Source organism: Thermobacillus xylanilyticus (genome assembly GCF_907165215.1).
GTDB lineage: Bacteria > Bacillota > Bacilli > Paenibacillales > Paenibacillaceae > Thermobacillus > Thermobacillus xylanilyticus.
Window position 1 is genome coordinate 24,625 of the sequence record NZ_CAJRAY010000024.1, and the last position, 57,671, is coordinate 82,295.

The window sequence follows — 57,671 nt, forward strand, 5'->3', positions numbered from 1 at the left end:
CAGTGGGCCCAATAACGGCACGAGGTGCCGTTATTGGCGTCGCTGAGCGCCCGGTCTCGCGCGTCATCGGCATTTAACGGCATTTGGTGCCGTTAATCGCCCGTCAGAGCGCGGCAAAGAGCCAAATTACGGCACAAGGTGCCGTTAGAGGCGGCCTTATAATAGTTTCACTTTTGATCGGACAAGCTGGTAGCTGTGAAACCGACGGGTGCCATTCACCGGTTCCAGATAACCGTCGCCAGCCAACTCCCTCAACAGCTTGCGGGCGGTTTTGTCGCCGACTCCCAATAATCCCTGGATCTCTGACGGTTTGACCGGCCCCGGCGAATATGCGGCATACCGCAGGATTTCTCTTTTCATAACCGGCAATTCGACATAGGGGTCTCTGCCTCCAAACAATCGCCCCAGCAGTTGAAGAACGACCTGCTGACATTTCCGGGGATGGTTCTCGATATCATCCGCCGAGAAACGGAGCACCCGCCAGTCGTCGATGACCAGGTGGTTCTGGCGCGTCAGGTCGTCCGAGAATTTGTGCCGGTCCGCGTATCTGGCATGCGGCCCGAATCCGTCCGCTTCCAGGCATATCCGGTGGGGCATGCGAAGATACGCGAAGTCCAGAAACCGGACGCCGTCCTTGAAATCTGCAACTTCGTATTCCGCATGCAGGTGCTCGAACGAACCGACCGCAGGCCACCAGACGTTCTGGAGCAGCTTTCTTTCCAAATAGCCGTGCTCCTGCAGCCGCCTGCGCCGTTCTCCCGCACTGGCCGCAATCTGCCGCTTCATCCATGCGTCATAATGAGTCTCGAATGTCCGATCCATCAACCCGTCTCCTTTCGAAAAAAAATAACACCGCCCCTTCCGCTTCATGCGGTTAATGGGACGGTGTGCTTCACGCGCCACAATATTCATGCTGTCTGACAATGGGACGGTGCGCTACACGCGTTGTTGCCACCTCCATGCTACCCGGCTGCCTGGAAAAAATCAAGCGTTTGCCAATTTGTGCGATTTTTGTCCGGAACGCAGCCCCGATTTTGATACAATGAATATTTAGATGTAAGGATTTCGAGGGAGGAACGCGCGGCCATGACACTGTCCATCGGAGCGAAGGCGCCCGATTTCACACTGCCTTCGGCGGACGGGGATATCCGATTGAGCGATTTTCGCGGGAAACTTGTGGTGTTGTACTTCTATCCGAAGGATATGACGCAGACCTGCACGCAGCAGGCGTGCGGATTCCGGGATGCCTACAGCGAACTGACGGCACATGGCGCGGTCGTCATCGGCGTCAGCACGGATGAAGTCGAACGCCACATCCGGTTCCGGGACAAATACGGACTTCCTTTTCTGCTCTTGTCCGATCCGGATCACGAAGTGTGCGAGAAGTACGGCGTATGGCAGCAGAAGAAAATGTACGGACGCGAGTATATGGGCATTGTTCGTTCGACGTTCCTGATCGACGAAGAAGGCAGACTGATCCGCGAGTGGCGGAATGTGCGTTTGAAGGGCCATATCGATGCGGTTCTGCAGGCGATCCGCGAGTACAGGGAGTCGACATCAACGGAGCAAAAATCGGCCGCCGCGCCGACGGTCTGACAGCAGTTGCAGGCGGTGCGCCTGGGCGCCCAAGCACGTTGACGCCCCGAAAATCCGTTCAGTATAATTAGCGGTATGAATTGAGGGAGGCGTACCATGGACAAGCCGAATGAACTCATCGTGGTGCTCGATTTCGGGGGCCAATACAACCAACTGATTGCCCGGCGCATCCGCGATCTGGGCGTGTACAGCGAGCTGCTGCCGTACAATACGCCGGCTTCGAAGCTGCGTGAACTGAATCCGAAAGGGATCGTCTTCTCCGGCGGCCCGAACAGCGTGTACGAAGAGAACGCGCCGCTCGTCGATCCGGAAGTGTACGAGCTCGGGGTGCCGATCCTCGGCATCTGCTACGGCATGCAGATGATGTCGCATCAATTGAACGGCCGGGTGGAACGGGCGGGCAAGCGCGAATACGGCAAGGCCGAGATTGAATTCGAAGCGGATTGCCGGTTGATCAGCGGTCTCGACCGCCGGCAGACGGTATGGATGAGCCACAGCGACAAAGTCGTCGAACTGCCGCCGGGCTTCCGCGTCGACGCCCGCACGCCGAGCGCGCCGGTCGCCGCGATGAGCCATCCGGAGAAGCGTTACTACGCCGTCCAGTTCCATCCGGAAGTACGCCACTCCGTTTACGGCAACGAGATGATCCGCAATTTCCTGTTCGAGATCTGCGGATGCGAAGGCAACTGGTCGATGACGACGTTCATCGAGGACGCGGTCCGGGAGATCCGGGAGCAGGTCGGGGACAAAAAAGTGCTCTGCGCCCTCTCCGGCGGCGTCGATTCGTCCGTTGTCGCGGTGCTGGTCCACAAGGCGATCGGCGATCAGCTCACGTGCATGTTCATTGACCACGGCCTGCTGCGCAAGGGCGAAGCGGAGAGCGTCATGGAGACGTTCGCCGGCAAGTTCGACATGAAGGTCGTGAAGATCGACGCGAGCCGCCGGTTCCTGGACAAGCTGAAGGGCGTCGAAGACCCCGAGCAGAAGCGCAAAATCATCGGCAACGAGTTCATCTACGTGTTCCAGGAGGAATCCGCGAAGTTTGACGACTTCGAGTTCCTCGCCCAGGGCACGCTCTATACCGACATCATCGAAAGCGGCACCGCCACGGCGCAGACGATCAAGTCGCACCACAACGTCGGCGGTCTGCCGGAGAACATGCAATTCAAGCTCGTCGAGCCGCTCAAGACGCTGTTCAAGGATGAAGTGCGCAAAGTCGGCGAAGCGCTCGGTCTTCCCGAGGAGATCGTGTGGCGCCAGCCGTTCCCGGGTCCGGGACTTGCGATCCGCGTCCTCGGCGAAGTGACGGAGGAGAAGCTGCGCATCGTGCGCGAGTCCGATGCGATCTTGCGCGAGGAGATCGCGAATGCCGGGCTGCACCGTGAGATCTGGCAATACTTCACCGCGCTGCCGAACATGAAGAGCGTCGGCGTCATGGGCGATGCCCGCACCTATTCCTACACGGTCGGCATCCGCGCCGTCACGTCGATCGACGGCATGACGGCCGACTGGGCGCGGATCCCGTGGGATGTGCTCGAACGCATCTCGGTTCGGATCGTGAACGAAGTGGACAACGTCAACCGCGTCGTCTACGACATTACATCGAAACCGCCGGCGACAATCGAATGGGAGTAAAGCAGATGAGCCGACAGCTCCGCATATGCGGGGCTGTCTTGTTGTTTTGCCCGCGCAATCAGGGGAAAATCGACAATTTTTTCGAATTTCATGTCCAATTTGTGGCCGCAGTTACAGAAATGCGGGATGGGTCTATGGTATGATCTTACTGGTTCAATATTTTTGAAGTAGTCATAATGGAGTGGATTTTCATGCGGTGGGTACCAACCTCAGAACTAGAAGAAGGAGACAGGCTGGGGCGTCCGCTGTACACGACGGACGGCCGCTTGATTTTGTCGAGCGGACAGGTGCTGACCCGGAGAATGATAAGCGGCCTGATCCGGATGAATGTCGAAGGGGCGTACATCGACAACCGGCGGCCGAACGAAGTTTCGACAAGTCCCGTCAATCAGCTGGAAGTGCTGCGAGCCGCGGCGTTCGATGCCGTCCGGGGATTTTTCAATTCCGTGGCGGAGTCGGAAAGGCTGGAACCGCGGCCGATCATGCGTCTGGCGAACGATATCGTCCGGCATGTCCTCACGGAGGCGGACGGCGGGTTCCAGATGAAGGAGCACCGCGCCGAAGCCGCCTATCTGTACGCGCACAGCGTCAACGTCTGCCTGCTTGCCGTCATGACGGGGATGAAGCTGGGCTACAGCGATCTTCAACTGAAGACGCTTGCGATCGGCGCGCTCCTGCACGATATCGGACGCGTGTCGAGACATGCGGTCAATCCGGAATATGATCACCCGCGCGTCGGCTTCGACCTGATGCGCCGGTATCCCGAACTGCCGCTTCTGTCGGCCCACGTGGTGCTGCAGCATCACGAGAAGGTGAACGGCACCGGATATCCGCTGGGGGTTCAGGGGGAACAGTTCCGGCAAGCGGCGCAGATTGTGGCCGTTGCGAACGATTATGACCATTTTGTCAACGAAATCGGCGAGAACCGGCTTCCCCATGAAGGAATTGAATACATCATGTCGAAGGTAGACACGCATTATCATATTTCCGTCGTCCGCGCATTCGTCCAGAGCGTCACGCCATACCCCGTCGGCACCATGGTGCGGCTGTCGAACGGGATGGTCGGCACCGTGGTCGAAATGCACAAAGGTCAACTTTCACGCCCGGTGATTCAGACGCACGATCACGGCTTGAGAATCGACCTGATGCATTTCCCGACGGAGTTTATCGAAGAAGTGATCCTGGAACCAGGTGCGGCAGCCGTCTGAGGCTGCGGGAACGGTGCCGGGGAGGAGTGTACAAGGTGTCAATCGATGCGGCGCGTCTCAGATCCGCGATTCCTTTTTTTCGTGAAATGGATCCCGAAGTCACGGAAAGTCTCGCCCCGTATCTGACGGAGCGGACGTTCAAGAAAGGAACGGTCATTTTCGTTGAGGGCGACGAAGGGGACGATGTCTACTTCATTCGTTCCGGCGCCGTTCAGATCTATACGTTCGACGGCACGAAGAAAGTGATGTTGGCGTATCTGCGGGACGGCGATTATTTCGGCGAGATGGCGATGATGAAGCCGGGGGCGCAGCGCTCCGCGTCCGCGGAAGCGGCGCAGCTTACGAAGGTGTACGCCCTCAAACGGAATGTGTTCGAGCGGCTCATCCTGGATCATCCGCGGCTGGCGCTCTATTTGCTGGATGATACGATGGAGCGGCTGCGCAAGGCGAATCAGCAGATCTACGATCTGACGTTCCTGAACGTGCGGACACGGATCATGAAGCGATTGCTGCGCCTGGCGCAGGAGAACGGAACGGAGACCCCGGAAGGGCTGTTGATCGGCATCAAGGTGACACACCAGCAGATAGCGGAAATGGTCGGCGCCGTACGCGAGACGGTGACGAAGGTGTTCAACGAATTGCAGGAAGAAGGGCTGATCGTCATCCGGCAAAAAATGATCCTTCTTCCGAATCCCGAGCTGCTCGTCAAACGGCTGCAGGAGGAAAACTGAATCCAGCGCGGTTACGGGCGCCGGCCGGCTTGCCGCAGACGCGTTTCACGGGCTTTCGACCGAATGGCGGAGGCTTTTTTCATTAAAAATGGCTGGGAGATACAGGGTTCTGTTTCAAGGAAAGCGATTCCAATCCGAACAAAAAGGTCGATTGCGGGCAAAACATTCGTGAAACCCATTGACAGCAGGCGACAAAGATCAGTAGAATGAGGGAGAATTGTGAAAATCGGAAAAGCTTTTCGTATAATCCCGGGAATCTGGCTTGGGAGTCTCTACAAGGTCACCGTAAATGATCTTGCTACGAAAAGCAGGGGAGTCGTCTGCATACCGGTCCGGCAGGCATAATTCTCCTGTTTTCGCAGAACCTATGGAGAGATGACCATCCTCCGTAGGTTTTTTCTGTTTTCACAAATTTTGATGTGGGGGCGTTATGGAGCTATGGAACGTTTCTTCCGGCTCAAGGAACTCGGAACGAACATCCGCACGGAGCTGATGGCGGGACTTACGACCTTCATGACGATGGCGTACATCCTGGCCGTCAACCCGGCCATCCTTCAAGGGGCGGGGCTGAACTTCTACTCGGTCTTCCTCGCGACGGCATTGGCTGCGGGCATTTTCACGATCGCCATGGGGCTGTTCGTCAACTTCCCGGTGGCGCTCGCGCCGGGCATGGGGCTGAACGCGTACTTCGCGGCGACGATCGCGACTTCCCAGGCCACGGGTGAGCCGATCTCGCCGGCGGTGGGCCTGACGGCGGTATTCATCTCCGGGATCATCTTCATCATTCTGACGCTGACGCAAATCCGGCAAATGCTGGTGACGGCGGTTCCGGACAGCCTGAAGCATGCCATCACGGTCGGCATCGGCCTGTTCATCACGATCATCGGCCTCAAGAACAGCGGCATCATGTCGATTACGCCGGACGGGATCATCGGCCTCGGTTCGCTGAAAGACGCGAATGTCTGGCTGACGATCATCGGCATCGTGCTGATCGCGGTCATGATGGTGCTGCGGGTTCCGGGCGCCATCCTGCTCGGCATCGTGCTGACGACGATCGTCGCGGCGATTACGGGCAATATCGGATCGATCGGCGATGACGCGCAGTGGGTGCCGGACTTCGGCGCGCTGAACTTCTGGCATTTCGACTTCCAGGGCGCATTTGAAGTCGGTCTGGTCACGGTCATCCTGACGTTCACGTTCGTCGAACTGTTCGACACGTTCGGCACGCTCGTCGGCACGGCGAACCGGGCCGGCGTCGACACGAACACCAGTGAAGGCAAGAAGAAGATCGGCAAGGCGATGCTCGTTGACGCGATCTCCGTCAGCGGCGGCGCCATGCTCGGCACGAGCACGGTCACGGCGTTCGTCGAAAGCTCGTCCGGCATCGCGCAGGGCGGCCGCTCCGGCCTGACGGCCGTCACGACCGGCGTGCTCTTCCTGCTGGCGCTGTTCATCGCGCCGATCGTCGCGCTCGTCCCGGGTGCGGCCACGAGCGCGGCGCTCGTCATCGTCGGCGTGCTGATGATGCAATCGGTGAAGAACATCAACTTCACCGACATGGTGTACGCGATTCCGGCGTTCCTGATGATCGTCATCATGCCGTTCACGTACAACATCGCCAACGGCATTTCCTTCGGCATCGTGTCCTACGTCGTCCTGGCGCTTGTCGCCAACCTGGCCGGCAAGACCGCGGAGGACGGCAGCAAGTACAAGATCCACTGGCTCATGTGGGTACTGGCAATTCTCATCCTGGCACGCTACATCTTCCTGAACGGGGAATAATCAGAAGTTTGCGGAAGCAGCGCTGGACCGGCGCTGCTTTTTTTGTTTGGCGTGGGGCGGTAGCGTGTCGGTAATCAAGCGACGTGTTCGGTTTCTCATCACAGCATTGATTGTGGTTGATGGTGCGACTCTGCCCAACTTGGGTTGTGACCGGCAGTACCGACCTTGAAAACGATGTCGAAGTCCGGATTCAATCCACGCATCCGCGTGGGGTGCGACTCCTCAAGGATTCGATCAGCGCCTTTCGGACGATCATACTTTCAATCCACGCACCCGCGTGGGGTGCGACTTCAGGCCGCGTTGTGCACCCTGCGCAAGCAGGTTCTTTCAATCCACGCACCCGCGTGGGGTGCGACGTCTCCAATCTGGAAAAAGCCATCGACATGTTTTGGCTTTCAATCCACGCACCCGCGTGGGGTGCGACCGCGCAGGGGGTTGCAAGGCGCAACACGCGAACTCTTTCAATCCACGCACCCGCGTGGGGTGCGACTCGATCGACGTGACCAGTGACACATCCGCGACCGCTTTCAATCCACGCACCCGCGTGGGGTGCGACGATCTCGCGCTCGGATTCCTTCGACTGCTGCCGCTTTCAATCCACGCACCCGCGTGGGGTGCGACTACTTCGAAGTGATAGCGGTCTTCGGTACGAAATGCTTTCAATCCACGCACCCGCGTGGGGTGCGACGCTAGTCCGAAAGGGCTAGGATGTCCCATTGAGAGGGACTTTCAATCCACGCACCCGCGTGGGGTGCGACTCGCGTTCGGTCGAGGATTCCTGTTGATCGTCCCACTTTCAATCCACGCACCCGCGTGGGGTGCGACGCGACCGCGCCACGGTTCCACCGGGTCCGGGTTGATCTTCTTTCAATCCACGCACCCGCGTGGGGTGCGACTCATCCACGGATCGGCGCAAGAAACCATAACCCGCTTTCAATCCACGCACCCGCGTGGGGTGCGACCGTCGCCGGGGATGCGTCCGAGCCGGGTGGACGTCTTTCAATCCACGCACCCGCGTGGGGTGCGACTTCACCGGCGACTGGCAAGGAGCCTGGGAAGGTGTCTTTCAATCCACGCACCCGCGTGGGGTGCGACTCTCCCCCTTGCAAGTACGTTTTAAGCACGTCCGCCTTTCAATCCACGCACCCGCGTGGGGTGCGACCCCGAACGCCTTCGCCTGCGTATCCACCCACCGCTCTTTCAATCCACGCACCCGCGTGGGGTGCGACCATACTGGATGAATGATCCCCTCTGAGACTGAACGCTTTCAATCCACGCACCCGCGTGGGGTGCGACTATGCTTACCCCCTCATTCCTAAATGTCCGCCGTCTTTCAATCCACGCACCCGCGTGGGGTGCGACTGCATCGTGTATGCGCCCTTTAATTATAGCATTTTCCAGGTGTTTTCCGCGAACATGCAGAAATGATGCATTGTCTACCATCAAATTTCATTGATTTTTCTTGATCTTGCCGTATCAATCTAAGAGCGCGAACCTCCTGGCAATTTTATGTGAGCTTGAGGTTCGCGTAAATAAATTTTTCTCCAGTAAACAATCCTCGAAAGAAGGAGTTTCGATACTGAATATCCAATATTAGGACACAGGAACTATCTTCCAAAGAACTATTCATTCATCTTCGTTTTCCCTTTAAGTCGGAGGTGCTGTCATTGCGGTCCATTGCCCATATTCGACAAAGTGACGGCAAAATTCAGACGGTTGAAGAACATTCCCATAGTGTCAGGCAGATTGCAGAGTGGATTGGGGATAAAATTGGAGTCAAACATATTGCGGGACTGGCCGGATTGTTGCATGATGCAGGCAAGTTCAGTGTTAAGTTCGTAAATTACATTCTCACCGCTTCCCGGAATCCAGACAATCCTCCCAAGCGCGGGAGCGTGGATCATTCCACTGCAGGCGGTCAACTGCTGGACCGATTTGTAAAGGCCGGACCTCGTGATAAGAACCTCTATTTGTTGGCGGAAATTGTCTGTAACGCAATTATCTCTCACCATGCATATCTGCACGATTATATAAGCCCCGAAGCTGAATCGCCTTACCTGACGCGCATACAGGAAAAGCATATTGATGATTTGGATGCCATTACGGATGGTTTCCATAAGCTGGTCATGGACAGAGAACATTTCCGTCAGTATGTGGAATCGGCTGCCCAGGAACTCGCTGTATTCTTGACCAAACCGTCTTCCGAAGACGGCCGAAGCCGACTCATGTTTCTGACGAAATATGTGTTCAGCGCGTTAATTGATGCAGACCGGACTGACACACGATTATTCGAGGAGAACAAGACTTGGTCGCCGGCAACGGACACAAAAGATTTATTTGCAAATTACTACGAAAAACTTCTAATCAAATTATCTGAACTTAATAAGGACTCAGAAGATATATCGCCGGTCAATCACTATCGTCGGTTAATGTCCGATTCTTGTGATAACTTCGCAGAGCAGCCTTCGGATATCTATAAGTTATCGATTCCGACCGGAGGCGGCAAGACGTTGGCAAGCTTGCGTTACGGGCTGAAACACGCACTGAACCGCCACAAAGAGCGAGTAATCTACATCGTTCCATACACGACCATTATCGAGCAAAATGCAGAAGAAGTCCGGCAAATCCTGCAGGACGATGAGCGGGTGCTGGAGCATCATTCCAATGTCGTTGATGATCCTGATCATACCTACGACGATGAATGGGCAGATGGATTGGTAAACGTAAATCAGAAATTGAAACTCGCAAAGGACAACTGGGATGCACCGATTATTTTTACGACGATGGTGCAGTTTCTGAACGTCTTCTATGCGCATGGCAGTCGTAACATCCGAAGGCTCCATAATTTGTCCCGATCCGTCATTGTGTTCGATGAAGTTCAGAAGGTGCCGGTTCACTGCGTCTCGTTATTTAATCGTGCCTTGAATTTTCTTAAAGATTTCGGTGATTCGAGCATTGTTTTGTGCACGGCTACACAACCGGCACTTGATTATGTGGAACATAAGTTGAATATCCCGGCAAAAGCCGATATGATTCCCCGCACGAAAGACATTACCTGTGCTTTCAAGCGTGTGAACGTTATTGATCGAGCTTCCCAGGAGACATTCGATACAGAAAAGCTCGCATCCTTCGTCCGCGAACAAGTAGAGAAGCAGTCCAATGTCCTCGTTATCCTGAACACCAGAACAGTTGTCAAGAAGCTCTATGAACAATTGAAGGAGCTTTTGGCAGACGATGAGTGTTCCATTTACCATCTCAGTACCTCAATGTGCGCGGCGCATCGTGCTGATAAATTACAGGAAATCCGGAGACGGTTGGAACGGAACGAAAAGCTGGTCTGTGTCAGCACCCAACTGATTGAGGCGGGAGTCGATATCAGTTTCAATTGCGTCATCCGATCGCTGGCCGGACTCGACTCCATTGCCCAGGCTGCGGGACGTTGTAATCGGCACGGAAAGGATCCCCTTCGTCCTGTCTATATCATTGATCATGCTGAGGAGAATTTGGACAGGTTGCCCGAAATCAAGATCGGCAAATCCTTGACTCGCGCTATGTTGGTTGACATGAAGCGAGATCCTTCAGCATATTGCGGGGATATTTTCTCCGATGCGGCGATCAGCAGGTACTTTGCGGATTTCTATCAGCATTTTCGGCTTCAGTTGAACTATTTCATTCCGCCGTTGCACAGGGATATGATCAGTCTGCTGATTTCCGATGACGGCCCGGATTCCCTTGTACAAGCATATGTCAGAAACAAGGGCGGAAGGCCGACGCTTTTCAGCTTGAACAGTATGCGAACGGCGGCCCAGCATTTTCAAGTGATTGACAGCCCGACGACCGCTGTATTGGTGCCTTATGGTGAGGAAGGAAGTGAGATCATCGCACGTTTCAATGGAGAAACATCCCTTGCCGATCTCTCCAATCTGATGCGCCGCGCTCAACGGTACACGGTCAATCTGTACAAGCATGAACTTGACCGACTGACAAAGCATGATGGGGTGATATCGTTAATGGATGGAAAAGTGTATGCGCTTATGGAGACCGCCTATAACCACGAGTACGGGGTGAGTCCGGACAATGACGGTGAATGGGGGTTGTACCTGTTGTAGAAAAGCAGAGAACCTATCTCACTCGATAGGTTCTCATTTCATACACCATATTTTTCAATCCGCGTTGCTGAGCAACGACAGTTCATTATAACATACCAGGGGATCTAAAATTTTATTTCATATTATGTATTAAAATATTTGACCAATTGGGATTGGAATATTATACTAGTAATATATCCAATATTCGACAATAAAGGGGGTGATTCCATGCGTAACAGTATCGAGTTCGTCGTGTATGGTCCTTACGCGCTTTTTACCGATCCCCTGACAAAAATAGGGGGAGAAAAACTGTCGTATCAAGTTCCGACCTACCAAGCACTGAAAGGAATCGCTGAATCAATATACTGGAAGCCTTCAATTACGATGTTTGTGGATGAAGTCCGCATCATGAATCCGATTCGTATGGAGTCCAAAGGTGTCCGACCGATTGAGTACGGAGGCGGAAACACGCTCGCCAACTACACGTATCTTCGGGATGTACGCTACCAAGTCCGAGTTTACTTTGAATTCAACAAACACCGCCCGGATTTGAAAGATGACTGGAACGAATTTAAGCACCACAACATCATGAAGCGCTCTCTCAAAGCTGGCGGCAGAAGGGACATTTTCCTCGGAACCCGGGAATGTCAAGGCTATGTGGAACCTTGTGTATTTGGCGAAGGCGAGGGATTCTACGACAATTACGGCGATATTCATCTGGGCACGATGGTGCACGGCATCAATTACCCTGATGAAACGGGCCGCAATCAGCTGGAGGTCAGGTTGTGGCAGCCTGTAATGCGCAACGGTGTTATCAAGTTCATCCGTCCCGAAGAGTGCACTCAAGTTCGCGTGCTGTCTTCGATGGAACCCAAGCATTTCGACAAGAACGCCATGACATCTGTTGACGAGCTGTATGCGCAAAACGATGAGGGGGGGTATTCATGAGCTGGCTTTTGAACTTGTATGAGACGTACCAGTCCAATCTGGACCGTGTCGGAAAGATTGAGTTAAAAGCGAATGAGCAGTCATTCATGCTCCTTCCGATTTCGCATACGACACAGACTGCGCATATTGAAGTCCGGGTTACGGAAGACGGTGAATTCCACTCGGCTGAGGTCGTGGACAAGGGGAGTGCAAGTACTGTCATTCCCACAACAGAAGAATCCGCCAGTCGGACCAGTGGAGTGGTCGCCTATCCCCTTCACGACAAACTGGGCTATGTCGCAGGAGACTATGCAGATTACGGCGGTTCCAGAAGAAATGAGGAGCAATATGCCGCCTATATCCAGCAGCTGCAGGACTGGGCGTCATCGTCTCATGCATCATCCAAGGTCAAAAGCATTTATACTTACTTGAGCAAACGTACCTTAATCCGTGATCTGGTCCGAGAACGCGTCCTGTTCCTTGATGAGAATCAACGTCTCATTGAGAAATGGGATGATCGCGCGGAACGTCTGTACGGCGAAAAGCCACCGCTATTCTCCGTACTTGTCGGTGAAGTAGAGAGCGCTTTTGTCCGGTTTACGGTAAGATCGGCTGACAGGCAGTTGCTCCCGGTGTGGGAAGACCCTGAAATGTATGACTCGTTCATTCGTTACTACAACGACAAGCTGGGCGACGTGGACCTGTGCTATGTAACGGGACAACGTCTGCCGATCACTGAGCGCCATGCGAACAAAATCCGTAATGCTGCGGATAAAGCGAAATTAATCTCGGCCAACGATACGAGCGGATTCACGTTCAGGGGCAGATTCAGGGAAAGCCGCAACGCGGCCAGCATCAGCTATGAAGTTTCCCAGAAAGCGCACAATGCGTTGAAATGGTTAATCAACCGACAAGGCAAGATCATCGGCCAGCGTGTGTTTCTCGTCTGGGGGAACGATGCAATTCAGATGCCGCCACCGGAAGATGATTTCTACAGTATAGATCCCAGACCGGCGGAGCAGAAGATCATCTCGGAAGTGCATACGGATTTTGCACGCGAAGTCGCCAAAGCGCTCGACGGTTATCGCAATCGCATCACAGGTTCGAAAGAGACCAACGTCAACATTATGATCCTCGATTCTGCCACAACGGGGCGGATGGCAGTTCTGTATTACCGAAACATGGACAAGGAGTTGTATTTGGACAGGCTGGCGGAATGGCATTCAACCTGTATGTGGCTTCATCAATACCGAAAAGACGAAGCGGGAAATTGGGTGAAATTCTTCGGCGCGCCCGCCACGAGAGATATCGCCTATGCGGCATACGGCAGCAGGGTGAAAGATGAGCTGGTTAAAGGCCTCATCGAGCGCATGATTCCATGCATCGTGGACGGGCGGAGAATTCCCCGGGATATTCTCGACAGCGTATTCCGCCGCGCCTCCAGTCCGGTGTCCATGGAACCCTGGGAGTGGGAGAAGACGCTCAGCATCGCTTGTGCGCTCATCAATCGGGAATATAAAGGAGGGTTCAACGTGGGGCTCAACGAGAGTCTGAATGACAGGGATTATCTGTTCGGCAGGCTGTTGGCTGTTGCGGATGTGTTCGAAAGGGCCGCTCTGGAAGACAACCGTGCGACTAACGCCATCCGCTATATGAATGCATTTGCACGCCATCCTGCCAGGACATGGTCCACCATTTATTCGGCACTTCAGCCTCATATGACAAAACTTGGTGTGAAAGCAACCTATTGGACGAAGATCATCGATGAAGTGGCATCCCGGATTCCGGTGGAGGAGTTCAACAACAAGCCATTGTCCCATTTGTATCTGCTCGGATTCTACAGTCAGCGCCATGCCTTGTATCAGAAGAAAAAAGAAAATGAGTCGGATTATTCGGAAAATAATCAAGGAGTGATGAACGATGACAACGCTTGATCACAAAATTGATTTCGCTGTCGTCCTGTCGGTGACAAAAGCAAATCCGAATGGCGACCCTCTTAACGGAAATCGACCGCGCCAAAACTACGACGGGCATGGTGAGATTTCAGACGTAGCTCTGAAACGCAAGATTCGCAATCGGCTGCAAGATATGGGAGAGTCCATCTTTGTTCAGTCCAATGACCGGAACGTAGACGGATTCACCAGTCTGAGAGAGCGGGCAGAATCGGTCGAAGAACTGGCCAAGCTGATGAAATCGAAGAAACCGTCGCCTGATGAATTCGCCGCAATTGCATGCGCGAAGTGGATTGATGTTCGCAGTTTCGGCCAGGTGTTCGCATTTAAAGGGGACAGCGTGTCCATCGGTATCCGCGGACCGGTCTCCATCCATGCGGCAACAAGCATTGACCCCATCGATATTACCAGCATTCAGATTACCAAGAGCGTCAATTCCGAACCCGGCACGGCCAGAGGATCTGACACGATGGGGATGAAGCATCGTGTGGATTCCGGAGTCTACGTGTTCTACGGAAGCATCAACCCGCAATTGGCGGAGAAGACCGGATTCTCCAACGAAGACGCGGAGAAGATCAAGCAAGCCCTCGCGACACTGTTCGAGAATGACGCTTCGTCTGCACGGCCGGAGGGCAGCATGGAAGTTCATCATGTGTACTGGTGGGCGCATCGTTCCAAATTGGGGCAATATTCATCGGCGAAAGTGCATCGTTCGTTGATAGTGGAAAGACGTGTCGCTGAGCCGAAATCATTCAATGATTACGAGTTTATTATACAGCCGCTTGATGGGTTGGAAGTGGAGATCATTGATGGTCGGTGACGAAGAAGACTATTTGATGCTTTCCGGAATACAGCATTTCTCTTTTTGCAAACGTCAATGGGCACTCATCCACATCGAACAACAATGGGCGGACAATGTGCTGACTTTTGAAGGCCAGCTGTTGCATGAAAAAGCGGATGATCCATTGATCAAAGAATCTCGCGGCGACAGGATCATCTCACGTGCGGTACCGCTTGTATCCCACAGGCTGCGCGTTTATGGGGTAGCGGATGTAGTGGAGTTCCATCGTTGTGATGAAGGGGAGGGAGGGATTTCCCTCCCCTTGCGCAAGGGGAGATGGAAGCCATATCCTGTTGAATACAAACGCGGAAAACCCAAACCGGATGCTTATGATGAGTTGCAGTTGTGTGTTCAGGCCATGTGTCTGGAAGAGATGTTTGAAGCACACATTCCGGAAGGCGCTTTGTATTATGGTGAGATTGAACATCGTGTACGTGTTGAATTCCATCATGATCTTCGTAATCAAGCGGCATTGCTGTTGAATGAAATGCATGAGTTATTTCGCGAAGGCAGTACGCCTGAAGCAGTAATGGCTCCAAAATGCTCGCGGTGCTCGCTGATTGAAATTTGCCAGCCTAAGTTAGCAGGCAAACGGGCAAGCGAGTATATGCGACGGTATATGACTGCTGTCGAGAAAGAAGGCATCGGTCATGCGTAAGTTGTTGAATACGTTATACGTGACCAACCCAAACAGTTATCTCGCCCGCGACGGAGAAAATGTTGTTGTAAGAGTGGATGATCGCCCTGTAGGCCGTGTGCCTATCCATAACCTGGAGTCCATCATCACGTTCGGATACACGGGGGCAAGTCCGGCGTTGATCCACCTATGTGCCGAGCGCGGGGTTTCTTTATCATTTCATCGAGAGAACGGGCAGTTTATTGCCCGTGTGCAGGGGCCGGTCAAAGGCAACGTTTTGTTGAGAAGGAAACAATACAAAATGGCGGACGGCAGTGAAGCCGTGGAAGTTGCCAGAAGCATCATATTTGCCAAAGTGGCAAATTCCAGAGCGATCTTGAACCGTGGCCTTCGAGATCATGCAGAAGTTATAGACTCGAGTAAGGTCAGACAAGAGTCTGAATTATTGAAGAGATATCTGGGTGTTGTCATGAAGCTTGGCACACTTGATGATATCCGCGGACTGGAAGGCGATGCCGCGAGAAGATATTTTCGGGCTTTGGATGAACTCATACTGGTAAATAAAGATGCCTTCTATATTCGCACCAGAAGTCGGAGACCGCCGTTGGACCGAATGAATGCCATGTTATCGTTCATGTATGGCATTTTACGCAATGAAGTCCAGTCAGCTTTGGAATCCGTGGGCCTTGATCCACAGGTAGGTTTCTTGCATCGAGATCGTCCTGGCAGACCAAGTCTGGCCCTGGATATGATGGAAGAACTGCGCGGGTATCTGGTTGACCGATTAATCTTGAGTATGGTTAATCGCAGACAGATTGATCCGAATCAGTTCATACAGAAAGAAAACGGCGCATTTCTGTTAAAACCTGCGCTCCGAAAAGAACTGATCGCTGCTTGGCAGAAACGTAAACAAGATGAAATTACCCATCCTTTCTTGGACGAGAAGATATCCGTGGGGTTATTGCCTTATGCTCAAGCGTTGCTGCTGGCAAGGTATATTCGAGGTGATCTTGATGCGTACCCGCCTTTTCTGTAGAAGTAGGGTGGTGGAGTTCGATTGCTTGTACTTGTAACTTACGATGTGGAGACATCGACAACTGATGGTAAACGGCGTCTTCGTGAAGTAGCGAAAATCTGTGTAAACTACGGGCAACGTGTGCAAAACTCGGTGTTTGAGTGTTTGGTTGACCCGGTGCAATTCAAACAGTTGAAGGCCAGATTGGTGAAGGTAATCGATGAGGAGCGTGACAGCTTAAGGTTTTACTTGCTCGGGAGCAAATGGAAAAGAAGGGTGGAGCATATCGGCGCAAAACCAGGTTATGATCCGGAAGGCTTGTTATTGTTTGAATGAGTGCGAACCCCAAGCAAACATAAAATGCCTGGGAGGTTCGCGTATCAATTGAATTCAAGGTTTTCGTGAAATAGATCAGATTGAGTTATAATTTTTACGGGTTATTGAAGCAGGGTTCGCGAAAATAGCTCGCTAAAGCCTTGCGATTCATGGCTTCGCAGTTAATACTGTCGCACCCCGTGCGGGTGCGTGGATTGAAAGCTTTAATCATGTTGTGAGATGTTGGTGTCAGCTTGGTCGCACCCCGTGCGGGTGCGTGGATTGAAAGCGTCAATACCGCGAAAAGAACCGTGAGGAACTCAGTCGCACCCCGTGCGGGTGCGTGGATTGAAAGCCGTGATCTCTTGATATTGTGACGGTGTGATTTTTCGTCGCACCCCGTGCGGGTGCGTGGATTGAAAGTCTTCTACTTCTTCCAGATCAACCGGCGCGCTGGGTCGCACCCCGTGCGGGTGCGTGGATTGAAAGAGCTTCGCACAGGTCATCGTGAAGCGCGTAGTAGGTCGCACCCCGTGCGGGTGCGTGGATTGAAAGGGCTCGAAGTTCATGAAGCCGATCAGGTACAGCTGTCGCACCCCGTGCGGGTGCGTGGATTGAAAGGCTATTATGACTATGAATTTACTTGCGATTGTCCGGTCGCACCCCGTGCGGGTGCGTGGATTGAAAGTCCCTCCCGCTCTCCTTCGGCGGTTCGGGCAGCGTCGCACCCCGTGCGGGTGCGTGGATTGAAAGTTTACAGTTCGGCCAGCTCTTGCTCGAGCCGCTCGAGTCGCACCCCGTGCGGGTGCGTGGATTGAAAGTCCGATGGATTTCCGGTGCGAACCGATGTGATCGAGTCGCACCCCGTGCGGGTGCGTGGATTGAAAGCATTGCTTGATCCGGTATGCATCGTCGGCGGTTGGTCGCACCCCGTGCGGGTGCGTGGATTGAAAGCCTCGCAACGGGATCCGAGATACCAGACGCCCGCGGTCGCACCCCGTGCGGGTGCGTGGATTGAAAGCGTCCTCGACGTGATAATGGCCCGTGTGAATCTCGTCGCACCCCGTGCGGGTGCGTGGATTGAAAGTCCGTCAGCTTCCCGCCGTATGTGCTGAGTACCGTCCACGTCGCACCCCGTGCGGGTGCGTGGATTGAAAGTACTCGATCAGCGGAAACGATCCACGGTTCCCGAGTCGCACCCCGTGCGGGTGCGTGGATTGAAAGCGTACGAACCGCAACCGCGGCAACAGCTATATCACGTCGCACCCCGTGCGGGTGCGTGGATTGAAAGCATCGCGGCACACAACCGGTTCCGCAAGTCGGATGTCGCACCCCGTGCGGGTGCGTGGATTGAAAGCCGTCCGTGAAGTCGACGTCGAAGATGTCGGCGCTGTCGCACCCCGTGCGGGTGCGTGGATTGAAAGCAGATATTCGACCGGGCCGAAACCAACTCCCAAGGTCGCACCCCGTGCGGGTGCGTGGATTGAAAGCTTCCAGCCGCTTAGAAAGTCTGTAGTACGTACTCGTCGCACCCCGTGCGGGTGCGTGGATTGAAAGACCGGCACAGACGAACGCTTGGAAAGATGGACCGGGTCGCACCCCGTGCGGGTGCGTGGATTGAAAGTGCCTAATTGTACCGTTGAAAGGAGACTGCGAAGTCGCACCCCGTGCGGGTGCGTGGATTGAAAGCCAATAGTCCAGCGCTCTCAGCGCTCCGCCTCCAGTCGCACCCCGTGCGGGTGCGTGGATTGAAAGGCTTTAAGCAGTTGCACAAACGTCCAGCTAAATGAGTCGCACCCCGTGCGGGTGCGTGGATTGAAAGTCTCGAAAATAGGCCGGGCAGCCTATCCATTCGACGTCGCACCCCGTGCGGGTGCGTGGATTGAAAGGTTCGAGCAGCGCCTGCGCGTCCATGCCGTTGTAGTCGCACCCCGTGCGGGTGCGTGGATTGAAAGTTCTTCTCGGCCGTCTTGAATCCAACAGAGAGTCAGTCGCACCCCGTGCGGGTGCGTGGATTGAAAGGTCTTTTCTTCGTCGATCTCGTATATGCCGAAGCAAAGTCGCACCCCGTGCGGGTGCGTGGATTGAAAGCGCTGGTTGAACTGATCCGGCGTCCGCAGCACAGTCGCACCCCGTGCGGGTGCGTGGATTGAAAGTTCCATCGCCGCGGCCAGAAGATCGGGGTCAAAAGTCGCACCCCGTGCGGGTGCGTGGATTGAAAGCACCTTGCATTGTGATGTTTTGCTCCACTCTAACGTCGCACCCCGTGCGGGTGCGTGGATTGAAAGACAATCGCCCTGCCAGTAGGTATTCAGGGTTTCAGTCGCACCCCGTGCGGGTGCGTGGATTGAAAGTTCGGAGTTTTTGACCGGGTCGTCCACTATCGCAGTCGCACCCCGTGCGGGTGCGTGGATTGAAAGACCTCCCATGGTGTGTCTATGCCTTCGGATTGCCAGGTCGCACCCCGTGCGGGTGCGTGGATTGAAAGTGAAAACGAAAAAAGAAGTGCCGACCGTCATTCGGTCGCACCCCGTGCGGGTGCGTGGATTGAAAGCCGGAAATCGGTGTGAAAGCCGGTGACCTCGGCGGGTCGCACCCCGTGCGGGTGCGTGGATTGAAAGAGGGCGACGAAGTGATTGATCTGGACGGGGATTGGTCGCACCCCGTGCGGGTGCGTGGATTGAAAGTTCGGCCCGTCGAAGCTTCGCCGTGACCAGCGCGGTCGCACCCCGTGCGGGTGCGTGGATTGAAAGCGATCAGACGGAACAATTTGCTGACTCCATCCGTGTCGCACCCCGTGCGGGTGCGTGGATTGAAAGGTACCTTGCACCCACGCCTTCGCGGCGCCCTGAAGTCGCACCCCGTGCGGGTGCGTGGATTGAAAGCGGCTCCGCGTCCAGATACGGCTTACCGTCATTGAGGTCGCACCCCGTGCGGGTGCGTGGATTGAAAGTCACCAACGAGGGCACGGAGACGATAACCCATTTCGTCGCACCCCGTGCGGGTGCGTGGATTGAAAGCGATCATCGCCTTGTCGCAGCTGAGCCGCGCAGTCGTCGCACCCCGTGCGGGTGCGTGGATTGAAAGCAGACAATGACGGAACTGCTCGAACGAATCCGATGTCGCACCCCGTGCGGGTGCGTGGATTGAAAGTGGCCAATCGCGACGGTGAGAAGCTGGTGTTTAGAGCCTATCCGAAAACCATTATAAGCAAGTAGGAAAACGGTGGAACATGTCGAATTCCTTCAAGAGAAGCACTTGGAGGAGATCGTCATGGCAAATGCACCGAAGCAACTCTTTTCGATTCCCGATGAACTGTGGGAGAAAATCCAACCTTTGCTACCGGAGGAACCGCCAAAACCGAAGGGCGGTCGTCCGCGCATGGATGATCGTCAGGCGATGACGGCGATTTTTTACGTGCTCCGCACGGGCATCCAGTGGAAAGCGTTGCCCCGTCAAATGGGGGCCGCCAGTACGGTGCATGACCGCTTTCAATATTGGCAGGAACAAGGCGTATTCAAACGGATGTGGGAGGCCGGGTTGCAAGCGTACGACGAGGCCAAAGGAATCGAATGGACCTGGCAAGCGGTGGACGGAGCCATGACCAAGGCTCCGCTTGGGGGAAAAAAAGACGGGTCCTAACCCGACGGATCGCGGCAAGCGTGGAACCAAGCGGAGTTTGTGGACGGATGGACGCGGCATGCCCTTGGGCGTCGTCGTCGATGGGGCGAATCGTCACGATATGAAACTGCTGGGGCCCACGCTGTCCGAGCCGGCTGCTCCGCGACCGGAACCGGACGCGAAGAACCCGCAGCATTTGTGCCTGGATAAGGGATACGACTATCCGATCATCCGGGAACAAGTGGCCGAGTTGGGATATGTCCTTCATTTGCGTTCGCGCGGCGAAGAGAAAGAAGAAAAAGCGGCGATTCCCGGATACCGGGCCAGACGATGGGTGGTCGAACGGATCCACTCCTGGATGAATCGCTTTCGCCGCTTGTTCATTCGTTGGGAAAAGAAAGTGGAGAACTACGAGGCCATGCTCCATTTTGCCTGCGCCTGGATTTGTTTCCGCTGCGCAGAGGTTTTCGGATAGGTACTAAAAAACATTAGCTACACCTTTCATCATCTTGACTCCACTACCGCCCAACCACCACAACCACAAAAACACCCCGCAGCCCACCGGCTCGAGGTGCTTCCCAATCACTCTTCTACTCCCTCAACAAGCCGCCCCTCAACCCCCGCTCACCGTCTCCGCCGCCATCTCCTTCGCCGGCACCTTCATCGTATGCACCTTCGCGCCGTCGGCGGCGCGCTTGAACGTGACGGTGATCGGCTTGTCGCCGCCGTTGTAGGCCGCGTAGGTGACGCGGTCGTCCCGGCGGAACACGGCGAACAGCGTCGTGTCGGCGACGATCGACGGGTCGACCCGCCCGAGCGCGTTCAGGTTCGCGATCCAATGGTACGTGTGCGTCCGGCTCTCGCCGTACTCGGGCACGGGCGGCGACGCCTCGAAATCGGCGAGCGCGCCCGAGGGATCGTACAGCGCCCGCAGCATCCCGAGAATGTCCCGCCACTCCTGCGGCGGCCCGCCGTTCAGCGCGGCCATGTCGTCGTAGAACTTCCGCGCGTAGTCCGGATCGTGCCCCCAGTACAGGGAGGCGCCGGTCACCGGCAGCACGTTGATGCCGTAGATCTCTTCGGGGTTCGTCGTCCACCAGGTGCGGAATTCGCCGCCGGCCGAGACGACGATCGGCGCATAGTCCTGTTCATACGCTTCCGGAAAATGCTCGTTCTCCGTATCCAGCCAATAATTTTTCACCGCTTCAACTTCCGTCGTGTACAGATAGATCCCCGTATCCCGGATCGCGCGGTTGCCGGTCGCGTCGCCCCACAGGATCAGCGCAGCCGCCGCCATGAGCGCCTCCGATGACGACTCCTGGTTGTTGCCCGGCGAATACGAATTGATGTCGGTCGCGTTGCCCGACGCCCACGAGTGCCCGGCATACGGGTCGAACGTGCGCAGGAACGGGAACGGCTGATCCTCGCCGCGCTCCCAGTTCGCGTAGTCCCGGATCAGGAGCTCGATCATGCCGCCCATCCGGTCGGACCGCGCCCACTCCGCGTCCTCGTAGGCGAGCATCGCGGCGGCCAGCACCCAATACCCGTAATGAAAATGATGATCGTTCAGCACCAGATCGGCGCCGAATTGCGTCGGGTACAGGTTCAGCGTGCCCCATATCCGGTCGTAGTAGGCGATCCTCGCAGGATCGGCGCCGGTCAACGCCCGCTCCATGTCTTCCCGGATCGTCTGCCGCAGCTGCTCTTCGGTTTCGCTCTCCCCGAGCTGCCGCGCGATCGGGATGAGCTGGGCGAGGCGGTTGTAGTTTTTGCCGTACCAGTAGGTGCCCTCCGCTTCCGGGCTCGGCAGCACTTGCACGCGCTCGTCGGCGAGATACTCCCTGAGCCGCGCCTCGTCCGCCCCCGCCGCGGGCAGGAACGGCAGAATGCCGGGGTACGTCATCACGGTGCGGAACGATTCGCCGGCCAGCACCTTCATGACGCCGCGCGGACTCTCATATCCATACGGGAGAAAATCATCCGCCTGAACCGTCACGTGTTTCCACTGATGCGGATACAGCGCGGTCAGCGTGCCTTTTTCCTTCCCTTCCATCGGCTCCGTGACGAAGCGATAGGTCGTCTCCACGCGGCTCGTCTCCTCGTCATATCGCCAGGAGACGATCGTGTCGGTGATGAAGCTGTAGGCGTAGCGGCGGAACGTCTCGACCGTCTCGGGCCGTGTGTCGGGCAGCAGCGCCAGGCTGACGTATCGGGCGTCCTCGGGCAGCTCGACGGTGAGGCCGCCCGCGTCGCGAATCCAAGACGTGCCCACGGGTGCGAACAAGGCGTAGGCGTGGCCGTTCACGGTGAACACCGCTTCGTGTGCATGCCCGGTTTCTTCAAACGAGGCCTCTCCGTTCAGCGTAACGAACGGATCGGTGCCCTCGAACGTGAAATAGAGGTACGGGCTGCCGTGCGCGGACGTCGCACGGATGGCGGCATTCCCGTCCTTGTTCGGCAGCAGCATGTCGACGTGCCAGTCGCCGAAGCCGTTCAGCAGCCCGTCGTCGACGTCATGGCCGCGGCCGCCCACGGTCAGATCGCGCTCCGAATGTTTGTAGAGCGCATGGAAGCCGCCGGACGATGTCCGGACGGGCGGATAGGCGACATTCAGGCCGTCGGGACCCACACGGATGACAAGCGGGTGGGGGTACATCGCGCCGGAGAACGGTCCCCACGCGAGCGAGCTCCACCAGTCGTTGGTCGGAATCGGCCCCGTGACCCGGTCCGTCTTGTAAACATGCGGCTGCGGCGGCTGATAGCCGGTGCCGTCCAGCGAGGTGCGCACGACGCCTTGACCGATCCGCACCTCCGCCCCTTCTTCCGCTTCGGTCAACTCCGGGAACGGGACGGATGCGGGCTTCCCCGTACATCCGGCCAGCAGCGCGGCGCACAGCGCCAGAACGGTCATGACCGACCTGTTCCGGTTCATCGACAATATCCCCTCTCCCCATCGGCAATCGTTACGACCGTTCACCCGAAGCGGGCGATTCCCACAGCGGCCGGGCGCCGCAGGATTGGCGCACGACGAGCTGCGGCTCCACCATGATGGCGTTCGGCTGGACCTGGTTGTGCATCTGATCGTAGAGCATCATCGCCGCCAGCCGGCCGATCCGCTCCTTGTCCTGGCGGACGGTGGTCAGAGCCGGCGTCACGTAGCGGCAGGCGTTGATGTCGTCGCAGCCGACGAGTGCGATGTCTTCCGGCACGCGGATGCCGCGCTCCCGGAAGGCGCGCAGGGCGCCGAGCGCGAGCAGGTCGGTCGAGGCGAACAGCGCCCGCGGCAGGCTGCCGCCGTCGATCAGCCGCATCGCCGCCGCATATCCCTGCTGCTCCAGGAAACCGTCACTGTACACGAACCAATCTTCATTCAACGGCATGTTGAAATGACCGAGCGCTTCACGGAACGCGTCTTCGCGGATTTTCATCACACCGGTCATGCCGGTGATGCCGAGGTAGCCGATGTCGCGGTAGCCGTTGATGTAGAAATGCTCGATGACCTTGTGCGAAATTTTCACGTTGTCCGACATGATGTACGACGTGTTCGGCCCGTCCAGTTTCAGGTCCACGCCGATGCACGGAATTTCGCTGCGCGCAAGATCATAGATGCTCGGCTCGATCTCGTCGCCCGCGATGATGACACAGCCGTCCACCCGATAATGGCGGCAGCGGGCCAGGTAATCTTCGCCGGAATCATGAAACTTCTCGTTGGAGAACAGCAGCAGGTCGTAGCCGAGGAGGCCGATCTGCTTCTTGAACGCATTCAGCACTTCGATGAAAAAAGGATGGCTGAAGTCCACGTTGAGCTTCCCCGCGAACACGACCGCCACAATCTGCGACTTCTTCAGGGCGTTCAGCTTCGTGGAAGAAGCGGCGCCGGCGGCGGGCTGATAACCGTGCTGTTCCATGATTTTCAGGACGTGCTGTCTCGTCGCTTCGCTGACATCCGGATAGTTGTTGATGATTTTCGAAACGGTCGAGATCGACACGCCGGCCAGTTTGGCGATCGTTTTAATGTTCAATCCAGGCACCTTCTCCATCGTTTTCGGAAATATTCCCCTCCCATCATACCGGTTTTCCGAAATTTTCGTCAAGAGAGCAGGAAAAGTTCCAGAATCCAGTGGTGTTATTGGATGTTTTCGCTTATTTTCGCATCTTTTTTCGGAAAAACCTCTTTACATTTCGAAAATCATCCTCGATAATGATGGTAAAGCGTCCGAAACATTTTCGAAAGCCCGCCGAAAATGGATTCGCCGACGTTCAACCACGCAAACAGTCAGGGAGGTTGCTGAGAAAATGCGAAAATGGTCTGCGATGCTGCTGGCGCTCGTGATGGTCTTCACGCTCGCCGCATGCGGAGGCGGCAGCGGTGACGGGGGAGGCAAAAATAACTCCGGTTCATCGTCATCGCCGTCATCATCTTCCGGAAACGGAGGCGGCGGCTCCGCGGGAGACAAACCGGTGACGCTGCGCGTGCTGCACTGGATCAACGAGCCGGTCAACAAGTTCATGACCGACGTCTTCATTCCGCAATTTGAGCAGAAGTATCCGAATGTGAAGGTCGAGTACACGACGGTGCCTTCCGACGACACCTACGATCAACTGATGCAGACGCGCATCAACGCGAATGATGCCGACATCATGGCCTACCGGAGCGCCTTCGTCGGCGCGCCGCAGGAATGGTCGCCGGGCGCGGCCGACCCGCTGTGGAAGCAATGGGCGGATGCGGGCCTGATCGCCGATCTGACGAACGAATCGTTCCTCTCGCACTACAATCAGACGGACGTCGAGAACGCGGTCATGTACAACGGCAAGGCGTACGGCGTCAACATGGGCAAAGTGTCGTTCACGGGCCTGTACTACAATAAGGAGATTTTCGAGAAGTACAACCTGCAGATCCCGAAGACCTGGGATGAATTCGTGAACCTGCTCGAGACGCTGAAATCGAACGGCGTCACGCCGCTCGGCTTCGCGGGCCGCGACGTCTGGCCGTTCAACCTGGCGGTGCAAGGCCTGCAGGCGACGATCCACGATGACCAGCTCGAATACATCAAAGGCTTGTGGACGGGCGAGACGAAGTTCACCGATCCGGTGGCCATCGAGATTCTCGAGAAAGCGCAGGTGCTCATGAACTACGCGCATGAAGGGTTCATGGGGCTCGACTACGGCACGCTGCCGAGCGTCTTCGCGTCCGGCCAGGTCGCGATGGTTGCGGACGGCACGTGGAACGCGCCGACCTACGCTTCGCTGAACCCGGATCTGAAGTTCGGCTACTTCCCGATTCCGGGCAGCAACGATCCGGCGAAGAACGCCAACCTGGCGGGCAAATACGACATGACCTGGATGGTCGTCGAGAAATCGCCGAACAAGGAATGGGCGCTGAAGTTCCTCGAAGAGATGAGCATTCCGGAGAACTACACCGCCTTCGTCAACGCGGCCGGCTTCCTGCCGAACCAGGACGTCAAGGTCGAAAGCGAATTCATCAATGAAATCATGCCTTATCTCGGCGAATTCAAACTCGCGTGGGACCAGCTGTTCATCAATCGCGAGAACGTCGGCCAATACGCAAGCGCTTCGAGCGTGCACGCCGAATTTCTGAAGCCCGCCGGTCCGATTGCGACCGCGCAGGAGCTGGCCGCGCTGTCGCAGAAAGACTGGGACGCCGCGGCGCCGAAATAACCCAATTGAGCGGGATGTTGGAGTCTTTCGCGGGCTCCAACATCATTTTTCACAAGACATAAGCCGCAGAACGGGTGCCGCCCACCTGGAAGAGGACGGAGCCAGCCGTTTTGCGCGACACCGAGGTGTATGCCATGTATCCATTCGGCAAAGGGATGGCGCGCCATCTGCCGTTCCTGCTGCTCATGATCCCGACCGCGCTCTACGTGCTGTTCGGCTTCGGCCCCTCGTTGGTGACGGTCGTGTTCTCGTTCACCGACGCGACGGGGATTCCCGGCACGGAGTGGCATTTCATCGGGTGGGAGAATTACAGAACGTTCTTCACGGCGTCCAACGCCGATGACCAGATGAAGGCGATCGGACGATCGCTCTACTTCGCCTTCGCGGTCGTCCTCATCCAGAACGCGGTCGCGCTGTTCGTCGCCGTCCTGCTCAACCGGAAGCTGAAGGGCGACGTGTTCTACCGTGCGACGCTGTTCCTGCCCGTCGTGCTCGGCGTGACAGTGTCCGGTCTGATCTGGCAGCTTATGTTCAATCCGATGGGCGGGCCCGTGCAGCGGATTCTGAAAATGTTCGGCACATCCTCGAACTTCTTCGGCAGCTACGAAGTGGCGTTCGATCTTATCATTTTCGTGCAGATCTGGATGTATATGGGCTACTCGATGACAATTTTCCTCGCGGGTCTGCAGTCCATCCCCCGCGATCTGTACGAAGCCGGCTATATTGACGGGGCAAAAGGATGGACGGCGTTCCGCCACATTACGTACCCGATGATCGCGCCCGCGGTGACGGTGAACATGCTGCTGTCCATCATCGGCGCGCTGCAGACGTTCGACATCATCTATGTCCTGACGGGCGGCAAGTTCGAGACGTCGACGCTGGCCTGGAACGTGTTCGCTGCGGCGTTCGGCAGCACATCCGCCGATTACGGCCGGGCTTCGGCCATCGGCATGATCCAGTTCGTCTTCGTGCTGATCTTCGCCGTGACGGCCATGGTGTACTTCCGGAAGAGGGAGGTGGAGCTGTGATGCGAGAGTCTTACGCCGCTACGACATCCCGGTACGGCGTCGTGCTGCTGCTGATGGTGCTGTACCTGTTCCCGCTTTTCTATCTCGTCAACGTTGCGATGAAGACGCAGTTCGAGTACCTCGCCGATCCGGTTGCGCTCGCCAAGTCGATCCGGCTGTCGAACTTCGCGGAAGCATGGAAGCTGGGCAATTTCGCCGACTATTTGTGGAACAGCATTTTCTACACGACGTCGGCAACGGTGCTGACGCTGATCGTCTCGCTCATCGCGGCGTTCCCGATCTCGCGCGGCTATGTGCGGTTCAGCGGGTTCTTCTACACGTTCTTCCTGATCTCGCTGTTCCTCCCGAATCCGCTCGTTCCCCAGTTCGCGCTGATGAACGAGCTGGGGCTCTACAACACCCAGATCGGCTACATTCTGCTCCGGACGTCCGGCACGGGCATCGCGTTCCTGCTCATTGTCGGGTACGTCAAGTCGATCTCCCGGGAGCTGGACGAAGCGGCGGCGATCGACGGATGCGGCTATATCCGGTACCTGTTCACGATCCTGCTGCCGCTGACGAAACCGGTGCTGGCGACGGGGGCGATCCTGACGGCCATCCAGACGTGGAACGACATCATCCTGCCGGTCATCTATCTGTCCGATCCGGGACTGGCGCCGGTGACGAAAGGGCTGTTCGCCTTCCGGGGCCAATACCTGAACAACTGGCCGATGCTCGCCTGCGGCATCATCATTGTCGCGGCGCCGCTCATCCTGCTCTACGCGTTCGTGCAGCGGTACATCGTCGACGGGGCGTTGGCCGGCGCGCTGAAGGCCTGAGACGGCGGGAAGGAAGATGCGGATGGGGCACATTCTGGAGAACGACCATCTGGCGGTCGAGCTGGCGGACCCCGCGGCTTGCGCGGGCGTCCGATTCGACCGGACCGGCTTCATCACGCAGGTACGGCTGAAGCGTGGCGGCCATACGTTCTGCACGCGCGAGCGGCCGGCCCCCGGCGAGGGCACCGGAGGGGCCGGCATCTGCAGCGAATTCGGGCTGTTCACACCGGTCGGGTATAACAGCGCCGCCGCCGGGCAGCCGTTTCCGAAGCTCGGAGTGGGGCTGCTGACGCGGCTGGACGGGGCGGACTATGATTTCAGGGCTGCGTATCCGGCGGATTATTTTTCGATTCGGATGGAAGTTGATGGACAATTTGCGCAATTCATCGTGGAGCCGAAGGAATGCAGGGGTTATGCGGCGAAGTTGGAAAAGAAGATCCGGATCGACGGCGCCTCCCTGATCATCGACTACGCCCTGCACAACGTCGGCACCGAACCGATCGTGACGGAGGAGTACACGCACAATTTCCTGGCGATCGACGGGCACTGCCCGGGGCCCGCGTACCGGCTGACGTTCGCCATGCCGGTACGGCTTGACGCGATGGAGCCGGCGTACACGCCCCGGATCGTCGATGTTGCGGAGCGTGGGCTGCGGCTGCTCTGCGAGCCGGAACGGGACATCTACTGCGCATTCGGGGTTCCGCCCGCCGCGGCGGTCGGATGGGAACTGGTGCATATGCCGACCGGCGTCGGCTTGCGCGAAATCTGCCGGTTCGAAGCGGCCCGGCTCGCCGTATGGGGGGCGCCGCATGTGCTTTCGCCCGAACTGTTCATCGCGCTTCGGGTGATGCCGGGGGAACGGAAGACGTGGCGGCGGGTGTACGAGTTTTTTCGATCCGGAGATGCGGACGGATGATGCGGACATCATGATGAAACGGCGGTGATGGGATGACGGCAGGCGGGAGGACGGTTGGCACGGCGATTGTGACGGGCGCCAGCATGGGCATCGGCCGCGGCATCGCGCTGAAGCTGGCGGCGTGCGGGTATGACGTGTTCATCGCGCACGGGAACGAGCCGGAACTGGCGGAAGCGGTGGCGCGGGAGATCCGCGAGGTCCACGGCCGGCGATGCGGCGTTTTTCAGGGAGATCTGCGGCTGCCGGAGACGGCGGAGGCGCTCTTTGAACGCGCGGTGGAGACGATGGGGCGGATCGACGTGCTCGTCAGCAACGCGGGAATCAGCAGATTCTACAGGCTGCGGGACATGACCGCGGCGGAGATGGATGAGCTGTATGCGCTGAACTACCGCGCGCCGCTGCAGCTGATGGGGCTGGCCGCGCGGCATATGATCCGGGAAAGGATCGCCGGCCGCATCGTGCAGATCAGTTCATCCCGGGCAACGCGGGCGTATCCCGAAGACGCGGTGTACGGCGGCCTGAAGGCGGCCGTCGAGCGGAGCGTCCAGTCGCTGGCGCTGGAACTGGCGCCGTACGGCATCCGCGTCAACTGCGTGGCGCCCGGCGCGATCATGGTGCGGGAGCCGAACCGGTTCTACGAAGCGCTTGGCCCGCGGATTCCGCTCGGGCGGGTCGGCCGGCCGGAGGATGTCGCGGATGCGGTCGCGTTCCTCTGTTCGGAGCAGGCGTCGTATGTGACCGGTATTTCGCTGCGCGTGGACGGCGGACTGATTTTGCCCGGTATGCCGGAGAGTCCGGAGCGGGCGCCCGGCGACCCGTGGGGCAGTATGGAACGAGAAGCGGAGGGATAGCGGTGGGCAATCTGGAGATTCGGGACGTCAAAGTCATTCTGACGGCGCCGGAAGGGATCAATCTCGTCGTCGTCAAGGTGGAGACGAGTGAGCCGGGGCTGTACGGCCTCGGGTGCGCCACGTTTACGCAGCGGTATCTGAGCGTCGCCGAGACGGTCGAGCAATACATGAAACCGTTCCTGATCGGCCGAGATCCGCGGCGGATCGAGGACATCTGGCAGACGGCGATGGTCAGCGCCTACTGGCGCAACGGCCCGGTGCTGAACAACGCGATATCCGGCGTCGACATGGCGCTCTGGGACATCAAGGGCAAGCTGGCCGGCATGCCCGTCTACGAGCTGCTGGGCGGCAAATGCCGCGAGGCGGCCGCCGTCTACCGCCACGCCGACGGCCGGGATCTGAAGGAAGTCGAGGACAATGTCGCCCGGTACCTGGAGGAAGGATACCGGTCCATCCGCTGCCAGTGGGGATTGTACGGCGGACGGCAGGACCGCTTCCATTCGCCGGAAGGGGCGGCGCCCGGCGCGTACTACGATCCCGATGCCTATGCGCGCAGCGTGCCGAAACTGTTCGAGCATATCCGCTCGGTGTTCGGCTATGAGGTGGAGCTGATCCACGACATCCACGAACGGGTCGCGCCGATCGAAGCGATCCGGCTGGCGAAGCAGCTCGAGCCGTACCGGCTGTTCTTCCTGGAAGATCCGCTCGCGCCGGAAGATCTCGACTGGTTCCGCCGGCTCCGCCAGGCGTCGGCGACGCCGATCGCGATGGGCGAGCTGTTCGTCCACCCGCAGGAGTGGATGCCGCTCATCCGGGAGCAGCTGATCGACTTCATCCGCGTCCATGTCAGCGCCATCGGCGGGCTCACGCCGGCGCGCAAGCTGGCCGTGCTGTGCGAATCGTTCGGCGTGCGGACGGCCTGGCACGGGCCGGGGGATGTGTCGCCGGTCGGCCATGCGGCCAACCTGCATCTGGACCTGAGCTCGTGGAACTTCGGCATTCAGGAGTGGTACGGCCCTTCCGACGTCATCCGGGAAGTGTTCCCGGGCTGCCCGGAAGTGCGAGGCGGCTACGCGTACGTGAACGACAAGCCGGGGCTCGGCATCGACATCGACGAGAAGAAGGCCGCGAAATATCCGTGCCGGAACGAGCTGCCCGCCTGGACGCTGGCCCGCAGGCCCGACGGCACGGCGGCGCGGCCATAAATCGGACGGAGATTGTTCAGGAAGTTTCTCGCAAGGCGCATTGTGCGGGCGCAGGTCCTATGCATCACCCGCGGGTTTATCGCACAGTGGTCGGGAGCGTTTTTAGGGTTTTGGGCATGACGGGAAGTGTGAGCCGCTTGGGTAGTCCAAGATTGATTTTGTCGTCGACCCCTGGTAGCGCAAAAAAACCGGGGGATCGACGACATCTACAAAGCGTGAGATATGCTGATTCTTCCAGCAGTGTGTGGTATATTAGAAGAAATTGTGGAATTCAGAGAATGGCATAAATCTGGCTTAGTGATTGATTTTACAAGGTTTTTTGGGGTTTTGATAGTACCTATGAGGAATTGAAACTGGGAATTTTGGATTTCGTCAACGGATCATTCTACTACGTTTTGATAGTACCTATGAGGAATTGAAACCCGAAGCTGCGGAATGTCCGTCCCTTTTGCGATGCAATCGGGTTTTGATAGTACCTATGAGGAATTGAAACCGGATTCGCCCACAACAACTGTGCCGGGCGCTGTGTCAAAGTTTTGATAGTACCTATGAGGAATTGAAACTCTCAGCCGCCATGGTCACGGCGTATCACAGTCGAAATCCTTCAACTCTTAGCAATATCAGCATTACCGCTTCTCCCAATCCGCTGCTGGGGTGGAGAAGCTTTTTTCTCAATCTTCGAACCAACCGCCCTCCCGCGTTGTCTATAATTTGAGGTGAGACCATTGGCCGATGAACATTGGCGGCATCTGGCGGGCCTGGACCCGCATGCCCTGGATCAGCTCATGGCGGAATACGGACAGACGGTGTGGAACTACGCCTTTCTGCTCGTAAAGCACCGCGCCATGGCCGACGATATCACCCAGGACGTGTTCCTCAAGGCTTATCGCCGGTGCGGGGGTATCGAGGCGAGGCATCATCTTGTCCCGGAAAGGCGGCGGACGAGTTTGTATGGAGAGGAGTTGGCTGGCAGCGCGGCGCCCGGGTGACATATACGCCGTCAGAGAATTTAAAGGACACCCAATCGAAAGTGCTCGCCAGTGGGTGGGGCTTCGGCGCGGCGGACGAGAACATCAACGGTTTCATGGGCTTCGTGCTCGATCCGGCCATTACCCGCGTGCGCGTGAGGGACCACCTGGACGGGGTGTATGAAGCGAAGTTGTTCCAGGATGCCGAAGGGGGGAGGATCTGGTTCTGTCCGAAGATCGGGGCGAACCTCCTGAACGGCATAGAAAATAACTGACTGAAGCGCATCGCATCCTGCGCCCGAACGGCCGCCTGTCCGTATCCGAGCAGCCCGGCGATCCGCATTTCGTATCCAGGGACGAGGCGCGGAACCTGGCGGAGCGAAACGGGTTCAAGCTGGAACAGTCTTTCGGGCCTCGCTCCAATTACACGCTGAACTTCCGCAAAACAAACGGGGAATGAGGCCGCGCCGCCTCATTCCCCCGTGCGCTCGTGCTTCTTCCGGTATTCGTTCGGCGACTGGCCGACCATCTTCTTGAACACTTTGCTGAAATATTTCTCGTCCTGATACCCGATGATCTCCGCGATCTGCGCGATGCGAAGATTCGGGCTGAGCAGCAGCTGTTTCGCCTTCTCGATGCGGACCCGCGCGATGTAGTCGGAAATGTTCTCCCCGAACTCCTGCTTGAACCTCCGCGAAATATATTCCCGGCTCAGATAGAACCGATCCGAAATATGCTGCAGCGTCATCTCCTCATGGTAATGCCGCTCAATGTAGTCCGCGATGTCGCTGATGATGTTGCGCTCCCGCTGCGCCAGCTTCGTCAGCATGACGGAAAGGCGGATCAGATCCCGCGCCACCTCGTCCCGCAGGAGCCGGAGCGACAGCCTGCCGCTGTCGTCGAGCGGGAAGATCGGGCTGTCCGCATCCTGCGGCACCAGCGGCGAAGCCGACTCTTCGTCCGGCAGGAACTCGCCGATACAGCGGGACTTGAACACGGTGTATTCGTGGTTCCACAGCTCCATCTGTTCGGCCGTAATGGAGCTGAGCGGCTCGATGGCGGCGATCCACTGGTCGGTGACCGATTCGATCTGGTCTTCCCGGGCGCTGAGCAGGGCGGAGCGGAAATCGGCCTCGAACCGGCTGAACGGCAGCGGCATGAAACGCTGCGGCTGGCCTGCGCCGTAGTGCAGCATGCGCCCGGGCGTCTCGAGCAGATTCCGCTGCCGCAGGGCGGCCAGCGCCTCGCGGTACGAATCTTTCAGCCCGCCGGGAAAAGGCTGCATCGTGCCGATTCCCGCATCCAGGCTGCCGCCCAGCACGAACCGGATGCCCTCGTTGATGCCGCGGATGCGATCCTCGAGCGTCTCCGGCGAATGCCAGCAGACGACGACCAGCTCATGCGGGCTGTTCCAATGGCGGAACGCGTAGCCCGACCTGTCGCGCTGCAGCACTTCGTTCGCGATGTTCGTCAGCGAGAAGAACAGAAGGTCGAGGTGCGAGCCGAACTTGTCGCGGATGAAGCGCGGCAGCGTGTCGATGCTCATGACCGCTGTCCGGCCCGTCTCCGGCTTTGCCGCAACGCGGAATTCCCGCTCGAAATGCTCCGCGAACGATTCGTACTTCCCGGCTTCTTCGATCAGGCCGGAGAACAATTTGTCCCAGTAGGCCGGCTTGATCCGGTTGATCTCGATGGAGCGGATCTGGTTCTGTTTTCGCGCTTCATTTTCTTTGTGCCAGCTCTGCACCGCCTTCGCCAGCGCTTCGTTCAGTTCGCCCTCGTCGATCGGCTTCAGGATGTAGTCCATGCCGCCGTATTTCACCGTGTGGCGGACGAAGTCGAAATCGTCATGGCCGCTGATGACGATCGTCTTCGCCTGGGGCCGATGCCGGTGAATCCACTCCAGCAGCTCGACCCCGCTCATCACGGGCATGCGCATATCGGTAAAAACAATGTCGGGCCGCTCGGCCTCGATGATGCGGATGGCCGACTCGCCTTCCGGCGCTTCGAACACTTCGTCAATCCCGTACCGCTCCCACTCGACCAGCAGACGGATGGCGTCCCGGACATGCTTCTCGTCATCCACGATCAGTGCTTTCATCGAACATGCCCTCCTTCTCGCCGAGCGGAATCGAGATGATGACCTCAAGCCCGCGCGGCGCGCGGTTTTCCAGTCTCATCCGCACCTCGTCGCTGTAGAAAAGCCGAAGCCGGGACAAAATGTTGATGAGCCCGATGCCGCCGTCTCCGCTCACCGGTTCGAACGCGCTCTCCGTCCGGTTCAGAATGGCCTGCAGCTTCTCACGTTCCGCTTCCTCCATGCCGACGCCGTTGTCTGCGACCCGGATTTCGAGGACGGAAGGCTCAACCATCCGGCAGACCACGGTGATTTCCCCGGGGTCGAGCGCCGGCTGAATGCCGTGCTTGAACACATTTTCCACGATCGGCTGCAGAATCATCCGGGGCACCTGGACGGCGCGCGCCGCGTCATCCGTTTCGATCCGGTATTGCAGATTCTCATCGAACCGCTGGCGCTGCAAGGCCAGATACGACTGCACGTAGTCAAGCTCCGCGGACAGCGGAACGCTCGAGTTGTCCGCGCGCATATGGTAGCGCATCATTTTCCCGAGGGAGGAAATGAGCGTGTACACCTTGCGGTCCCCGTGCTGCAGCGCCAGCGTGCCGATCGACTGCAGGGCGTTGTTCATGAAATGCGGGTTGATCTGCGCCTGCAGCGCCTTGAGCTGGTTCGACTTGCTGGCGAGCTCCAGCCGGTATTCGCGCATGATGAGCTGGTTGATCCGCTGTATTAATTGGTAGAAACGTTTGGACAGAATGCCGATCTCGTCGCTCCTGTCGATCGCCAGACCCGCGTCCAGGTTGCCGCTCTCGAGCTTGTTGATGTAGCGCAGGAGCTGCTTGATCGGGTTCGTGAACCGATAGGAGATGATCACGGCGGCGGTCGCGGCGATGATCAGGAATACCGACACGGCCAGGCTGTTGATCAGCGTCAGCTGCCGAGGATCCCGGTACAGCGTCTCATAGGGAATCCGTTTGACGAGCAGCCAATCCAGCCAGGGCGATGACAGGCTCTCGTAAATGTGAATGCCTTCGAACCGCCCGTCTTCATAGTGATAATGGCCCCGATCCGCCGCCTGATCGAGAATGCTCTGCACCCATGCATATCCGTCTTCTTCCGCCGGATCCGCATCGGAAGCGAAGATCAGGTTGCCCTGCCGGTCGAGGATGTACAGCTCCTCGCTGCCCGGGGTGTACAGCATGCTGCTGATCTCCCGGATCATGTCGGTCCGGATGTCGATCGACATGATGCCGAGCACTTCGCCGGTCGGCGCGTTCAGAATCTTGCGGTGGAACGAGAACACTTCCTTTGACAGATGATACGGAAATTTCGGCTTCTCGATGCCGTACTCATGGCTGGCATGCACGGCTTCGATCTGCGCGTCCCGCTCTTCATCCAGATCCGGGATGTACGTCTGCCCCGGGGTGCTGCGCAGCAATTTGTAGGCGTACCGGTACGAGTGGTCCTCCATGGCGGAGTAGAGGTAGATCTGCTCGATTTCCTTGACGGAGTTTGCCATGAACTGCAGGTTCCGGTACATTTCCCGCTCTTCCAGATACGACTGGGTGCCGTTCTGGATGAGCTGGTAAAGGCTGTATTTATCGGACAGGTTGTTGTAGGTGAGCAGGGAGGCTTCGTTGATGCGCTCCAGATAGCCCAGCAGGTTGACGGCCCCTTGATGCATCAGGTTCGTATTTTCCCGGATATAATAGGACTTCACGGATTCTTTCGTGTAGTTGTAGGTGATCAGGATGGAGATCGAGATCGGCAGAACGATGGAGGCCAGGAGAAACGCGATCAGCTTGTTGCGCAGACTGCTTCTGTAAAACGTTTTCATCCCGCTCCCCTCTCGTTCCATCAGAAATCGTATTCAGTATAACAATTCGAAATGCGCCTTGCCACTTGCAAAGATTGACGGCTTCGACATCAAAATATTGCACCTCTTTCATCATGAAAATCCGTGTTCATGCGCATACTTCTTCCTTATACTTTGCTGTACACAATGCCGGATGAGGGAGGAGATTGTATTGCAGCACAGAATGAAGCGGCTCTCCGATGCCGTTCAGCAGCTGGTGTTTGTCGGTCCGGCGCTGTTGTTCTTCTGCCTTATTGTGCTCGTGCCGTTTCTCATGAGCTTCTACTACAGCCTGACGGACTGGAACGGCGTCACGACCCGGGTCGTGTGGGCCGGTCTGAGCAACTTCAAGCGCATTCTGCTTGAAGACAGCGAATTCCGCAACGCGTTCTGGTTTACCGCGCGCTACACGCTGGCCGCCGTCGTGTTCGCCAACGCGGTCGGGTTCACGCTGGCGCTTCTGCTCACCCAGCCGCTCAAGACGCGAAACGTGCTTCGCACCGTTTTCTTTCTGCCGAACGTCATTGCCGGGCTGCTGCTCGGGTTTATCTGGTCGTTCATCTTCGTGAAAGGGTTTGCCGCCATCGGGGAATGGACCGGAATCGGCTTCTTCAAGCTGCCCTGGCTGGGCACGGCGTCCACCGCGTTCTGGGGCATGGTCATCGTGAGCGTCTGGCAGATGGCCGGCTACCTGATGGTCATTTACATCGCAGCGATGATGAACATGCCGCGGGAACTGATCGAGGCGGCGAAAATCGACGGGGCGGGCCGCTGGAAGATGCTGAGGAGCATCATCGTGCCGCTCGTCATGCCCGCGTTCACCGTCTGCCTGTTCCTGACGCTGTCCTGGTCGTTCAAAGTGTTCGACCTGAACCTGTCCCTGACGAAGGGCGGTCCGTTCGGTTCGACCGAATCCGTCGCCCTGAATATCTACAAGGAAGCATTCCAGAATAACAGGTATGGACTGGGCACGGCCAAGTCGCTGATCTTCTTCGTCGTCGTCGCGACGGTGACGACGCTGCAGGTCATCTACACGAAACGGAAGGAGGTTGAGGTATGATGGAGCAGACGCAGAGATACAACGCGCGCCTGCTTGCCATGGAAATCGCGGCGTTGCTGCTGGCGCTGCTGTTCCTCGTTCCGTTCTATTTCGTGGTCGTCAACTCGCTCAAAAGTTTCGGCGACCTGATGCGCAACGCGGCCGGATGGCCCGAAGCCTTCCGCTGGGACAACTACTCGAAAGTATGGGAGATCATGAAGTTCCCGCGGGCGTTCATGAACTCGCTGCTCATCACCGTGCTGAGCAACGCCGGGCTGGTGCTCATCAGCGCGATGGCCGCGTACCGGATTCTGCGGCGTCCGACCGTGTTCAACCGGGTGCTGTTCGTCCTGTTCATTGCCGCCATGGTCATTCCGTTCCAGTCGATCATGATTCCGCTGGTGAAGGTGGCTTCCGAAGTCGGGCTGATGGACAGCCGGTTCGGCCTGATCATCTGCTATTTCGGATTCGGCGTGTCGCTGAACCTGTTCCTGTACCACGGATTCATGAAGTCGATTCCGCTGGAGATCGAGGAAGCCGCGGTTGTGGACGGCTGCACGCCGTACGGGGTGTTCTGGAGGATCGTGTTCCCGCTTCTCAAGCCGATGACGATCACGATCCTGATCCTGAACAGCCTGTGGATCTGGAACGACTTCCTGCTGCCGCTGCTTGTCCTGCACAGCGCGGACATCCGGACGATACCGCTGCAGACCTACTCGTTCTTCGGCCAATATACGAAGCAGTGGGACCTCGCCCTCGCGGGGCTGGTGCTGGGCGTGGCTCCGATGGTCGCGTTCTTCCTCCTGATGCAGAAGCATATCATCGCCGGCATTTCCGCCGGCGCGGTCAAGGGCTAGGACAACAAGTTCCACTTTTTTGTTCAATAAAGTCGGTTAAGCGCCTGAAGTCGTTGTCTTTACAATGGGATTGCATCCAAGCAAAATCAATCATCAGGGAGGTCAACGGTACATGAAAAAAAGAAGTCTCGCGTTGCTGGTGTTCGTACTGATTCTCTCCCTCCTCGTGGCCGCGTGCGGCGGCAAGGGAGGCGGCTCGGACACGGGAAGCAACGCCGGTTCGTCGGACGGAGCAAACGGCGGCGGATCGGGCGAGAAAGTCACCATCAAGATGTTCCAGTTCAAGGTCGAGATTGCCGAGCAGCTCGCCAAGCTGATTGAAGAGTATGAGAAGCTCCATCCGAACATCAACATCGAACTGGAGACGGTCGGCGGCGGCGCGGACTACGGCGCGGCGCTGAAGGCGAAGTTCAATTCCGGCGACAAACCGGACATCTTCAACAACGGCGGCTTCAGCGAACTGGATCTGTGGATCGAGCACCTGGAAGACCTGACGGACGAACCGTGGGTCGCGAACCTGGTGGACGCCGCCAAACCGCCGATGACCAAGGACGGCCGACTGTATGGCATGCCGGTCAACCTGGAAGGCTACGGCTTCATCTACAACAAGGACCTGTTCGCCGAGGCGGGCATCACCGAAACGCCGAAGACGCTGGATGAACTCCGGGCGGCCGCGCAGAAGCTGAAAGACGCGGGCATCACCCCGTTCATCAACGGCTACGCGGAATGGTGGGTACTCGGGAACCACTTCATCAACATCCCGTTCGCCCAGCAGAAGGACCCCGAAGCGTTCATCCAGGGGCTGTACGACGGCACCGAGAAGATTCCGGGCAACGAAGTGTTCAAGCAATGGGCGGATCTGTTCGATCTGACGCTGGAGTTCGGCCAACCGAACCCGCTGCAGACGGACTACAACACGCAAGTTTCCGAATTCGCCATCGGCAAGGCGGCCATGACCCAGCAGGGCAACTGGACGCAGGTGGCGATCTCCCAGACGAACCCGGACATCAACATCGGTTTCCTGCCGATGCCGATCAACAACGACGCGGACGCGATGGACAAATTGCCGGTCGGCGTGCCGAGCAACTGGGTCGTGCACAAGAACTCGCCGGTGAAGGAAGAAGCGAAGGCGTTCCTGAACTGGATGGTGACGTCCGAAATCGGCCAGCGCTACATCACGGAAGAGTTCAAATTCATCCCGGCATTCACGAACATCCAGGCGGACGAATCGGTGCTGGGGCAGCTGGCGGCGGACATCATCCGCTACAGCCAGGAAGGCAAGACGCTGACCTGGAACTGGTTCAAGTTCCCGGGCGGCGAAGCGTCCAGCAACAAGTTCGCGGACGTCATGCAAGCGTACATCGGCGGACAAATCAACAAAGATCAAATGTTCGAGCGTCTGCAGCAAGCATGGGATGAAATGAGCAAATAATCCCGCGACAAACAACAGTCGCCGATCTCCGGCCATAAATGGACCGAAGATCGGCGGCTTTGTCGTCTCTCACGGCAACCGGTATCCGCACCGTTCGGCCAGTCCCCCCAGCCAGCCGGGCACGAGCCGCTGCAGCCAGACCGGCGGGGTTCACAGAAAGGTCGCACATCCGAATCCCCGAGCCCGAAATCGAAGCGCGGGATGAGATGAGCCGGACCGAGACAGTAGACGGAAGGAATGAGAGCATGAAGAGAAGGAAGAGGAAGAGAACGTTCATCATCCTGGGCGCGATTCTCGCCGTGGTGCTGTTGGTCGCCGGCTCTTATTTTTATACGAACATGACCTATATGGAGAAGCCGCTGAAGGCGATGCGCCATGCGGGCTTCACGGAGAAACAGGTAACGCTGGACGACGGCACGGTGATCAATTACGGGGAAGGACCGGCGAACGGCAATCCGCCGCTGCTCCTGATCCACGGCCAGGGAATGACATGGGAAGATTACGCCAAGACGCTGCCGGCGTTGTCCGAACGGTTTCATGTGTTCGCCGTTGACTGCCACGGGCACGGGGAATCCGAATGGAACCCGGAGAAATATTCGGCCAAGGCCATGGCCGCCGACTTCGTCGAGTTCATCGAGACCGTGATCGGCGGCAAAGTGATGCTCTCCGGCCATTCGTCAGGCGGCATGGTGGCGGCGTATATCGCCGCGCATTATCCCGAACATGTCACCGGCCTTGTGATCGAGGACTCGCCGTTCTTCGCCACGGAACCGGGCCGGAGGGAGTCGACTTACGTCTGGGTATACGGCTTCCAGCAATATGAGAACTTCAAACAGCAGAACGAGATCGAGGACTATTTCGAGTATGCCTTGAAGCACAGCTACTGGCGGAAAATGTTCGGTGACTTCCTGTGGGATCGGTTCACGAAAGACGCGGTCGCCTACCGCAAGAAGCATCCGGACAAGCCGGTGCACCTGTTCTATCTGCCGCCGCAGATCAACCGGATGTTCGAATCGATGACCTATCCGTATGATCACAGGTTCGGCGAGACGTTCTACGACAACAGCTGGTTCGAGGACTACAACCAGTCCGCGGTGCTGGCGAAGATCGAATGCCCGACCTTGTTCGTGAAGGCAAACACCAACTACGACGGCGATCTGCTGCTCGCGGCGCTGACGGACGAGGACGCCGAGCGCGTCGTGGAGCTGCTGCCGAACGGCAGGCTCGTGAAGGTGGATACCCCCGGCCATGACATCCATTATGACAAGCCGAAGGCGTTCGTCGACCTCTTGGCCGGTTTTCTGGATGAAGTGACAGGCTGACAGGCGGGTATCAAGCTGATGGAATCGGGATATTGTGGTAATATCCATAGAGAAGATATGTGATCGGAGTGCGTATGCCGGGGATGTGAAGAATCGGTACGGCGAGGAGGTCGAAGCGGTGCACAGGGGGCATGTCGGTCATGACGGGATATTGGGCAAGAAACTGGAGCAGTTATCAAATGGCGTAAATCGGCTGAGGGAAGCGCTTCTGGCGGAAGGTCTCCCCGAAGATATGAAGCGGGATGCCGTAATCCAGCGATTTGAATTCTGCTTCGAATCGGCCTGGAAAACGCTGAAAGCCTGGCTGCGGGATGAAGGGATCGAGACCGCATCGCCCAAGTCAGCGCTCCGGGAGGCTTACAAACTGGGGTGGCTGGGCCAGGACCCTGATCCGTGGTATCAAATGTTGACGGACCGCAATCTGACCAGTCATGTCTATAATGAAGAAATGGCTGCTGCCATCTATGCCAACATCCGGTCGTGCTACGCGAATTTGCTTGCCGAACTGGTTGACCGGTTAGGGGAGAATTTTGATGATGCCTGAACGGATCCTCGCCCGTCTGCAAGCCTTGTGCAGCGATACCCCGGCACTTGAGAGGCTGGTACTGTTCGGCTCGAGGGCAAAAGGCACCCACAAATACAATTCCGACATCGACCTCGCCGCGTATTGGAACGGGAAGCCGCCCGCCGACTTCCACTCCCGTGTGGACGATGCGGTGGAGTTGTATTCGTTCGATCTGGTGGATGCGAACGCGGTGGCGAACCCGCTGCTGCGAGAAGAAATCGAGAAATACGGCGTGGTGCTGTACGAGAAGGAACGGCAGGAAGAATAGGAAAGACCCGCGCGTTGCGGAGCGCGGGTCTTTCGCGTGCTCAGGACGGCTGTTGCGCGGCTTGGCGGGATTCGGCCGCAAGCCCGGCGGCCGTCGCCAGATAGATGGCGGTGAGGACGAAGGGCAGAACCGAAAACGCCAGTTGATCGAAAATGTAGCCCAGGAAGAACGATGCGGTCGCCATCGAGAGCGTGAGGAACAGGTACGTTCTGCTCCTGTAGATCCATATGTATGGCAGGAAATGCGATCCCGCCAGCAACCCGATGGCGAAGGGGATCAGCTCGAAATGCTCAATATAAATGACGATCCACAAGGGCAGGAAGAAGGCTTGGATGCCGCCGACGATACCGCTCAGCGCGCCCAGCGGATTTCGCGACATCAGGTCGGCTTTGAGCAGCCGGCCGAGCAGGAGCCCGAGCGGAAAAATGCTCCCGACCCCGAGCAGATAGCACAGGGCGAGCGTCTTGCCTTCGATGATGAGGCCGAGGACTCCCATCGCCAGCCAATACAGCGCGCCCGCGATGAAGACGGGGTAGCCGCCCCGGGCGACGCGGATCAGGTCGTCCTTGAGTTCGTCCAGCGTCATTTTCTGATAGTCCACGAGATGTCTCTCCTTTGCGGGAAGCCGCCTGTTTCGAAAGCGTTTCCAATATGAGTTGAAGAAAGCCGGCTTTTTGTGTTGCGCTGCCGCACAGCATAGATCGTAGCACAACGGCGAGGCGTTTTCCAGCGGGAGCTTGGGAAGGAAGCGCGGGTGGAAGCGAAGGACCGAAAGCGGCGGAAGAACCAAGTTTCGTTGCGGCGAGGCGCATGGGCCTCTTGCGGACCGCGAATGCGCGCATTTGCGGTGCGTCACCGCAGACCGCCGTAAAACCGAACGTTCGTAAATTTGAAACATTAAATGTTCGCCTTTTTAATTGACATCCGCCGGAGTCGTTGTTACACTGTAAGAGGCTGAACATTTTTTAAATTGCATAGATCAATGCTCGTATAAGTCCGGGGATATGGCCCGGACGTCTCTACCCGGGAACCGTAAATTCCCGGACTACGAGCCAGCGGTAACAGTGAAGCGGGTTGCCCCGGACGGGGCAGCCTTGTGCTGTCTTGTCCGGATTCTGCTGCGCGCGGATTCATGGCGCGCAGGGGGCGGCGATTGCCGGCAAGGCCTGCTTCCCGCTGCATCCGCAGGCTCGTTGTCCGTCGACGTAGAAGCTCCTGGCTGGAGACGCGACGGATTTTTTCATGCCGGCGGCATCGTCGGGAACACTGAAATGGGATGAACAGACGGCGGCATCATGGATGCCGGCTGTCAGAAGCAATCGCTCAATAAGGCAGAAAGAAGGTACCTCATGGCACTGGTAGGCGTCATCATGGGCAGCAAGTCGGACTGGGAGACGATGAAGCTTGCTTGCGACATGCTCGAAGAGCTGGGCGTCCCGTACGAGAAGCGGGTCGTCTCGGCGCACCGCACGCCGGATCTGATGTTCGAATACGCCGAGACGGCGGCGGCGCGCGGCCTGAAAGTCATCATCGCCGGCGCGGGAGGCGCCGCGCATCTGCCCGGCATGGTCGCCGCGAAGACGACCCTGCCGGTCATTGGCGTGCCCGTCAAGTCTTCGAACTTGAACGGGCTCGACTCGCTGCTGTCGATCGTGCAGATGCCGGCCGGCGTCCCGGTTGCGACGGTCGCGATCGGAAATAGCGGCGCGGCGAATGCCGGCCTGCTCGCGGCGCAAATCCTCGCCGCTTTCGATCCGGAGCTGCAGCAGCGCATCGCGGAGCGGCGGAAGCGGATCGAGCGCGAAGTGCTCGAGAGCAGTGAGACGCTATGAGCGGTGACGCGATGACCTCCAACGTCCGCACGGAGCCGCGCACGATTCTGCCGGGCGCGACGATCGGCGTGCTCGGCGGCGGCCAGCTCGGCCGCATGATGGCGCTCGCCGGCAGCGCGATGGGCTACCGGTTCGTCGCGCTTGACCCGACGCCGGACGCGCCGTGCGGCCAGGTCGCCGGCCAGATCGTCGCCGCTTACGACGATGTCAAGGCCGCCCGCGAGCTGGCGAGCCGCGCCGACGTCATTACATACGAGTTCGAGAACGTCGACGCCGGCGTCGCCGCCATGCTGATGGCGGAATCGTATGTGCCGCAGGGCAGCAGGCTGCTCTACACGACGCAGCACCGGCTGCGCGAGAAGCGCGCGATCGAAGCGGCGGGTGTGCGCGTCGCGCCTTACGCCGAGATCCGCAGCCTTGGGGAACTGCGGGAGGCCGCCGCAAGCTTCGGCTTCCCCTGCGTGCTGAAGACGGCGACCGGCGGCTACGACGGCAAGGGCCAATGGGTCATCCGCGGCGAAGCGGAGATCGAACCGGCCTGGGACGCCCTGAGCAAGGCGCGGACCGAACTCGTATTGGAGCAATTCATTCGCTTCGACAAGGAACTGTCCGTCATCGCGGCCCGCAGCCCGCGGGGCGAGATCCGGACGTTCCCCGCGGCGGAGAACGTCCACGTCGAGAACATCCTGCACCTGTCGATCGTGCCCGCCCGCGTGCCGGAAGCGGTGCAGCGGGAAGCGGAGCAGCTGGCGGTGCGGATCGCGGAAGGCCTGGATGTCATCGGCCTGATCGCCGTCGAGATGTTCTGGTCGGCCGAGCACGGCCTGTACGTGAACGAACTGGCGCCCCGCCCTCACAACAGCGGTCACTACACGATGGACGCCTGCCGCACGTCGCAGTTCGAGCAGCACGTCCGGGCGATCTGCAACCTGCCGCTCGGCGATCCGGCGCTGCTGACGCCGGTCGTCATGGTGAACGTGCTCGGCAAGCATCTGGAGCCGGTCGTCGCCCGGCTCTCGCAGCCCGACGAAGCGGCGGCGAAACGGAATGTCAAACCGTCCCTCCATCTGTACGGCAAGCGCGAAGCCGCACCCAAGCGCAAGATGGGCCACGTGAACGTCCTCGCCTCCTCGGTGGATGACGCGCTCGCGTGGATCGACGATACGAATATCTGGAAGGTGTGAACGAAAAACATGTTGGATCGTTACAGCAGACCGGAGATGCGGGCCATCTGGACCGAGGAGAACAAGTTCCGCGCCTGGCTCGAAGTCGAGCTGCTCGCCTGCGAAGCGTGGGCCGAAATCGGCGTCATCCCGAAGGAAGACGTCGAAGCACTGCGTCGCAACGCCAGCTTCGACATCAATCGGATCTACGAGATCGAGCAGGAGACGCGCCACGACGTCATCGCTTTCACCCGCGCGGTGTCCGAGACGCTCGGCCCCGAGCGCAAATGGGTGCACTACGGCCTGACGTCGACCGACGTCGTCGACACGGCGCTCGGCTACCTGCTGAAACAGGCAAACGCGATCATCCGGCGCGACATCGAGAACTTCATCGCGATCCTTCGGGAGCAGGCGCTCCGCCACAAGTACACGGTCATGATGGGCCGTACCCACGGCGTGCACGCGGAACCGACGACGTTCGGCCTGAAAATGGCGCTCTGGCACGAGGAAATGAAGCGTAATCTCGAGCGGTTCAACCATGCGGCGGACGGCGTCGAATACGGCAAAATTTCCGGTGCGGTCGGCACCTACGCCAACATCGATCCGTTCGTCGAGCAATATGTCTGCTCGAAGCTGGGCACGAAGCCGGCGCCGATCTCGACCCAGACGCTGCAGCGCGACCGGCACGCGGAGTACATGGCGACGCTGGCGCTCATCGCGACGTCCCTGGACAAGTTCGCGACCGAGATCCGCGCGCTGCAGAAGAGCGAGTTCCGCGAAGTCGAGGAGCCGTTCGCGAAAGGGCAGAAAGGCTCGTCCGCGATGCCGCACAAGCGCAACCCGATCGGCTGCGAGAACATTTCGGGCCTTGCGCGCGTCATCCGCGGCCATATGCTCTCGGCCTACGAGAACGTGCCGCTCTGGCACGAGCGCGACATCAGCCATTCTTCGGTCGAGCGCGTCATCCTGCCGGACGCGACGATGCTGATCAACTATATGTTGAACCGTCTGGGGAACATTATTAAAAACTTGACGGTTTTCCCGGAAAATATGAAGCGCAACATGGAGCGCACCTACGGCGTGCCGTTCTCCGGCCGCGTCATGACGAAGCTGATCGACAAGGGCTTCAGCCGCGAGCAAGCCTACGACACGGTGCAGCCGCGGGCGATGCAGGCGTGGGAGACGCAGCGCCAATTCCGCGACATCATCCTCGAGACGCCCGAGATCACGAGTGTGCTGTCGAAGGAAGAGATCGACGACTGCTTCAACCCGTCGTGGCACCTGAAGCATGTCGACACGATTTTTGAACGACTCGGCTTGGCCGGACAGGAGGCTTGAGGCACGCCATGACCCGGCAACCGCTACCCACCGCCGCGGGGCTCGTCGGCGCTCCGCTCGTGTACAAAGGCAAGGTCCGCGAACTGTACGATCTCGGCGAGCATTACCTGATCGTCGTCACCGACCGGATATCCGCGTTCGACTACGTGCTCGAGCCGCCGGTCCCGTACAAGGGGATTGTGCTGAATACGCTCAGCGCCTTCTGGTTCGACAAGACGGCGGCCATCCAGCCCAACCATGTCGTTCACACCGATGTCGCGAAGCTCGGCAGCGTCGCGAAAGACCCGGAGCAGCTTGAAGGCCGCATCATGGTGACGAAAAAAGCGCAGCGGATCGACATCGAGTGCGTCGTGCGCGGCTACATCACCGGCGGCGGCTGGCGGCAGTACCGGCAGTCGCAGGCCGTGAACGGCATTCCGCTGCCGCCCGGCCTGCGCAAGAACGAGAAGCTGCCGGAGCCGATTTTCACCCCGGCGGCGAAGAACGATGTCGGCCACGACGAGGACATCCCGTTCGAGGAGATGGCACGGCGCGTCGGGGCGGAGCTGGCCGGGGAGCTGCGGGAGCGCAGCCTGAAACTGTACGATTTCGCTTCCCGCTATTGCGAGGAGCGGGGCATCATTCTGGCGGACTGCAAGTTCGAGTTCGGGCTGGTGGACGGCCAGGTGGTGCTGATCGACGAAATTTTCACCCCGGATGCGTCGCGCTTCTGGGCGAAGGACCGCTGGGCCCTTGACATCGAGATCGACAGCATGGACAAGGAGCCGGTGCGGACGTATCTGGCGGGCAGCGGCTGGGACAAGAACAGCAAGCCCGATCCGCTGCCGGCGCACGTCGTCGAGGAGACGACGCGGCGGTATCTGGACATTTGCGAACGGCTGACCGGCGAGAACCCGGCGGAATCGATCACAGGAGGCGGAGAAACGCGATGAAAGCCACGGTGTACGTCACGATCAAGGAGAACGTTCTGGACCCGCAGGGGGCGGCCGTACAGGGCGCGCTGCATTCCCTCGGATTCAAGGAAGTCGGCAAGGTGCGGATCGGCAAATACATGGAGCTGACCCTCGACACGAATGACCGGAGCGAGGCGGAGGCGCGCGTGAAGGCGATGTGCGAGAAGCTCCTGGCGAACACGGTCGTCGAAGACTACCGATTCGAACTGGAGGGCTGAGCGGATGCGGTTTGCGGTCATCGTTTTTCCGGGCTCCAACTGCGACATCGACTGCTACAAGGCGGTTGAGGAGACGATCGGCCAGCCGGTCGACTACGTCTGGCACACGGCGACGGATCTGTCCGCCTACGACGCGATCATCGTGCCCGGCGGCTTCTCCTACGGCGATTATCTGCGCTGCGGCGCGATCGCCCGTTTCGCGCCGGTCATGAACGAGGTGCGCAAGGCAGCGGAGGAAGGCAAGTACGTGCTGGGCATCTGCAACGGATTCCAGATCCTGACCGAAGCGGGTCTCCTGCCGGGCGTGCTGCTCCGGAACCGGGAGCTGAAGTTCCGCTGCCATCCGGCGCTGCTCGAAGTGGTGAACAACGAGACGCCGTTCACGCGGGATTATGCGAAGGGCGAGATCGTCAACATCCCGATCGCCCACGGCGAAGGAAACTACTATTGCGACGAAGAGACGCTGGCGAAGCTCGAAGCGAACGGCCAGGTCGTGTTCCGCTACAAGGCGGGCGAGAACCCGAACGGTTCGGTAAGCGACATCGCCGGCATTTGCAACGAAGGCCGCAACGTCGTCGGCATGATGCCGCATCCGGAGCGGGCGGTAAGCGAGCTGCTCGGCTCGTCGGACGGCAAGCGGATGTTCACATCAGTACTCAGCGCATGGAGGGAGCGGCATGGCGCAACAGTTAACGGCTAAGGAACCGACGGCGGAACAGATCGCGGAGTATAAAATTTACCGGGAGTTCGGCGTCAGCGACCACGAGTACGACCTGATCTGCAAGTTCCTCGGCCGCAAGCCGAACTACACCGAAATCGGCGTGTTCAGCGTCATGTGGTCCGAGCACTGCGCATACAAGAACTCGAAACCGGTGCTGAAGAAGTTCCCGGTCTCGGGTCCGCACGTCCTGATGGGTCCGGGCGAAGGCGCGGGCATCGTGGACATCGGCGACAACCAGGCGGTCGTGTTCAAAATCGAGTCCCACAACCACCCGTCCGCGGTCGAACCGTACCAGGGAGCGGCGACGGGCGTCGGCGGCATCATCCGCGACATTTTCTCGATGGGCGCGCGTCCGGTGGCGCTGCTCAACTCGCTGCGCTTCGGCAAGCTGGACAACCCGCGGGTGAAATATTTGTTTGAAAATGTAGTGGCGGGCATTGCGGGCTACGGCAACTGCATCGGTATTCCGACGGTCGCCGGCGAGGTGATGTTCGACGAGAGTTACGAGGGCAACCCGCTCGTCAACGCGATGTGCGTCGGCCTGATCGACCACGACCAAATTCAGCGCGGCGTCGCGAAAGGCGTCGGCAACCCGGTGTTCTACGTCGGACCGGCGACCGGCCGCGACGGCATCCATGGCGCGACGTTCGCGTCCGTCGAGCTGACCGAGGAGTCGGAAGAGAAACGGACGGCGGTGCAGGTCGGCGACCCGTTCATGGAGAAGCTCGTCATGGAGGCGTGCCTGGAGCTGATTCAGTCCGGCATCGTGCTCGGTATCCAGGATATGGGCGCCGCCGGGCTGACCTGCTCGAGCGCGGAAATGGCGGCGAAGGCGGGCAACGGCCTCGAGCTGTACCTGGACGAGGTGCCGCAGCGCGAGGAAGGCATGACGCCGTACGAAATGATGCTGTCGGAGTCGCAGGAGCGGATGCTGTTCGTCATCGAACCGCAGCATGAAGCGAAGGCGCGGGAAATTTTCGAACGGTGGGGCGTCATCTGCGCGAAGGTCGGCAAGGTGACGGACGACGGCCGGCTGCGGCTGTTCCACAAGGGCGAAGTCGTCGCCGACATGCCGGTGAAGGCTTTGGTGGACGATTGCCCGGTGTACCACCAGCGGTCGGAGGAGCCGGAATATTATCGCGCGTTCGCGAACGTGGACACGACGGCGTTCGAGGAGATTGCGGATCTGACCGGCGCATTGAAAAAGGTGCTGGCATCGCCGTCGGTGGCGAGCAAGGAATGGGTGTACAACCAGTACGACTACATGGTGCGGACGAGCACGGTCGTGCGCCCGGGCTCCGACGCGGCGGTCGTCCAGGTGCCCGGCACGCGCAAGGCGCTCGCGATGACGACGGACGGCAACGGCCGGTATGTCTACCTCGATCCGGAAGTCGGCGGGAAGATCGCGGTCGCGGAAGCGGCGCGGAACGTCGTCTGCTCGGGCGCGGAGCCGCTCGCGATCACGGACAACCTGAACTTCGGCAGCCCGGAGAAGCCGGACGTGTTCTGGCAGATCGAGAAGGCGACGGACGGCATGGCGGAAGCGTGCCGGGTGCTGGGCACGCCGGTCATCGGCGGCAACGTGTCGCTGTACAACGAGAATGAGAAAGGCGCGATCTACCCGACACCGGTCGTCGGCATGGTCGGTCTGGTGCACGATCTGGATCACATTACGACGCAGGAATTCAAGGCCGAGGGCGACGTGATCGTGCTCGTCGGCGAGACCCGGGCCGAACTCGGCGGCTCCGAGCTGCAGTACGCGGTGCTCGGCAAGACGGAAGGCCGTCCGCCGCAGATTGATCTCGAAGTCGAGGCCCGGGTGCAGGGCGCCGTGCTGGAAGCGATCCGGCAAGGGCTCGTTGCGTCGGCCCACGACCTGTCCGAGGGCGGCCTCGCGGTCGCGCTGGCCGAGTCGTGCTTCGGCCGCGGTCTGGGCGCGGTGGTGAACGTCGAGACATCGCTGAGAGCCGATGTCGCGCTGTTCAGCGAGTCGCAGTCGCGCATCCTGCTGTCGGCGAAGCCGGAGAAGGCGGATGCATTGGTTGCGCTGCTGGCGGAGAAGGGCGTCGCGCATGCGGTGCTCGGCAAGGTTGAAGGATCGGATCTTGTTGTGCGGGTGAACGGAAGAGACGGCATCGCGGCGCCGGTCGCCGAACTGCAGAAGGTCTGGAAGGAAGCGATCCCATGTCTGCTGAAGAACTGAGCAGTCTGGTTCAGTCTTGGGCCGATGGAAGCTATTACAATGAAGGCGCCGGACGGGAAGACCTGTTCGACAAAGTGCGTGAAGAATGCGGCGTGTTCGGGGTGTTCGGCATCCCGGACGCCGCCGCGCTGACCTATTACGGGCTGCACGCGCTGCAGCACCGCGGCGAGGAAAGCTGCGGCATCTGCACCGTCGACTCGGCGCGGCCGTTCGAGTCGTTCAAGGCGCACCGCGGCATGGGCCTCGTGAAGGAAGTGTTCACGAAGGAAGCGCTCGACGGACTGTCCGGCGACCGGGCGATCGGCCACGTCCGCTACTCGACGTCGGGCAGCAGTGCGCTCGCGAACGCGCAGCCGCTCGTGTTCAAGTACCGGGACGGCGACCTTGCGGTCGCGACGAACGGCAACCTCGTGAACGCGCCGGAGATCCGGGCGGAGCTCGAGGCGGCCGGGTCGATCTTCCAGACGACGAGCGACACGGAAGTGATCGCGCACCTGATCGCGCGCTCGCCGCTCGACTTCGTCGACGCGGTGAAGGCGGCGCTGCAGCGGGTCGTCGGCGGGTTCGCGTTCCTCATCATGACGAACACGAAGCTGATCGCCGCCTCCGACCCGAACGGGCTGCGCCCGCTCTGCATGGGCCGGCTCGGCGACGGATACGTGTTCGCCTCGGAGACATGCGCCCTCGAGACGGTCGGCGCCGAGTTCGTGCGCGACATCTATCCGGGCGAGATGCTCATCCTCGGCGAAGGGAAGGACATCCGCGTCGAGCGGTTCGCGCCGCTGAAACGGCGGGCGGTGTGCGCGATGGAGTACATCTATTTCGCCCGGCCGGACTCGGATGTGGCGGGGATCAACCTGCACGCGGCCCGCAAGCGGATGGGCAGCCGGCTCGCGCTTGAATCATTCGTCGACGCCGACGTCGTCACCGGCGTGCCGGACTCGAGCATCTCGGCGGCGATCGGCTACGCGGAGCAGACGGGTATCCCGTACGAGCTCGGGCTGATCAAGAACAAGTACACCGGCCGGACGTTCATCCAGCCGTCGCAGGAGCTGCGCGAGCGGGGCGTGAAGATGAAGCTGTCGGCCGTGCGCCGGGTCGTCGAAGGCAAGCGCGTCGTCATGATCGACGACTCGATCGTGCGCGGGACGACGTCGCGGCGGATCGTCAACCTGCTGCGCGAGGCGGGCGCCGTGGAAGTGCACGTGCGGATCACGTCGCCGCCGTTCGCGAACCCGTGTTTCTACGGCATCGACACGCCGGACCGCAAGGACCTGATCGCGTCCGAGAAGACGGTGGAGGAGATCCGGCAGGCGATCAATGCGGATTCGCTGCAGTTCCTCTCGAAGGAAGGTTTCATCGAGGCGGTCGTGGGCCGCGTCGGCGCGGGGGCGGCCGTTGCGGTCGGCGCCGGCGTCGGCGGCGGAGCCGGTTCGGCCGCGGCTGGCGGCCGGGGGTTGAATCCGTCGCTGCTGGAGGGACTGGAAGCGGCGGGTTTGACCCCGGCCGAGTTCGAGGCGGCGCTCAGGATCAACGGCGGTATGTGCATGGCGTGCTTCGACAACGACTATCCGACGCCGATCGAGTTCGCGAAGCCTTCGCGGACGTGCAGTTGCTGAGCGGTCGAACGATCGTTGTGAATAAGAGAAAAGTTTGCTTCTATTTCATCCGAATAGGCGGAGTTGCCGGAGATAGGCGAAAATATTTCCACTAATTGCCTGTGAACGCACTAGCGTTGCATCAAACTTCACATCAAGAAAGTTAGGTTGAATAAATTCCTATTTCTGCAAGATAAAGATGCATTTCACCTGTTCAAGGCATAAAAAAGCTCCTATTGTTGAGGTGTAGGCATGTTACCCTACTCCACAACAAAGGAGTCAAACGCATGGGTAACATACCAAGCGACCAGGTGATTTGTAAATGTCTCGATTTGCTCGACATCGATAGCAAACGCCATGATTTCTTAGATTTTCGCACGCAGAAGCTCACGGTCGCAATTTTCGTGAAATTGATGATCGAAGCTCAGTTGAAGCAACACAGCAGCTATGCGGTCATCACCGAACATCTGCGTTCCTCAAGCGTGCTTCAAGAGTACCTCGGGCTTCCGTCGATCAGCGAGTCCCAAATCTCCCGCAAGCTGCGGACCTTGCCGTACATCTACTGCCAGCAGTTGTTTCTAAATGCCGTTTGCAAACTGCAAGAGCTCACCCGAGACGGCAAGGGCATCCCGGGACTCGGCCGACTGCGCATCATCGATTCCACGGAGCTCGCTCTGCCGGAAATTGTCGGCCGCTGGGCGTACTGCTCGAAACACAAAAATGCGGTGAAGATGCATACCCGGCTCATCGTCACCGATCCCGACACGGTTTACCCGGAGCGAATCATCGCTTCCACGGCGGATGTAGCCGACTCCGAAGTCGTGATGGATCTGGTGGTGGACGATGATGCCATCCATGTGATGGACCGCGGGTATATCGTGTACGGCAACTTCGCGCGCTGGACCGAGCAAAACAAGCGGTTTGTGGCGCGCATCCAGCAGCGCAACAGGGTGGAGATCCTGCGCGAACGGCCGGTTCCGGAAGGGGCGAAGGTGTTGCGCGATGCGGATGTCCGCATGGCGTTCCGATGGAACCACGAGGTGAAAACAGCGGACCTTCGCCTGGTGGAATTCACCGATGACCAGGGCAAGACGTACCGCTTGCTCACCAATGTGCAAGACCTTACGTCGGAGCAAATCTGCGAAGTCTACCGACACCGCTGGATGATCGAGCTGTTCTTCAAATGGATCAAAGGCCATCTGAAGCTGGTGAAACTGTACAGCTATGATCCGGAAGCGGTCTGGACGCAGATGTACCTTGCCCTGACGGCCTACGCGCTGGTGCTCATCGTCAAACACATGACCGGAACAACGCGTACACCATGGCAAGTGCTCCGGTTGCTCAGGCTTTACATGAGCCTGAGTTGGGAAGCGTTTCTGCAGGCGTTGAATCGTCAGCCGAGTCGCACCAGCAGAGGGCGCGTGAAGAAAGGCAAGCGAGGCCGACCACGCAAGCATCCGCTGAAGCTAAAACCGGCACGACTGATTGTGAAATAGCACAACCGAGATTTACATTTCCTGGTAACATGCTCTACGTTTATGGCGTCATTCACCTTTTGGCGCTGGACCAGGAAATGCAAATGTAAATATTTTGCTCTCTTTGTTGGTATAGACGAAACCTCCTTTATAAGGAATCCAATGGTAGCTTTAGTGCAACGCTAGTGCTGTGAACGGCTGTGAACGGCCGTTTTCGGGTGAATTTGCCGGAATAGACGAAGAAATTTCCTCTATTTCGGGTGAGAATTGAAAAAATGGAAGAATAAGCGTGGATCTTTCGCTTGTGCGCCTGGCCAAGCCAGGCATCGCAGCGCGTGGAATCAGGTAAAGGCCAACAAAGGAAGCGCCGTGAACAATGGTCAGGTGTACTGGGTGGTGGACGTCGACATCAAGGGGTACTTCGACAACATCTCGCATGAGAAGCTGATGAAACTTGTGGAGATGCGGGTGTCAGACCGAAAGATGCTCAAACTGATTCGCGGGTGGCTGAAAGCGGGGGTCATGAAAGATGATCAGTTTCATGAATCCGACATCGGGAGCCCGCAGGGCGGTGTCATTTCGCCGCTGTTGGCCAATATCTACCTGAACACTCATGATCTTCTGCCGGAAGAAGTACAAGAAGTGGTCGCTGAGACGATCCCGCTTCTACGAGATCCTGAGGGAAGCCAGACTGCGGTCCGCAACCACGTGGCGAAGTACGTATTGCGCAAGGTGAAGAACGTCGGAAAGCCGTATGCGGGAAAACCGCTTGTACGGTTTGATGAGGAGGGGCTGGTCCCCCAGCCCTTTACTCTACATTGCTCCGGTCCGGACGGTGCGACGGGAGGGACCCATACCGCCAGGCGTCCATCATCCGGAGCGGAGCCGCTTCCCGTTCAGCCCCGTGCAGGCCGGGACGGGACCAACAATTGCGAAGGAGTGACCCTGGTGTCGGAAGCGTACAAACAAGCCGGCGTCGACATCGCGGCGGGCAATGAAGCGGTCGAGCGAATGAAGAAGCATGTGGCGCGGACATTCCGCCCCGAGGTGCTGACCGGGCTCGGCGGGTTCGGCGCGCTGTTCGGCCTGAATCTGCAGAAATATGAGGAACCGGTGCTCGTCTCCGGCACGGACGGCGTCGGCACGAAGCTGATGCTCGCGTTCGCGATGGACAAGCACGATACGATCGGCATCGACGCGGTGGCGATGTGCGTGAACGACATCGTGGTGCAGGGCGCGGAACCGCTGTTCTTCCTCGACTACCTCGCCTGCGGCAAGGTCGTGCCCGAGCGCATCGAGGCGATCGTGAAGGGCATCGCCGACGGCTGCGAGCAGTCCGGCTGCGCCCTGATCGGCGGCGAGACGGCCGAGATGCCGGGCATGTACGGCGAGGACGAGTACGACATCGCCGGTTTCGCCGTCGGCATCGTCGACCGCAAGCGCATCATCGACGGCGCAAGCATCAAGCCGGGCGACGCGGTCATCGGGCTCGCGTCGAGCGGCGTGCACAGCAACGGTTTCTCGCTTGTGCGCAAGGTGCTGCTCAAAGACAGCGGCCTTTCGCTGCATGACATGCTGCCAGAACTTGGCGGCGCAAGGCTCGGCGACGTGCTGCTCGAGCCGACGCGGCTCTATGTAAAGCCGGTGCTCAAGTTGATCGAGCGCGTGGAAGTGAAGGGCCTCGCGCACATTACGGGCGGCGGGTTCATCGAGAATATCCCGCGCGTGCTGCCCGAGGGCGTGAACGTCGAGATCGGATACGGCTCATGGCCGGTGCTCCCGATCTTCAAGCTGCTGCAGGAGCGGGGCAAGATCTCGAACCGCGACATGTTCACGACGTTCAACATGGGCATTGGCATGGTCGCCGTCGTGCCCGCGGATCAGGCGGACGAAGCGGTCCGGACGCTCGCGGAGCAAGGCGTCGAAGCGTACCGGATCGGCACGGTGACGCCGGGCAGCCGCATCGTGACGTTCACGGGAGCTGACGTGTAATGGCGAAGCTCAAGGTAGCCGTCTTCGCGTCCGGCAACGGCTCGAACTTCCAGGCGCTCGCCGACGGCGCGCGGGACGGGCGGATCGACGCCGACATCCGGCTGCTCGTCTGCGACAAGCCGAGCGCGCCGGTCATCAAGCGGGCGGAAGCGGCCGGCATCGAGACGTACGTGATCCGGCCGCGCGAATATCCGTCGCGCGAAGCGTGCGAACGCGAAATTCTGATCGAGCTGAAGCGCCGCGGCGTCGAGCTGGTCGTGCTGGCCGGCTACATGCGGATCGTGACGCCGGTGCTCGTGGACGCCTACTACGGGCGGATGATCAACGTCCACCCGTCGCTGCTGCCGGCGTTTCCCGGCCTGAACGGCATCGGACAGGCGCTCGCATACGGCGTGAAGGTGACCGGCGCAACCGTCCACTTCGTCGACGGCGGGCTCGACAGCGGGCCGATCATCGCGCAGGAGGCGCTGGCGGTGGAGCCGGGCGACACCGAGGAGACGCTGGCGGCGCGCATCCACCCGATCGAGCACCGGCTGCTGCTTGAGGTCGTGCAGCACTTCGCGGAAGGCCGCATCCGGCTGAACGGACGGCAAGTGACGATCGAATCTTGAGCGTGCGGGGCGGTTGAAAGCCGGCTGCAACGGAACTGTGTTCCGTTAGCAGCCGCAGATAAGGGCGGCCCCGGCGGTCGAATGCCGCCTGCAACGGCACGACGTGCCGTTAATTCGCCGCAACAACATGTGCGGACCGTCAATAACGGCACGGGATGCCGTTAATTGCCGTCATCGGCCGCCAAGACGGCCTCATGCCGCCCAATAACGGCACCTTGTGCCGTTAAATCACCGCGCCGCTCCGCGCTGGCAAGCGTTAACGGCACGGGATGCCGTTAACAGCCGATACCGTGACGGGCATGGCATCGAAACCAAACGAACGGGCGCCTGCTGATCCGCATCGCGGGGCGGCAGCGGATCCGCCCGGCAAAACCCAAGGATAAGGATGGGGACGATGAGCGAAATTTACGAACTGAACCTCCGGTACGGGATGAACCCGCACCAGAAGCAGGCGAAGCTGACGAACGGCGGCAAGCCGCTGCCGATCCGGGTGCTGAACGGCGAGCCCGGCTTCATCAACCTGCTCGACGCGCTGAACGCGTTCCAGCTTGTGCGCGAGCTGCGCAAGGCGACGGGCCTGCCGGCCGCCGCGTCGTTCAAGCACGTCAGCCCGGCCGGCGCCGCCGTCTATTCGCCGCTGACGCCGGAACTGGCGAAGGCGTACTTCGTCGACGGGATGGAACTGTCGGAGCTGGCGACCGCCTACGCGCGGGCACGCGGCGCGGACCGGATGTCGTCCTTCGGCGACGCGGCCGCGCTGAGCGACATCGTCGACGTGCCGACGGCGAAGCTGCTGAAGCGCGAAGTGTCCGACCTCGTCGTGGCGCCGGGATACACCGAGGAAGCACTGGCCATCCTGAAGGAGAAAAAGGGCGGCAAATTCCTCATCCTCGAGATCGATCCCGACTACGTGCCCGACCCGATTGAGACACGCACCGTCTTCGGCCTGACGATGCAGCAGGAACGGAACGACGCGGCGATCGACGATTCCGTTTTCGAGACGATCGTGACGGAGAACAAGGAGCTGCCGGAGAGCGCGAAGCGCGATCTGCTCGTCGCCCTCGTGACGCTGAAATATACGCAGTCGAACTCCATCTGCTACGCGCTGGACGGCCAGACGATCGGCATCGGCGCCGGCCAGCAGTCGCGCATCCACTGCACGCGCCTCGCCGGCGACAAGGCGGACCGCTGGTATCTGCGCCAGCATCCGACCGCGCTGAACATGAAATTCCGCCCGGGCCTGTCCCGCGCCGAGCAGAACAATGCGATCGACCTGTGGCTTGAGGACGTGCTGACGCCGGTGGAACAGAAGAGCTGGGAGCAATGCTTCGAAGAAGTGCCGCCGCGCCTGACGCCGGAAGAGAAGCGCGAATGGCTCAAGGGGCTGAAGAACGTTTCCTACGGTTCCGATGCGTTCCTGCCGTTCCGCGACAACCTCGACCGGGCGAGCCGCAGCGGCGTGAAATACGTCATCCAGGCCGGCAGCTCGCTGCGCGACGAAGAAGTCGTGAAGGCGGCGAACGAATACGGCATGGTTATGGTGTATTCCGGCGTCCGGCTGTTCCACCACTGATTCCGCCACGAAGGGAGAAAGCGGCACAATGACCACCATCACCAATCTCGACAACCTGAAGGCGGAAGCGGAAGCGAACGCCGAAGCGCTGAGGAGCAACCGCTATCCGGGCCGCGGCATCATCATCGGCATGACGCCGGACGGCACCCGGCTGGTGCAAGTGTATTGGATCATGGGGCGGAGCGAGAACAGCCGCAACCGGATCTTCGTCCTCGAGGAAGACGGCAGCGTCCGCACCGAGGCGCGCGATCCGGCGAAGCTGACAGACCCTTCGCTCATCATTTACTACCCGGTAAGGCAATCCGGCGGTGCCCACATCGTGACGAACGGCGACCAGACCGACACGATTGCGGACGCCATCGCAAGCGGCGGCACGTTCGAAGACGCGCTCCGCACGCGCACGTTCGAGCCGGACGCGCCGAACTTCACGCCGCGCATTTCCGGCATCGTCCAGCCGGGCGACAAATCCGCCGCCTACAAGCTGGCGATTCTGAAGTCAAACCGCGGCAGCGAGGCGCTCGCGCAGCGGCATTTCTTCACGTACGAGCAGCCGCTCGCGGGCTTCGGCCATCTCATCCACACGTATCAGGGCGACGGCAATCCGCTGCCGTCCTTCGAAGGCGAGCCGAAGCTCGTGCCGCTGTTCGACGACGCCAATCAAACCCTTGACTACTACTGGCAGCGGCTCGACGAAGAGAACCGCATCTCGCTGCTCGTGAAGACGATTCCGATTGACGGCGGCGAAGCGGTGATCACGATCCGG

The 57,671-nt window shown here is 58.9% G+C and carries 46 protein-coding genes, 1 pseudogene, 2 CRISPR repeat arrays and 2 riboswitches (1 of these 51 running past the window's edge); of the genes and pseudogenes, 41 read left to right on the plus strand and 6 right to left on the minus strand.

Annotated elements, in window-relative coordinates; genetic code table 11:
• Nucleotides 1-156: 156 nt before the first annotated feature.
• Nucleotides 157-723: a DNA-binding response regulator gene (locus tag KJQ12_RS05130; protein WP_244860434.1), complete on the minus strand. Its 567-nt coding sequence runs from the start codon at nucleotides 721-723 to the stop codon at nucleotides 157-159.
• 363 nt (nucleotides 724-1,086) lie between these two features.
• On the opposite strand from KJQ12_RS05130, the gene bcp reads away from it, so the two are divergent.
• The 13 genes from bcp to KJQ12_RS05195 all read left to right on the plus strand — a co-directional run bounded on the left by bcp (nucleotide 1,087) and on the right by KJQ12_RS05195 (nucleotide 20,823).
• Nucleotides 1,087-1,596, plus strand: coding sequence for a thioredoxin-dependent thiol peroxidase (bcp, locus tag KJQ12_RS05135; RefSeq protein WP_213483755.1), 510 nt, complete (start codon nucleotides 1,087-1,089; stop codon nucleotides 1,594-1,596).
• Between the two features lie 96 nt (nucleotides 1,597-1,692).
• Nucleotides 1,693-3,231, plus strand: coding sequence for a glutamine-hydrolyzing GMP synthase (gene guaA, locus KJQ12_RS05140; RefSeq protein ID WP_213483756.1), 1,539 nt, complete (start codon nucleotides 1,693-1,695; stop codon nucleotides 3,229-3,231).
• Nucleotides 3,232-3,422: 191 nt separating this feature from the next.
• Entirely contained in the window at nucleotides 3,423-4,439 is a 1,017-nt protein-coding gene (locus KJQ12_RS05145; protein WP_213483757.1) for an HD-GYP domain-containing protein, read from the plus strand.
• Nucleotides 4,440-4,474: 35 nt separating this feature from the next.
• Nucleotides 4,475-5,170, plus strand: a complete 696-nt coding sequence (locus KJQ12_RS05150; protein ID WP_015255932.1) for a Crp/Fnr family transcriptional regulator — start codon at nucleotides 4,475-4,477, stop codon at nucleotides 5,168-5,170.
• Nucleotides 5,171-5,389: 219 nt separating this feature from the next.
• Nucleotides 5,390-5,491, plus strand: a riboswitch (purine riboswitch).
• A 117-nt stretch (nucleotides 5,492-5,608) separates the two neighbouring features.
• Complete coding sequence (locus KJQ12_RS05155) at nucleotides 5,609-6,952, plus strand: NCS2 family permease (protein ID WP_213483758.1); 1,344 nt, start codon at nucleotides 5,609-5,611, stop codon at nucleotides 6,950-6,952.
• Between the two features lie 187 nt (nucleotides 6,953-7,139).
• Nucleotides 7,140-8,314: a CRISPR direct-repeat array (repeat unit 32 nt; unit sequence CTTTCAATCCACGCACCCGCGTGGGGTGCGAC).
• A 296-nt stretch (nucleotides 8,315-8,610) separates the two neighbouring features.
• A complete protein-coding gene (gene cas3 / locus KJQ12_RS05160) occupies nucleotides 8,611-11,061 on the plus strand; it encodes a CRISPR-associated helicase Cas3' (protein WP_342344826.1) in 2,451 nt (816 codons plus the stop codon).
• A 207-nt stretch (nucleotides 11,062-11,268) separates the two neighbouring features.
• Nucleotides 11,269-11,988: a type I-C CRISPR-associated protein Cas5c gene (gene cas5c / locus KJQ12_RS05165; RefSeq protein WP_213483760.1), complete on the plus strand. Its 720-nt coding sequence runs from the start codon at nucleotides 11,269-11,271 to the stop codon at nucleotides 11,986-11,988.
• Nucleotides 11,985-13,901: a type I-C CRISPR-associated protein Cas8c/Csd1 gene (cas8c, locus tag KJQ12_RS05170; RefSeq protein WP_213483761.1), complete on the plus strand. Its 1,917-nt coding sequence runs from the start codon at nucleotides 11,985-11,987 to the stop codon at nucleotides 13,899-13,901. Before cas5c ends, cas8c begins: the two co-directional genes overlap by 4 nt.
• Nucleotides 13,888-14,739 (plus strand): type I-C CRISPR-associated protein Cas7/Csd2, encoded by an 852-nt coding sequence (gene cas7c, locus KJQ12_RS05175; protein ID WP_213483762.1) that lies wholly within the window; start codon nucleotides 13,888-13,890, stop codon nucleotides 14,737-14,739. Before cas8c ends, cas7c begins: the two co-directional genes overlap by 14 nt.
• On the plus strand, nucleotides 14,729-15,418 hold the full coding sequence (gene cas4, locus KJQ12_RS05180; RefSeq protein WP_213483763.1) for a CRISPR-associated protein Cas4: 690 nt from the start codon (nucleotides 14,729-14,731) through the stop codon (nucleotides 15,416-15,418). Before cas7c ends, cas4 begins: the two co-directional genes overlap by 11 nt.
• Complete coding sequence (cas1c, locus tag KJQ12_RS05185; RefSeq protein WP_213483764.1) at nucleotides 15,411-16,433, plus strand: type I-C CRISPR-associated endonuclease Cas1c; 1,023 nt, start codon at nucleotides 15,411-15,413, stop codon at nucleotides 16,431-16,433. Before cas4 ends, cas1c begins: the two co-directional genes overlap by 8 nt.
• A 21-nt stretch (nucleotides 16,434-16,454) precedes the next feature.
• Complete coding sequence (gene cas2, locus KJQ12_RS05190; RefSeq protein WP_213483765.1) at nucleotides 16,455-16,748, plus strand: CRISPR-associated endonuclease Cas2; 294 nt, start codon at nucleotides 16,455-16,457, stop codon at nucleotides 16,746-16,748.
• Between the two features lie 169 nt (nucleotides 16,749-16,917).
• Nucleotides 16,918-19,880: direct repeats of the CRISPR family, unit length 32 nt; unit sequence GTCGCACCCCGTGCGGGTGCGTGGATTGAAAG.
• 120 nt (nucleotides 19,881-20,000) lie between these two features.
• Nucleotides 20,001-20,823, plus strand: a protein-coding gene (locus KJQ12_RS05195) for an IS5-like element ISPaen3 family transposase (protein ID WP_213483766.1) whose coding sequence is annotated in 2 segments (ribosomal slippage) — nucleotides 20,001-20,351 and nucleotides 20,353-20,823 — 822 coding nt in all. Because the reading frame shifts where the segments join, the coding sequence is not laid out codon by codon here.
• 138 nt (nucleotides 20,824-20,961) lie between these two features.
• Here the strand turns inward: KJQ12_RS05195 and KJQ12_RS05200 are convergent.
• Complete coding sequence (locus tag KJQ12_RS05200; RefSeq protein ID WP_213483767.1) at nucleotides 20,962-23,280, minus strand: glycosyl hydrolase; 2,319 nt, start codon at nucleotides 23,278-23,280, stop codon at nucleotides 20,962-20,964.
• A 31-nt stretch (nucleotides 23,281-23,311) separates the two neighbouring features.
• Nucleotides 23,312-24,370, minus strand: coding sequence for a LacI family DNA-binding transcriptional regulator (locus KJQ12_RS05205; protein ID WP_213483768.1), 1,059 nt, complete (start codon nucleotides 24,368-24,370; stop codon nucleotides 23,312-23,314).
• 274 nt (nucleotides 24,371-24,644) lie between these two features.
• On the opposite strand from KJQ12_RS05205, the gene KJQ12_RS05210 reads away from it, so the two are divergent.
• The 8 genes from KJQ12_RS05210 (at nucleotide 24,645) to KJQ12_RS05245 (ending at nucleotide 32,088) form a co-directional block, all read left to right on the plus strand.
• Complete coding sequence (locus KJQ12_RS05210) at nucleotides 24,645-26,027, plus strand: ABC transporter substrate-binding protein (protein WP_244860436.1); 1,383 nt, start codon at nucleotides 24,645-24,647, stop codon at nucleotides 26,025-26,027.
• Nucleotides 26,028-26,161: 134 nt separating this feature from the next.
• Nucleotides 26,162-27,055 (plus strand): carbohydrate ABC transporter permease, encoded by an 894-nt coding sequence (locus tag KJQ12_RS05215; RefSeq protein WP_213483838.1) that lies wholly within the window; start codon nucleotides 26,162-26,164, stop codon nucleotides 27,053-27,055.
• Nucleotides 27,055-27,873, plus strand: coding sequence for a carbohydrate ABC transporter permease (locus KJQ12_RS05220; RefSeq protein ID WP_213483769.1), 819 nt, complete (start codon nucleotides 27,055-27,057; stop codon nucleotides 27,871-27,873). The genes KJQ12_RS05215 and KJQ12_RS05220 overlap by 1 nt, the downstream gene beginning before the upstream one ends.
• 22 nt (nucleotides 27,874-27,895) lie before the next feature.
• Nucleotides 27,896-28,789, plus strand: a complete 894-nt coding sequence (locus KJQ12_RS05225) for a hypothetical protein (RefSeq protein WP_213483770.1) — start codon at nucleotides 27,896-27,898, stop codon at nucleotides 28,787-28,789.
• A gap of 32 nt (nucleotides 28,790-28,821) precedes the next feature.
• Complete coding sequence (locus KJQ12_RS05230) at nucleotides 28,822-29,640, plus strand: SDR family NAD(P)-dependent oxidoreductase (protein WP_213483771.1); 819 nt, start codon at nucleotides 28,822-28,824, stop codon at nucleotides 29,638-29,640.
• A 2-nt stretch (nucleotides 29,641-29,642) separates the two neighbouring features.
• On the plus strand, nucleotides 29,643-30,845 hold the full coding sequence (locus KJQ12_RS05235) for an enolase C-terminal domain-like protein (protein ID WP_213483772.1): 1,203 nt from the start codon (nucleotides 29,643-29,645) through the stop codon (nucleotides 30,843-30,845).
• Nucleotides 30,846-31,570: 725 nt separating this feature from the next.
• Complete coding sequence (locus tag KJQ12_RS05240; protein ID WP_244860438.1) at nucleotides 31,571-31,834, plus strand: RNA polymerase sigma factor; 264 nt, start codon at nucleotides 31,571-31,573, stop codon at nucleotides 31,832-31,834.
• A 41-nt stretch (nucleotides 31,835-31,875) separates the two neighbouring features.
• Nucleotides 31,876-32,088, plus strand: a complete 213-nt coding sequence (locus tag KJQ12_RS05245) for a hypothetical protein (protein WP_213483773.1) — start codon at nucleotides 31,876-31,878, stop codon at nucleotides 32,086-32,088.
• A gap of 197 nt (nucleotides 32,089-32,285) precedes the next feature.
• Here the strand turns inward: KJQ12_RS05245 and KJQ12_RS05250 are convergent, their stop codons facing one another.
• Together KJQ12_RS05250 and KJQ12_RS05255 are read right to left on the minus strand one after the other, a co-directional pair.
• Entirely contained in the window at nucleotides 32,286-33,914 is a 1,629-nt protein-coding gene (locus KJQ12_RS05250) for a response regulator (RefSeq protein WP_213483774.1), read from the minus strand.
• Nucleotides 33,892-35,730: a cache domain-containing sensor histidine kinase gene (locus KJQ12_RS05255; protein ID WP_213483775.1), complete on the minus strand. Its 1,839-nt coding sequence runs from the start codon at nucleotides 35,728-35,730 to the stop codon at nucleotides 33,892-33,894. Before KJQ12_RS05255 ends, KJQ12_RS05250 begins: the two co-directional genes overlap by 23 nt.
• 202 nt (nucleotides 35,731-35,932) lie before the next feature.
• Between KJQ12_RS05255 and KJQ12_RS05260 the strand changes: the two genes are divergently transcribed.
• The 6 genes from KJQ12_RS05260 to KJQ12_RS05285 all read left to right on the plus strand — a co-directional run bounded on the left by KJQ12_RS05260 (nucleotide 35,933) and on the right by KJQ12_RS05285 (nucleotide 41,231).
• On the plus strand, nucleotides 35,933-36,808 hold the full coding sequence (locus KJQ12_RS05260; protein WP_213483840.1) for a carbohydrate ABC transporter permease: 876 nt from the start codon (nucleotides 35,933-35,935) through the stop codon (nucleotides 36,806-36,808).
• A complete protein-coding gene (locus KJQ12_RS05265) occupies nucleotides 36,808-37,644 on the plus strand; it encodes a carbohydrate ABC transporter permease (RefSeq protein ID WP_213483841.1) in 837 nt (278 codons plus the stop codon). The genes KJQ12_RS05260 and KJQ12_RS05265 overlap by 1 nt, the downstream gene beginning before the upstream one ends.
• Before the next feature lie 112 nt (nucleotides 37,645-37,756).
• Nucleotides 37,757-39,076: an ABC transporter substrate-binding protein gene (locus KJQ12_RS05270; protein ID WP_015255902.1), complete on the plus strand. Its 1,320-nt coding sequence runs from the start codon at nucleotides 37,757-37,759 to the stop codon at nucleotides 39,074-39,076.
• A gap of 245 nt (nucleotides 39,077-39,321) precedes the next feature.
• On the plus strand, nucleotides 39,322-40,398 hold the full coding sequence (locus KJQ12_RS05275; protein WP_213483776.1) for an alpha/beta fold hydrolase: 1,077 nt from the start codon (nucleotides 39,322-39,324) through the stop codon (nucleotides 40,396-40,398).
• Between the two features lie 118 nt (nucleotides 40,399-40,516).
• Complete coding sequence (locus tag KJQ12_RS05280) at nucleotides 40,517-40,942, plus strand: HI0074 family nucleotidyltransferase substrate-binding subunit (protein WP_244860440.1); 426 nt, start codon at nucleotides 40,517-40,519, stop codon at nucleotides 40,940-40,942.
• Nucleotides 40,935-41,231, plus strand: a complete 297-nt coding sequence (locus tag KJQ12_RS05285; RefSeq protein WP_015255900.1) for a nucleotidyltransferase domain-containing protein — start codon at nucleotides 40,935-40,937, stop codon at nucleotides 41,229-41,231. The genes KJQ12_RS05280 and KJQ12_RS05285 overlap by 8 nt, the downstream gene beginning before the upstream one ends.
• Before the next feature lie 40 nt (nucleotides 41,232-41,271).
• Here the strand turns inward: KJQ12_RS05285 and KJQ12_RS05290 are convergent, their stop codons facing one another.
• A complete protein-coding gene (locus KJQ12_RS05290; protein ID WP_213483777.1) occupies nucleotides 41,272-41,832 on the minus strand; it encodes a DUF7010 family protein in 561 nt (186 codons plus the stop codon).
• Nucleotides 41,833-42,197: 365 nt separating this feature from the next.
• A riboswitch (purine riboswitch) is annotated at nucleotides 42,198-42,299 on the plus strand.
• A 281-nt stretch (nucleotides 42,300-42,580) separates the two neighbouring features.
• Here KJQ12_RS05290 and purE point away from each other — a divergent pair.
• From purE to KJQ12_RS05355, 14 genes and pseudogenes are all read left to right on the plus strand, one after another.
• Complete coding sequence (purE, locus tag KJQ12_RS05295) at nucleotides 42,581-43,063, plus strand: 5-(carboxyamino)imidazole ribonucleotide mutase (RefSeq protein WP_015255898.1); 483 nt, start codon at nucleotides 42,581-42,583, stop codon at nucleotides 43,061-43,063.
• Entirely contained in the window at nucleotides 43,060-44,247 is a 1,188-nt protein-coding gene (purK, locus tag KJQ12_RS05300; protein ID WP_213483778.1) for a 5-(carboxyamino)imidazole ribonucleotide synthase, read from the plus strand. The genes purE and purK overlap by 4 nt, the downstream gene beginning before the upstream one ends.
• Before the next feature lie 9 nt (nucleotides 44,248-44,256).
• Nucleotides 44,257-45,564 carry an adenylosuccinate lyase gene (gene purB / locus KJQ12_RS05305; RefSeq protein WP_213483779.1) on the plus strand — a complete coding sequence of 436 codons (1,308 nt, stop codon included), beginning with the start codon at nucleotides 44,257-44,259 and terminating at the stop codon, nucleotides 45,562-45,564.
• A gap of 8 nt (nucleotides 45,565-45,572) precedes the next feature.
• Entirely contained in the window at nucleotides 45,573-46,496 is a 924-nt protein-coding gene (locus tag KJQ12_RS05310) for a phosphoribosylaminoimidazolesuccinocarboxamide synthase (RefSeq protein ID WP_213483780.1), read from the plus strand.
• Entirely contained in the window at nucleotides 46,493-46,735 is a 243-nt protein-coding gene (purS, locus tag KJQ12_RS05315) for a phosphoribosylformylglycinamidine synthase subunit PurS (RefSeq protein WP_015255894.1), read from the plus strand. The genes KJQ12_RS05310 and purS overlap by 4 nt, the downstream gene beginning before the upstream one ends.
• 4 nt (nucleotides 46,736-46,739) lie before the next feature.
• Nucleotides 46,740-47,435 (plus strand): phosphoribosylformylglycinamidine synthase subunit PurQ, encoded by a 696-nt coding sequence (gene purQ / locus KJQ12_RS05320; protein WP_213483781.1) that lies wholly within the window; start codon nucleotides 46,740-46,742, stop codon nucleotides 47,433-47,435.
• Nucleotides 47,413-49,659, plus strand: coding sequence for a phosphoribosylformylglycinamidine synthase subunit PurL (purL, locus tag KJQ12_RS05325; RefSeq protein WP_213483782.1), 2,247 nt, complete (start codon nucleotides 47,413-47,415; stop codon nucleotides 49,657-49,659). Before purQ ends, purL begins: the two co-directional genes overlap by 23 nt.
• A complete protein-coding gene (gene purF, locus KJQ12_RS05330; protein WP_213483783.1) occupies nucleotides 49,641-51,278 on the plus strand; it encodes an amidophosphoribosyltransferase in 1,638 nt (545 codons plus the stop codon). The genes purL and purF overlap by 19 nt, the downstream gene beginning before the upstream one ends.
• Nucleotides 51,279-51,544: 266 nt before the next feature.
• Complete coding sequence (locus KJQ12_RS05335; RefSeq protein ID WP_052330039.1) at nucleotides 51,545-52,753, plus strand: IS4 family transposase; 1,209 nt, start codon at nucleotides 51,545-51,547, stop codon at nucleotides 52,751-52,753.
• A 246-nt stretch (nucleotides 52,754-52,999) separates the two neighbouring features.
• Nucleotides 53,000-53,332, plus strand: a pseudogene (locus tag KJQ12_RS19745) (reverse transcriptase domain-containing protein); the annotation flags it as partial.
• Nucleotides 53,333-53,680: 348 nt separating this feature from the next.
• Nucleotides 53,681-54,724 (plus strand): phosphoribosylformylglycinamidine cyclo-ligase, encoded by a 1,044-nt coding sequence (gene purM / locus KJQ12_RS19555; RefSeq protein WP_244860447.1) that lies wholly within the window; start codon nucleotides 53,681-53,683, stop codon nucleotides 54,722-54,724.
• Entirely contained in the window at nucleotides 54,724-55,335 is a 612-nt protein-coding gene (gene purN, locus KJQ12_RS05345) for a phosphoribosylglycinamide formyltransferase (protein WP_213483785.1), read from the plus strand. Before purM ends, purN begins: the two co-directional genes overlap by 1 nt.
• Nucleotides 55,336-55,720: 385 nt before the next feature.
• Nucleotides 55,721-56,908 (plus strand): phosphoribosylaminoimidazolecarboxamide formyltransferase, encoded by a 1,188-nt coding sequence (locus KJQ12_RS05350; protein ID WP_213483786.1) that lies wholly within the window; start codon nucleotides 55,721-55,723, stop codon nucleotides 56,906-56,908.
• Nucleotides 56,909-56,936: 28 nt separating this feature from the next.
• Nucleotides 56,937-57,671, plus strand: partial view of an IMP cyclohydrolase gene (locus KJQ12_RS05355; RefSeq protein WP_213483787.1) — the 5' portion only. 12 nt of this gene lie beyond the right edge of the window; the window shows 735 of its 747 coding nt (coding positions 1-735); its start codon is at nucleotides 56,937-56,939; its stop codon lies beyond the right edge, outside the window.

What these genes read in the sequence shown, in the direction of transcription:
- bcp (WP_213483755.1), top strand. Translation starts at nt 1,087, where the DNA reads ATGACACTGTCCATCGGAGCGAAGGCGCCCGATTTCACACTGCCTTCG.
- guaA (WP_213483756.1), top strand. Translation starts at nt 1,693, where the DNA reads ATGGACAAGCCGAATGAACTCATCGTGGTGCTCGATTTCGGGGGCCAA.
- KJQ12_RS05145 (WP_213483757.1), top strand. Translation starts at nt 3,423, where the DNA reads ATGCGGTGGGTACCAACCTCAGAACTAGAAGAAGGAGACAGGCTGGGG.
- KJQ12_RS05155 (WP_213483758.1), top strand. Translation starts at nt 5,609, where the DNA reads ATGGAACGTTTCTTCCGGCTCAAGGAACTCGGAACGAACATCCGCACG.
- cas5c (WP_213483760.1), top strand. Translation starts at nt 11,269, where the DNA reads ATGCGTAACAGTATCGAGTTCGTCGTGTATGGTCCTTACGCGCTTTTT.
- cas8c (WP_213483761.1), top strand. Translation starts at nt 11,985, where the DNA reads ATGAGCTGGCTTTTGAACTTGTATGAGACGTACCAGTCCAATCTGGAC.
- cas7c (WP_213483762.1), top strand. Translation starts at nt 13,888, where the DNA reads ATGACAACGCTTGATCACAAAATTGATTTCGCTGTCGTCCTGTCGGTG.
- cas4 (WP_213483763.1), top strand. Translation starts at nt 14,729, where the DNA reads ATGGTCGGTGACGAAGAAGACTATTTGATGCTTTCCGGAATACAGCAT.
- cas1c (WP_213483764.1), top strand. Translation starts at nt 15,411, where the DNA reads ATGCGTAAGTTGTTGAATACGTTATACGTGACCAACCCAAACAGTTAT.
- KJQ12_RS05200 (WP_213483767.1), bottom strand. Translation starts at nt 23,280, where the DNA reads ATGAACCGGAACAGGTCGGTCATGACCGTTCTGGCGCTGTGCGCCGCG.
- KJQ12_RS05210 (WP_244860436.1), top strand. Translation starts at nt 24,645, where the DNA reads ATGCGAAAATGGTCTGCGATGCTGCTGGCGCTCGTGATGGTCTTCACG.
- KJQ12_RS05215 (WP_213483838.1), top strand. Translation starts at nt 26,162, where the DNA reads ATGTATCCATTCGGCAAAGGGATGGCGCGCCATCTGCCGTTCCTGCTG.
- KJQ12_RS05220 (WP_213483769.1), top strand. Translation starts at nt 27,055, where the DNA reads ATGCGAGAGTCTTACGCCGCTACGACATCCCGGTACGGCGTCGTGCTG.
- KJQ12_RS05225 (WP_213483770.1), top strand. Translation starts at nt 27,896, where the DNA reads ATGGGGCACATTCTGGAGAACGACCATCTGGCGGTCGAGCTGGCGGAC.
- KJQ12_RS05230 (WP_213483771.1), top strand. Translation starts at nt 28,822, where the DNA reads ATGACGGCAGGCGGGAGGACGGTTGGCACGGCGATTGTGACGGGCGCC.
- KJQ12_RS05250 (WP_213483774.1), bottom strand. Translation starts at nt 33,914, where the DNA reads ATGAAAGCACTGATCGTGGATGACGAGAAGCATGTCCGGGACGCCATC.
- KJQ12_RS05255 (WP_213483775.1), bottom strand. Translation starts at nt 35,730, where the DNA reads ATGAAAACGTTTTACAGAAGCAGTCTGCGCAACAAGCTGATCGCGTTT.
- KJQ12_RS05260 (WP_213483840.1), top strand. Translation starts at nt 35,933, where the DNA reads ATGAAGCGGCTCTCCGATGCCGTTCAGCAGCTGGTGTTTGTCGGTCCG.
- KJQ12_RS05265 (WP_213483841.1), top strand. Translation starts at nt 36,808, where the DNA reads ATGGAGCAGACGCAGAGATACAACGCGCGCCTGCTTGCCATGGAAATC.
- KJQ12_RS05270 (WP_015255902.1), top strand. Translation starts at nt 37,757, where the DNA reads ATGAAAAAAAGAAGTCTCGCGTTGCTGGTGTTCGTACTGATTCTCTCC.
- KJQ12_RS05275 (WP_213483776.1), top strand. Translation starts at nt 39,322, where the DNA reads ATGAAGAGAAGGAAGAGGAAGAGAACGTTCATCATCCTGGGCGCGATT.
- KJQ12_RS05285 (WP_015255900.1), top strand. Translation starts at nt 40,935, where the DNA reads ATGCCTGAACGGATCCTCGCCCGTCTGCAAGCCTTGTGCAGCGATACC.
- purE (WP_015255898.1), top strand. Translation starts at nt 42,581, where the DNA reads ATGGCACTGGTAGGCGTCATCATGGGCAGCAAGTCGGACTGGGAGACG.
- purK (WP_213483778.1), top strand. Translation starts at nt 43,060, where the DNA reads ATGAGCGGTGACGCGATGACCTCCAACGTCCGCACGGAGCCGCGCACG.
- purB (WP_213483779.1), top strand. Translation starts at nt 44,257, where the DNA reads ATGTTGGATCGTTACAGCAGACCGGAGATGCGGGCCATCTGGACCGAG.
- KJQ12_RS05310 (WP_213483780.1), top strand. Translation starts at nt 45,573, where the DNA reads ATGACCCGGCAACCGCTACCCACCGCCGCGGGGCTCGTCGGCGCTCCG.
- purS (WP_015255894.1), top strand. Translation starts at nt 46,493, where the DNA reads ATGAAAGCCACGGTGTACGTCACGATCAAGGAGAACGTTCTGGACCCG.
- purQ (WP_213483781.1), top strand. Translation starts at nt 46,740, where the DNA reads ATGCGGTTTGCGGTCATCGTTTTTCCGGGCTCCAACTGCGACATCGAC.
- purL (WP_213483782.1), top strand. Translation starts at nt 47,413, where the DNA reads ATGGCGCAACAGTTAACGGCTAAGGAACCGACGGCGGAACAGATCGCG.
- purF (WP_213483783.1), top strand. Translation starts at nt 49,641, where the DNA reads ATGTCTGCTGAAGAACTGAGCAGTCTGGTTCAGTCTTGGGCCGATGGA.
- KJQ12_RS05335 (WP_052330039.1), top strand. Translation starts at nt 51,545, where the DNA reads ATGGGTAACATACCAAGCGACCAGGTGATTTGTAAATGTCTCGATTTG.
- purN (WP_213483785.1), top strand. Translation starts at nt 54,724, where the DNA reads ATGGCGAAGCTCAAGGTAGCCGTCTTCGCGTCCGGCAACGGCTCGAAC.
- KJQ12_RS05350 (WP_213483786.1), top strand. Translation starts at nt 55,721, where the DNA reads ATGGGGACGATGAGCGAAATTTACGAACTGAACCTCCGGTACGGGATG.